Raw genomic sequence first — 41,709 nt, forward strand, 5'->3', positions numbered from 1 at the left:
GGGTGGCCCCTGCAGCGAAGTAAAGGAGGAGGAGCGCGCACGCGCGCGACGGGGGACATTCGCGGAAGGGGTCGCCCCCGTCCCGGTCCGGGGCGCGCCACTCCCTTCTGCCGCCCACACTCCTAGCGCGTCAGCAGCCCCCGCCCGATCACCTGCGCCTGGATCTCCGCCGCGCCTTCGAAGATGTTGAGGATGCGCGCATCGCACAGGATGCGGCTCATCTCGAACTCCAGCGCATAACCGTTGCCGCCGTGGATCTGCAGGCCCGCGTCGGCGTTCGACCACGCCACGCGCGCGCCGAGCAGTTTCGCCATGCCGGCCTGGATGTCGCAGCGGTGGCCTTGCTCCTTCTCCACCGCCGCGAAGTTCGTGAGCGCGCGCGCCATCACGCACTCCGAAATCATCATCGCCAGCTTGTCCGAGACGCGGGGGAATTCGATGATGGGCACGCCGAACTGCTTGCGGTCGTTCGCATAGCGCCAGGCCAGGTCGAACGCACGCCACGCCACGCCGACCGCGCGAGCGGCCGTCTGGATGCGCGCGCCCTCGAAGGTCTGCATCAGCTGGCGGAAGCCCTGGCCGCGCGCGCCGCCGAGCGCGGCGTCGGCCGGCACCTCGAAGCCGTCGAACGCGATCTCGTATTCCTTCATGCCGCGGTAGCCGAGCACCTCGATCTCGCCGCCGCTCATGCCCTTCGAGGGGAACGGGTCCGCATCCGTGCCGCGCTGCTTGGGCGCGAGGAACATGGTCAGGCCCGCATGCCCGTTCACGTCGGGCTCCGAGCGCGCCATCAGGGTCATGAGGTCGCTGCGCGCGCCGTGCGTGATCCACATCTTGTTGCCGTCGATGCGCCAGGTGCCGTCGGCCTGCTGCGTCGCGCGGGTGCGCAGCGACGCCATGTCGGAGCCGGTGTCGGGCTCGGTGAACACCGCCGTGGGCAGCACCTCGCCGCTCGCGATCTTCGGCAGCCAGGTCGACTTCTGCGCCTCGTTGCCGGCCGAGGCGATCAGGTCGCCCGCGATTTCGGAGCGCGTGCCGAGCGAACCCGCGGCGATCCAGCCCCGGCTCAGTTCCTCGGTCACGATGCACATCGCGCGCTTGCCCAGGCCCATGCCGTCGTAGTCGGTCGGGATGCAGATGCCGAAGACGCCGAGCTCGGCAAGCTTCGCGATCACCGAGTCGGGAATCAGCTCGTCGGCCAGGTGCCACTGGTGCGCATGCGGCGTGATTTCCTTTTCCGTGAACCGGCGGAACTGATCGCGGATCAGGTCGAGCTCTTCGTCGAGCACGGTCTCGGTGATGTGTTCGCCGGCGCGCAGCGCGTTGACCAGCTTCAGCCGCGTCTCGGGCGAGCCGCCGCTCGCCTGCAGCGCGCGCACGGAGGCGTCGTTGTTCAGTGCCGCCGCCGCGTCCTGCAGGCCCAGCTCCGAGGGACGGAAGATCTCGTTCTGCCCCATCGGAATTCCGCCCGCGAGCTGCGCGAGGTATTCGGCGATGCCGACCGAGTAGACGAGCTCGTCGAGCGGCGCGAGGCGCTTCGCCTCGGCGAGTTGCACGGCCCACTCGGCGGCGTGCGCGATGGCTTCGACGGTCATCGCGGTCCAGGCGAGGCCGTGCAGCGCGCGCTGGCTGCGCTGCAGCAGCGCGGCGTCGGGCTTCGCGCCGAAATGAGCCGAGGCGGCTTTCTGCGCGGCACGGCCGTAGGTGCGCGCGGCCTCGGCGACGTCCTGGAGTTGCTGGGTGAATGTCGAAGTTGCGGTCATGTCAGTTCGAAGGGGCGCTCGCGACGAGGCCCGAGGCGTGCAGCTCGCCGATGCGCGCCGAGGAGAGGGAAAGGACGGAGGCCAGCACTTCGTCGGTGTGCTCGCCCAGGTGCGGCGCGCGTTGCACGCGCTCCCGGTCCATGCCGACGAAGGTCGCCGCCGCGCCGGCCGCGGGATAGCGATGGCCGCTCGGGTGGTCGATCTCGTCGAAGAGCGGCGCGCCCGGCTTCAGGCGCGGATATTCGGCGATCGCGCGCTTGAGCGTGAAGTAGGGGCCCCAGCACACGGCGTTCTCGTCGAACACGGTGCGCACGCGGTCCATCGTCAGCGCGCCGATCGCGCGCTCGACGATGGGGAACAAGGTGTCCCGGTGCGTGAAGCGCGTGCCCTCGTCCCGCGCGAACGAGACGCCGAGGTCCTTCTCGATCTGCTGGATGGTCGGCACGAGGTCGAGCGACTTCACGAGGCCCGACCACTGCTTGGGCGTGATCGCCGCGACCATGACGCGCTCGCCGTCGCTCGTCCTGAAGTCGCGGCCGAACGCGCCGTACAGCGCGTTGCCGTAGCGCGGCCGGTCGCCCGTGTCCATGACCTCGGCGATCTGCCCCATGTTCGCGAGCGCGGAGAACGCGATGTCCGACAAGGGCACGGTCACCTCGCCACCGCGCCCGGTGCGCAGGCGGTTGCGCTCCGCGGCGAGCGTCGCGAAGGCCGCGTAGGCGCCGCTCAGCAGGTCCCACGCGGGCAGCACATGGTTGACGGGCGCGTCGCCATTCGCGTCGCTGCCCGTGACGAAGGGAACGCCGAGCGCCGCGTTGACCGTGTAGTCGAAGCCGGAATCACCGTCACCCCAGCCCATCACGCGCACGGTGATCAGGTCCTCGCGGTGCTTGCTCAGGCGCTCGTGCGAGAGGAAGCCTTCCTTGGGCAGGTTGGTCACGAGGATGCCGCCGTCCTTGCCGGGCGCCGTGATCAGCTGCGTGAGGAGCTGGCGGCCTTCGGGGCGCGCGAGGTCGATCGCGACCGACTTCTTGCCCTTGTTCAGGCCTTCCCAGTAGTAGCTGTCGCCGCCCTTCGACAGCGGCCAGCGCTTGAAGTCGGCGCCGCCGCCGATCGGGTCGACGCGGATCACCTCCGCGCCGAGCTGCTGCAGGTACAGCGAGCACGAAGGCGCGGCGATGAACGACGCGCATTCGACGATGCGCAGGCCGGTCAGGAGCGGATACATGCGCGTTACGTCCTTTCGAACACCGCGGCCAGGCCCTGTCCGCCGCCGATGCACATCGTCTCGATCGCGTACCTGGCTTCGCGGCGGCGCAGCTCGCGCAGCATGGTGGTGAGAATGCGCACGCCGGTCGCGCCGACCGGGTGGCCGAGCGAGATGCCCGAGCCGTTCACGTTCAGGCGTTCGTAGTCGCCGGCCTGGAATTCCATGGCCTTCGTGCAGGCAAGCACCTGCGCGGCGAACGCTTCGTTCAGCTCGATGAGGTCCATGTCCTTCAGGGTGAGGCCCGAGCGCTTCAGCGCCAGCGCCACCGCCGGCACCGGGCCGATGCCCATGCGCTCCGGCTCCACGCCCGCGACGCCCCAGCTCACGAGCCGGCCATAGGGCTGGAGGCCCAGGGCCTCGGCCTTCTCGCGCGTCGTCACGATGCACACGGCCGCGCCGTCGTTCTGGCCGCTCGCGTTGCCGGCCGTGACGGTGGACTCCGGGTCCTGCTTCAGGCGCACGGGCTTCAGCGACGCCAGCTGCTCCATCGACGCATCGGCGCGCGGATGCTCGTCGGTCGAGATCGACTCGGGACCCTTGCGGCCCTTCACGGTCACGGGCACGATCTCCTCGGAGAACTTGCCGCTCTTCTGCGCGGCGACGGCGCGCTGGTGCGAGCGCAGCGCCATCTCGTCCTGCTCCTGGCGCGACACCTTGTACTCGCGGCGCAGGTTCTCCGCCGTCTCGAGCATGCCGCCGGCCACCGGGTGGTACTTGCCGCCGGAGGTGATGCGGCCGCGCGCGATGCGGTCCCAGAACGGCGACGAATCGCCCTTCAGGCCGAAGCGGCCGCCCAGCACGTAGTGCTCGGCCTGGCTCATGCTGTCGGCGCCGCCGGCGAGCACGACGTCGCAAACGCCCGTCTGCACGCGCATCGCGGCGTCGATCACGGCCTGCAGGCCGGAGCCGCAGCGGCGGTCGATCTGCAGGCCCGGCACGCGCACGCCGAGCTTGGCGTCGAGCGCGGCGATGCGGCCGATGGCCGGCGCCTCGCCGTTGGGGTAGCACTGGCCGAAGATCACGTCGTCGATCAGCGCCGGGTCGAGCTTCGTGCGGCGCACGATTTCGGCCACGACGGTCTCGGCGAGTTCGACGGCGGGGACGTCCTTGAACATGCCGCCGTAGCGGCCGACGGGCGTGCGGATGGGTTCGCAGATGACGGCTTCACGCATTTTGAAATTCTTTCAGCCCCGCTGGGGGATGGTCTCGAGGGGGGTGAGGGGATCGAGCGCGGACAAATCGCCCACGGGCTCGCCGAGGTAGCGCGCGCGGATCGCGCGGCGCATGATCTTGCCGTTTTTCGTCTTGGGCAGTTGCGTCACGCCGATGATGCGCGCGGGCAGCATGCCCTTGCCGACGGCGGCGATGAGGCCGTTCGCCAGCGCGTCCTCGGTCGGCGACGCGCCGGCCTTCGCCACCACGAAGGCGATGGCGACCATGCCCTTCATCGCGTCGGGCGCGCCGATCACGGCGGCCTCGGCCACGCCGGGTTGCGCGACGAGCGCGGACTCGATTTCGGCCGGGCCGACGCGGCGCCCGCCGATCTTCAGCGTGTCGTCGCTGCGGCCATGGATGTGCCAGAAGCCATCGGCGTCCACGCTCGCGAGGTCGCCGTGGACCCACACGTCGTCCCAGCGGTCCCAGTAGGTCTTCAGGAAACGCGGGTCGTCGTTCCAGAAGCTGTGGGCCATGCCGGGCCAGGTGTTGAGCACCACGATCTCGCCGATGTCGTCGGTCGGCTTGCCGTCGGGTCCGTACACGTCGAGGTCCATGCCGGGCGCCGGGCCGCAGAACGACGCGGGCGCCATCGGCGCGCAGGTGTAGCCCGAGATCATGCCGCCGCCGATCTCGGTGCCGCCGCAGTAGTTGAGGATCGGATGCTGCGACTTTCCGACGGTGCCGAAGAGCCAGTTCCACGTCGGCACGTCCCACGCTTCGCCGGTCGAGGCGAAGGCGCGCAGCGAGGAAAGGTCGGCGTCGGGCGCGGCGTCGCGCAGGCCGTTGCGCAGGCCGCGCGCGGCCGTCGGCGCGATGCCGAGGAAGGTCGCCTTGTTGCGCTCGACGATCTTCCAGAGCCGATCGGGCTGCGGGAAGTCCGGCAGGCCTTCGATCATCACGATGGTCGCGCCGAAGTGCAGGCCGCCCACGATCATCAGGGGCCCAAGCATCCAGCCCATGTCCGCGCTCCAGGCGAGCGTGTCGCTCTCCTGCATGTCGAAGCAGTAGCCGAAGTCGATGGCCGCCTTCAGCAGCAGGCCGAGGTGCGAATGCACGATGCCCTTGGGCGCGCCGGTGGTGCCGGAGGTGAAGAGGATGAAGAGCGGATCGTTCGGGTCGAGCGCGGCGGTCTCCACCGGCTTCGCGATCTTCGGCAGGTCGCTCCACCAATGGTCGCGGCCCTCGGTGAAGGGTGCTGTCTCACCGCTCGCCTTGATGACGAACACGTTGCGCACCGTGGGGCACTGGGCGACCGCGCCGTCGGCGATCTGCTTCATCGCGACCGGCTTGCCGCGGCGCGTGGTGCTGTCCACCGTGACGAGCACCTTCGATTCGGACGCCTGGATGCGCGTGGCGAGCGCGTCGCTGCCGTAGCCCGAGAACGCGGGCACGAGGATCGCGCCGATCTTCGCGCAGCCCATCATGGTCACCGCGGCTTCGGGCACGGGCGGCATGAAGATGGTGACGCGGTCGCCCTTGCCGACGCCGCACGCGGCGAGCGCGCCGGCGAAGGTGTCGACCTCTTTTTGCAGCTGCGCGTAGGTCAGCGTGCGGCGCTGGCCCGAGTCGCCCTCGTAGACGACGGCATCCTTGTTCGCGGTCTTCGGGTTGCGTGCGTGCCGCTCGACACAGCTCCAGTTCGCGTTCAGCGTCTGGCCGGTGAACCATTTCGGAAAGGGCTTGCCGCGCGACTCGTCGCGCACGGCGGTGCGCGTGCCGCGCAGTTCGACGCCGAGATCCTCGGCCGCGGCGGGCCAGAACCAGTCGGGCTTCTCCACCGTCGCGCGGTGGAACGATTCGAGGTCGCCGTAACCCCAGCGTTTCATCGCGGCGACGAGCTGGCTGCGCGCCAGGTGAGCGGGCGTCGGCCGCCACACCGCGTTGTCGGCCTGCCCGAATCGGGCGCGTCCCAGCAAAGTCATCGATCGTCTCCTAGTCGGGCGGATATTAGGGTTGTACCCGAGGCCCCGCAATTCGAAAACCGAGAAGCACGGTTTCGGAATTTGCCAGTTGGCTTGGCCCCGGCACTGGCTTACCTTCGCAGCACTTTCAGCTTGCCAAGGCATATTCATGGATTCACGCGCCACCGGCCCGCTCGCGGGCGTGCGTATCGTCGAGCTCGGCGGCATCGGACCGGGGCCTTTCGCGGCCATGCTCCTGTCGGACCTCGGCGCCGACATTATCCGCATCGACCGCATCGTGCCTTCGGACAGCGGCGTCCACATGGACGAGAAGTTCATGGCGATCAACCGCGGGCGGCGGTCCGTCGCGATGGACCTGAAGAAGAAGGAAGCGGTCGACGCGGTGCTCAAGCTCGTGGCGAGCGCCGATGCGCTGATCGAAGGCTTCCGCCCCGGCGTCGCGGAACGCCTGGGCCTGGGGCCGGAAGACTGCGCGAAGGTGAATCCTAAACTCGTCTACGGACGCATGACCGGCTGGGGCCAGGACGGCCCGCTCGCGCAGGCGCCCGGCCACGACATGAACTACATCGCGCTCACCGGCGCGCTGCACTCCATCGGCGAGCGCGGCGGCAAGCCCGTGCCGCCGCTGAACCTCACCGGCGACTTCGGCGGCGGCTCGCTCTACCTCGCGCTCGGCCTCGTCAGCGGCATCCTCGAAGCGCGCACGAGCGGCAAGGGGCAGGTGGTCGACGCCGCGATGGTCGATGGCAGCGCCTCGCTGATGGCGCTCATGTACGGCATGCGCGCGGGCGGCAAGTGGAAGGACGAGCGCGGCATGAACCGCCTCGACTCCGGCGCGCCCTGGTACAGCGTCTACGAGACGAAGGACGGCAAGTACGTCGCGCTCGCGTCGAACGAGCCGCGCTTCTACAAGGTCACGCTCGACCTCATGGGCCTGGGCCAGCGCGAGCTGCCCGACCAGCACGACGAGAGCAGCTGGCCGCAGATGAAGGAGCTGTTCGCGGAGGTCTTCAAGACGAAGACGCGCGACGAGTGGTGCGCGCTGATGGCCGACAAGGAGGTGTGCTTCGCGCCGATCCTGTCGATGGCCGAGGCGCCTGAGCATCCGCACCTGAAGGCGCGCGGCACGTTCGTCGAGTACGACGGCTACGTGCAGCCCGCACCGGCGCCGCGCTTCAGCCGCACGGTGCCGCAGATCCAGCGTCCCGCGCCGCGCGTGGGGCAACACACGGAAGAGGCGCTCGCGGCGTGGGGCTTCGACGATGCCCAGCGCGCGGCATTGAAGGCAGCAGGAGCGATCAAGTGAGCGTGCAGGAAGATCAACAAGCGGTGGAGCCGCGTCCCCTCGCGGGCGTGAAGGTGCTGGCCATCGAGAACTTCGTGGCGGGTCCCTTCGCCACGATGTGGCTGGGCGATGCCGGCGCGGAAGTGGTGAAGATCGAGCAGCCCGGCGTCGGCGACCATTCGCGCGGCACGAGCCCCGTGAAGCCGGACGCCGAGGGCCGCAAGCAGGGCCTGTCGTTCCTGCGCACCAACCGCAACAAGCGCAGCGTCACGCTCGACCTGAAGACCGAGGACGGCAAGCGCATCTTCCGCGAGCTCGCGGCCAAGGCGGACATCTTCCTGGAGAACCTGCGCCCCGGCGTGATGGACGGCCTGGGACTCGGCTACAAGGAGCTGAGCAAGATCAATCCGCGCCTGATCTACGTCGCGGTGTCCGGCTTCGGCCACGACGACGTGAAGCCGAGTCCGTACAGCGCGTACCCGGCATTCGACATCGTCGCGCAGGCGCTCTCCGGCCTGATGTACCGGCCCGAGCGCCAGGGCGACCGGCCGACCTATCTCGGCTTCTCGCTCGGCGACATCCAGTCGGGCATCGTCGCGTGCAACGGCGCGCTGCTCGCGCTGATCCAGCGCGGCATCACGGGCAAGGGCCAGAAGGTCGACATCTCGCTGTACGACGCGTGCCTGGTGCTCAACGAGATTTCGGTCGCGATGTTCTCGGTGATGAAGAAGAAGTCCGCGCCCGGCGTGCATGCGGTGACCGCGCCCTTCGGCGCGTACAAGTGCAAGGACGGCTACATCGTGATCGCCGTGCTCGGCGAGCATGTGTGGGTCCGTTTCGCCGAGGCGATCGGCAAGCCCGAGCTGGTGGGGCAGGAGCGTTTCAAGGACGGCGTGACGCGCCAGACGAACATCGCCTTGCTCAACGAGCAGATCCAGCCGTGGCTGTCGGCGCGCACGCGCCACGAGGCCGTGCAGGGGCTGCTCGACCAGGGCGTGCCTGCGTCGATGGTGAACGACGTCGACGACATCTTCGAGTGCCCCCATGCGGCGGCGCGCGACATGATCGTGGACCTCGAGGACCCGGTGTGGGGCAAGGTCCGCGTGCCCGGCAACCCGATCAAGATGACCGGCGCGCCGGACATTCCGCTGGTGCATCCGCCGCGGCTGGGCGAGCACACGGAGGAGGTGCTGGAGGGGTGGCTGGGGATGACGGCGAAGGACGTGGCGGGGCTGCGGGCGAAGAAGGTGGTTTGAGGCGGGGCTTGCGGCATCGGGTCATGGGACCGATGCGAGATTGGAACCGAGCCTCGCCTTGACACGCGAGGCAGCCGCGATCCAATATCAGGGAAACTGCAGAGGTGCGGTTTGTCACAGGCCAGCCCATGTTTCGAGACCCTGAGTTCGTTGCAACCGGTGCTCGGCATCCCCGCGCGATGGCCCGCGCATCGATCTGTTGGCTGGTTTGCGCGCTACTTTGCTTGCTGCCGATGTTGTCCGGTGCAGCGGTTGCCGCGAATGCAAACCCGCTTCGTCCCGTGGACCGGAGCAGTCCGCGCGCGACGCTCGCCATCTTCGTTGCGAGCATGGACCACGTCTACGAGGGCGCCTTCGGGATCATCGGCGGCTATGCCGCTTCCGACCGGCTCTACCTCACTTCGGACGAGCGCCAAGGCATGTTCGACGTTCGATTGCGCGCGCTCCCGGCGGTCCAGTCCCTCGATACGTCGCGTTTGGCTCCCCTCGCGCTGCAGATCGTGGCGCCCGAACGTGCCATTCAACTCAAGGAGATTCTCGACCGCATCGGGCTCCCGCCGCTGGACACGATTCCCGATCGCGCCGAGATGGTCCGGACCGGCGCCAAGAGATGGCGCCTGCCGGACACCGAGATCGATCTCGTGATGAGCGAAAGCGGGCCGAACGCAGGGCAGTACCTGGTCTCGGCGGAGACCGTGGACCGGCTGCCGGAGTTCTACGAGCGCATCCGCGCCCTGCCTTATCTGCCGGGACCTGCAAAGCAACTCAGTGACCTCTATCGCTCCGTCAGCGGCAATTCGACGGCGACGATCTATGACATCAATTCCAATTCGCCCGCCGGCCTGGACCGTCTGATTCCGACCCGCTGGATCGTCAGCCTGCCGCATGTGTTGAGAGCCCGCATCGGCGATGCGGCGATATGGCAATGGCTGGGCCTCGCCTTCGGAGCGCTGGTCGGCGCGTTCGCCGTTTCGCTCGGGTTCCGCTGCGCAACGCGAATCAGGCAGCGCCGTGGCGCCGCCGGCGGTGGTTCGGATTGGGTGTCGCTGCTCGCGCCCGTTGTCTTCATCATCCTCGCGCAAGGACTCGTCCCCCTCCTGTGCCTCGTCCTGCGCATCGGCGGCAATTTGCGCGTGGCCATCGCCATTGGGCAGACCGTGGTGTTTTTCGCGAGCGCCGCCTGGATCGCGCTGGTCGGCGCCGGCCTCTTCGCCGAGAAGGTCGCGACATCGGAGCATGTGGCGCGGCACAGCCTGGACAGCCAGCTCGTCAGGCTCTTCGCGCGTTTCGTGGGTATCGTGGTCGCCGTCGGGCTGGTGATGCAGGCGGCGACCGAACTGGGTTTTCCTGCCTACTCTGTCCTGGCCGGACTCGGCGTCGGCGGTTTGGCGATCGCCCTCGCGGCCAGGGACAGCCTGGCGAATGTCCTCGGCTCGGTGCTGATCATGTTCGAGAAGCCATTTCGGGTCGGACACCTGATCAAGGTCGCCGGAACCGACGGCACCGTCGAAGACGTCGGTTTCCGCAGCACGCGCATTCGCACGGCCGACAATTCGCTGATATCCATTCCGAACAATGTCGTCGTGAACGCGACCGTGGAAAACCTGAGCTTGCGCGCGGCGCGGCGCCAGCGCCTGGTCGTGCAGGTCACGTACGACACTCCACCCCAGCGGATGAATGAGTTCGCGAGGGGCATCGAGGAAATACTCGCCGGCCATCCCCTGACGGGGAAAGACAACTTTCACGTCCGGTTCAACGATTTCGGCGAAAGCAGTCAGAACTTTCTGGTCATCTTTCACCTCGCCGTCAACTCGTATGCGGACGAATTGCGGGAGCGCGAGCGGATTCTTTACGACATCGTGGCCCTGGCCAGGACGACTGGCGTAGCCTTCGCGTTTCCGACGCGCACGCTGCACGTCGATTCCATGCCGAGCCCGGCAGTGGGTGTGATCCAGACCCGCCCCGAGAAGGACTCGACGTCTCCTGTCCTCGGACAACTGTCGCGCGCCGGTACGACCTCGCACGCACGCTGAACACCCGCCGCCCGCCGCCCGCGCGAAACCCGAAGCACGGAACGATCCGCACGGCGCTTGCACGCGCGCGTTCGCATTGCTTTCCAATCCCGAGGATCCGGAAGCCTGCACTATGCTGGTCGCACTCACCCCCACCAAGGAAGGCTGACCCATGCCCGTCGATCCGCAGATCGCCGCCGTCCTGAAGCTGCTCGAAGGCACGCCGACCATGGACACGATGTCCGTGACCGAGCTGCGCGCGAGCATGCCCATCACGCCGATGGACAAGCGCACGCCGGTCGGCGCCGTGCGCGACGTACAGATTCCCGCGAAAGGCCGCACGATCGGCGCGCGCCTGTACACGCCCACGAAGCCCAGGCGCACCGGCCTCACCGTCTTCTTCCACGGCGGCGGCTGGGTCATCGGCAACCTCGAAACGCATGACGCGGTGTGCCGCGACGTGTGCGAGGCCAGCGGTGCGGCGGTGCTGTCGGTCGACTACCGACTCGCGCCCGAACACAAGTTTCCCGCCGCCCCCGACGACTGCCTGCAGGCCGTGCGCTGGGCCGCGGAGAACGCGCGCAGCCTCGGCGCCGACGGCTCGCGGATCGTGATCGCGGGCGACAGCGCCGGCGCCACGCTCGCCGCCGTGACCGCCCTGCGGCTGCGCGACGAAGGCGGCCCGGCTGTGCGCGCGCAGGTGCTGATCTATCCGGTGGCGGACTTCCACACGCCCCCCACGCCCTCGTACCTCGAGAACGCGAATGGCTATTCGCTCACGCGCAACGCGATGATCCGCTTCTGGAACGACTACGTGAAGGACGAGGCCGAGGCGCTGCATCCGCATGCCGCGCCGATGCGGGCGGCATCGCTCGCGAACCTGCCGAAGGCGCTCGTGCTGACGGCCGAGTTCGATCCGCTGCGCGACGAAGGCGACCGGTACGCGCATCGCCTGCTCGATGCGGGCGTGCCCGTGACGCTGTGGCGGCACGAAGGACTGATCCACGGCTTCTTCCGCATGTCGCTCGCTTCCACGCGGGCGAAGGACGCCGTGACGCGCACCGCCGAATGGATCGGCGAAGCGATGGCATAACGATGGCATGAAACAGGGACAAGGAACGAACACGCCATGACGAAACACACCGACATCGGATTCATCGGCCTGGGCCAGATGGGCTCGGCCATGGCCGAGCGCCTGCTCGGAAAGGATTTCCGGCTGCACGTGTTCGACACGAACGCGGCGGCGGTGAAGCCGTTCACCGACGGCGGCGCGACGGCGCACGACACGCCGAAATCGGTGGCGGACGTCGCGAGCATCGTGTTCGCCTGCCTGCCGGGCCAGAAGATCTCGCTCGACGTCGCCTTCGGTCCGCAGGGCGTGATCCACGGCAAGGCCATCGAGGTCTACGTCGAGACATCGACCATCGGCAAGGAGACCATCGACCGGATCGCCGCGACGCTGGCTGAGCGAAAGATCGGCACGGTGGATTGCCCCGTCACCGGCGGCCCGCCCGTCGCGCGCGCGGGCGGCCTCACCATGCTCGGCTCGGGCGAACCCGCGAACTTCGCTGCCGTGCAGCCGCTGCTCGCGCTCATCGGCAAGAACGTCTACCACCTCGGCGACAAGCCGGGGCTCGGACAGGCGATGAAGATCGTCAACAACATCATCATGGCGACGAACGTCGTGGTCGCCGCCGAGGGGCTCGCCTTCGGCACCAAGGCCGGGCTCGATGCGGGGCAGATGCTGGAGATCCTCTCCAACGGCACGGGCCAGAGCTTCGCGTGCAACAGGATCATCGCCAACGGCGTCGAGGGCAAGTTCAACTACGGCGCGTCGATCATGATCCTGGACAAGGACATGACGCTCGGCATGTACGAAGCCGGCGTGCTCGGCGCGGAACTTCCCGTGACCGACCGCGCGCGCGAGACCTGGCATGCCGCCTACGAGGCGGGCATGGGCGACAAGGATTTCACCGCCATCCTGGAGTGGGTCGAGAAGGCCAGCGGCACCGTCGTGCGCAGCGGCAACCCAGGATCGTGATGAACGCCGAATTCGACGTGGTGATCCGCGGCGGCACCGTCGTCGACGGCACCGGCGCGCCACCGCGCAAGGCCGATGTCGCGATCGTCGGCGGGAAGATCGCGGGCGTCGGCGAAGTGAGCGGCAAGGGCCGCGAGGAGATCGATGCCACGGGCCAGCTCGTGACGCCGGGCTTCGTCGACATCCACACCCACTACGACGGCCAGGTGACATGGGAGCATCGCCTCATGCCCTCGTCGAACCACGGCGTGACGACGGTCGTGGCCGGCAACTGCGGCGTGGGCTTCGCGCCATGCAGGCCGCACCAGCGCGACACGCTCCTGCGCGTGATGGAGGGCGTGGAGGACATCCCCGAGATCGTGATGGCCGAGGGCATCCCGTGGAACTGGGAGACCTTCCCCGAGTACCTCGACGCGGTGGCGAACCGCCGCTACGACATCGACTTCGCCGCGCACGTGCCGCACAGCGCCATCCGCGTCTACGTGATGGGCGAGCGCGGCGAGAAGCGCGAGGCGGCGACGCCGGAGGACCTGCGCCGCATGACCGAGATCGTGCGCGAAGCGGTGCGCGCCGGCGCGATCGGCGTGAGCACCTCGCACCACCTCGGCCACCGCTCGGTGGACGGCCAGCTCGCGCCCTCGGTCGGTTCGCACGCCGACGAGATCCGCGCGCTGGCGCAAGGCCTGCGCGAAGCGGGCGGCGGCGTCTTCCAGATCATCACCGAGGGCTACTACGGCAACTCGAATCCCGAGGCGCAGATGGCGCTGCTGCGCAGCATCGCCCAGACCTCGGGCCGGCCCGTGAGCTACACGCTCATGCAGAAGTCGCACATCCCCGACGTGCCGGAAAAGATGCTTGCGCTCACGCGGCAGGCGCAGGCCGATGGCTTGCCGATCCGCGCGCAGGTCTATCCGCGCCCGACCGGCGTGCTGTACGGGCTGTCGCTGTCGTATCACCCGTTCCGCTTTCATCCGAGCTACCTCGCGATCCACGACCTGCCGCTGCCCGAGCGCGTGAAGGCGATGCGCGATCCGGCGCGGCGCAAGGCGATCCTTTCGGAGAAGGGCGAGCACACGAATCCGGTCTCGCTCATGCTCGTGCAGAACTACGAGCAGGCGTTCGCGCTGGGCGATCCGCCGAACTACGAGCCGAAGCCGGAACAATTGATCGGCAACATCGCGAAGCGCCGCGGCCTCGACATCGCGGAGGTCGCGTACGACCTGCTGCTGGAGGACGAGGGCAACGCGACGCTGCTGTATCCCGTGTCCAACTTCGCGGCCGGCAACGCGGACCTGGTCCACACGATGCTGGTCGACGAAAACACGCTCATCGGGCTGGGCGATGGCGGCGCGCACTACGGGATGATCTGCGACTCGAGCTTTCCGACATCGCTGCTGGTCGACTGGACGCGCGACCGCGAGAACGATCGCGTGCCGGTCGAAATGGCGGTGCAGCGTCTCTCGCGCAACAACGCCCTCGCGGTCGGCCTCACCGACCGCGGCACGATCGCCGAGGGCATGAAGGCCGACATCAACGTCATCGATTACGCGCGCCTGCGCTTGCATGCGCCGCGTCCCGTGTTCGACCTGCCGGCGGGCGGTCGGCGGCTGACGCAGGCCGCCGACGGCTACACCGCGACGCTGGTCAGTGGCGAAGTGACCTATCGCAACGGCGTGCCGACCGAGGCGTTGCCCGGGCGGCTGGTGCGCGGGCGCGTGGCGGCCTGAGCGCGTGTTCGGTCAGCGCGCGACCGCTGCGGCGGCGGAGGCGCTCGGCGGCGCGCTCGGGTGCCCACCCGTGCGCCGCAGGTGCGCCTGCACTCCGGTGAGCGCCTCGGCATACGCCGCATCGCGCGGCGGCACGTGCAGCGCGACGACCTCGGCGCCCGCGGCGGTTGCCGCGAGCTCGCAGGGCTCGCCGTCGGGCACGAAGAAGTTGTCCCAGGCGTGCAGCGTCGCATGGGGCGCCTTGACCGCGCCGTTCAGCACGAAGACGAACTGGCCGACGCTCGGGCCGAGCGACTCGACGGGCAGGCGCGCATTCGGCGGCAGCCGGAACAGGATCGCGCCCATGCCGTCCTGCGGTGCGATCACGGCTTCGCGCGCGAGCTGCTTGCGCGACCTCAGGTCGTCGGCGGACGAAAGATCGATCGCGTTCGACGTCGCATGGCGCTTGGGCCCGCGGGCCATCTCGGCGCGCGACTCGTCGAGCGTCAGTGCGCCGGTGTCGAACGCGGCGCGGATGGTGAAGTACTTGACGCCATCGGGCCCGGACAGCAGCGGCCCGTAGCCGGTGTACGCGCCCGCGTAATGCACGGTGACCGGGCTCAGCGGCGAGCGTCCGATCGTGCCGCCGCCCTCGACGAAGAGCTGGTACTGGTTCTCGCGGTGGAAGTGCGGAACCAGCAGGGAATCGGGCGGTTGCTCGACCATGAAGACGGTGGGCGTCACGCCCTCAGCCGCGCCGCGGTCGATCCACTCGCTCTTGTGGAAGATCACGCCGCCGACCTCTACGGGACGGCGCATGCGTTGCGCGTTCTGACGGTCGCTGAAGGCAATCATTCGGCTCGGCTCCTTGGGATCGGGTTCATTCTGCGGGGCGGTTCGGGCGGCGTCCTTCGAGATTCGCGAAGACCTCGCGTTTTCGCCCTTTGCACGTTTGCCGGTTGGCTGCGATTGTTTACCGCATCGTACGACGGAGGCAATCATGAGCGATGCCCTCAACTCGACAGTTCGGGGCGGGAATCAATTGTCAATTGGGGTCAGAGACGAATTTTTCTGGCGCACCGCGGCGTGCTCCGGGCCGAGACCTCGTCCAGCAACGCCACGCACGGCCGGGCCGCGGCGCGATGGCTACGGCGTCGCTTTGAGGCCGCTGTCGCGGCCTCACGCGATCCCTCGCGCCGAGCAGCCTCACGGCCCGGCGCCATGAACTCGCTGCGAGTTTGCCAAGGCAAACACTCCGCTCAAACAGCATGGCGCAGCTAGAAGACGTACGCGCTTCTCGATACGCGCCGTCGGCGCTCTCGTAGAAGCGCTGGGCCGCGAGGCCACTCGGCGCGAGCGCCTGTGCTTTACTCGCGCCGCGGCCCGGCCGTGCGTGGCGTTGCCGAGATCGGGCAGCACACCACCAGGTGGCGCGCACCTCTCTCACTGCAAACCCGCGCATGGGCAGGCTGCGACGCGAGTAAAGCACAGGCGCCTGCGGCGGCAGGTTGCGCGGCCCAGCGCGGTGTACGAGAGCGCGCAGCGCGTATCGCACCGCGCGTACGTTGACTAGCTGCGCCATGCTGTTTGAGCGGAGCGTTTGGCGCTTGCGGCAAACGCGCAGCGAGTTCATGGCGCCGGGCCGCGTGACCTGTCGGCGCAGGGGATCGCGTGTGGACGCGGAAGCGTTCACAAAGCGACGCCGTAGCCATCGCGTCGCAGCCTGCCCATGCGCGGGTTTGCCGCGAGGTCGAAGCGAGAATGGATCCGATGCGTGCCGGATAAATTGGAATCTGACCCCAATTTCGCCACTTTCGCAATTTTCTGAAGATCGCCGGGACCGAAAGTCACCGGCGCCATCGGCTCACCCACAGCACCGGGACCAGCAGGAGCATCAGCAACGCCGATGCGCCGAAAACATCGGAAGTCGCGAGCATGTAAGCCTGCTGCTCCAGCAGGCGATCGACGTACGCATGCGACTGCTGCGCGTTCAGGCCGGCGGCGCCCAGCGTATCGAGCGCCGAAGGCAACGCAGGATGGGTCGTGGTCAAGGCCTCGGCCAACTGCGCGCGATGCGTCGAGGCGCGGCTCTCCCACAAGGTGAACGTGACCGACGTGCCGATGGCCCCCGCGATCATCCGCGCGAAGTTCATGATGCCGCTGGCGCTCGCGTGATGGTGCTGCGCCATGCCGGCGATCGCGAGCGTGACCAGCGGGACGTACATGAACGGCATGGCGACGCCCTGCAGGAGCGTCGGCACGACGATCGTCGCGAAATCGGCCTGCGTGTTGAAGTGCGAGCGCAGCACCATCACCGTGGCGAGCAGGACGAACGAGATGGTCGCGAAGCCGCGCGGGTCCGCGCCCGTGAGCCGGCGCCCGACGATGGGCGAGAGGATCACGGCGAAGATGCCGACCGGCGCGAGCACCATCCCCGCGTCGGTGGCCGTGTAGCCCATGTGCTGCTGCAGCCACAGCGGCAACAGCACGGAGCTGGAGAAGAATACGCCGTACGACGTGGCGGATGCGAAGGTGCCGATCGTGAACTCCAGCCCCTTGAACAGGCGCAGGTCGACGACGGGATAGTCGTCGGTCCACTCCCAGACGATGAAGAACGCGAAGGCCACCCCTGCCACGACCGCCAGCGCAACGACCTCCGTGGAGGCGAACCAGTCCTCGTGCCGGCCGATCTCCAGCATCAGCTGGAACGCGACGACCCACACGACGAGCAGCGCGAGGCCCACGAAGTCGATCGGCCGCTTCTCGATCGCGGATTCGCGATGGCGGTAGATGCCCCAGACGGCGAAGGCGCTCAGGAGGCCGACCGGCACGTTCACGTAGAAGATCCAGGGCCAGCCGATCGTCTCCGTGATCCAGCCGCCCAGGAGCGGGCCGGTGATCGGCGCGAGCATCGTCGTCATGGTCCACAGCGACATGCCGAGCGCTGCGAGCGCCGGCGGATAGCTCGAGAGCAGCAGCGATTGCGCGAGCGGCAGCACGGGGCCCGACACCAGCCCCTGCAGCGTGCGGAAGCCGACCAGCGTGCCCATGTTCCAAGCCAGTCCGCACATCCACGTCGCGATCACGAATAGCAGGATGCTCCACACGAACACGCGCACCTGGCCGAAGCGGTGCGCGAGCCAGCCGGTGAGCGGCATGGCAATCGCGTTGGCCACCGCGAAGCTCGTGATGACCCACGTCGCCTGGTGCGGGCTCACGCCGAGGTCCCCGGACATGGACGGCAGCGAGACGTTCGCGATCGCCATGTTGAGCGTGTTCATGAAGGTCGCCGCCGAGATGGCGAGCGTGGCCCAGGCCCGCGCGGCCGGTGGCAAGGGTTGAAGGTCGGCCCGGTCCGCGGACACGGTCAGCCCGGTCGCTGCGCGGAGGCCGGACGAAGCGCGGAGGGCAGCGCGGGTGGCGGGGAAGCGGGCGGGGAAGAGCGGGCCTGCGCCGTGCGCCCGGCATGCGCCAGGATCACGCGACGCACCGCCGCGTCGGCCCCGTCGTCCGGCGGCGCCACGGCCACGGGCGGCGGCGCGGGCGGCGCACTCGGCTTGCCGTCCGCCGGCGCGACGCCGCCGCTGCCGCCGCGGCTCACGTCCACGCTCGCATGCATCGACAGGCCCACGCGCAGCGGGTTCGCCGCGATCTGCGAGGGCTGGAGACTCACGCGCACCGGCACGCGCTGCACCACCTTGATCCAGTTGCCCGTGGCGTTCTGCGCGGGCAGCAGCGCGAAGGCCGCGCCGGTGCCGGCGCCGAGACCCGAGACCACGCCGTCGTACTCGACCTTGTTGCCGTACACGTCGGCCGTCAGCTTCACCGGCTGGCCGATGCGGATGCGGCGCAGCTGCGCCTCCTTGAAGTTCGCCTCGACCCAGACGTGGTCGAGCGGAATGATCGACAGCAGCGGCGTGCCCGCGGCCACGCGCTGGCCGATCTGCACGGTGCGGCGCGCGACCTGTCCGCTCACGGGCGCGAGCAGGGTGGTGCGCTTCGTCATCAGCCACGCTTCGCGCATCTTGGCGGCGGCGAGCTGCACGTTCGGGTGCGCCTCGATGTCGGTGCCGTCGGTCATCGTGCGATTGCTCGCGAGCTGCTCCTGCGCCGCGCGGATCGCGGCCTGCGCGGCGGCGAGCGAGCTGCGCGCATTCGCGACCGCCACGTTCGCGTGCGCCACCTCCTCGCGCGACACCGCGCCGCTGTCGGCGAGCGACGCGCGCCGGCGCAGGTCGTCCTCGAGCTTCGAAAGCTCGCTGCGCGACTTGCTCTCCTCGGCCTCGCGCAGCGCGACCAGCGCGCCGAGCTGCGCGTCCATCGCATAGACCGAGCGGACCTGCCGCACCGTCTGCGCGAGATTCGCCTGCGCCTCGGCCAGCGCGATCTGCGCTTCCGCCGGGTCGAGCTGCACCACCACCTGGCCCTGCTGCACGAGCTGCGTTTCGCCCGCGAGGACCGACACAACGGTGCCGCCGATCTGCGGCGTGAGATGCACGATGTCGCCCTGCACGTAGGCGTTGTCGGTGGTCTCGCGGTCGCCGGCGGCGAACCAGGCCCACCCGGCCCAGGCGATGGCGCCGGCGACGGTCACGATCGACAGGATCGCGAGCGAGCGGCGGCGTCCCGACATGCGCAGCGGGGCGACGGAGAGGTTCACGCCTCCTCCTCCTCGGCCGCCGGCAATGCGAGCCCCGCATGCGCTTCCGTGTTCGCCAGCATTCGCCGCAACAGCGCCTTGAGCTGCAGCCACTCCTCGCGCGTGAAGCCGCGCAGGTGCGAGTTGTGGACGCCGCACAGCACGGCCGGAATCCCGCGCGCGGCCTTGCGCCCCTCCGGCGTGAGCGCGATGTTGACCACGCGCCGGTCGCCCGAGGAACGCTCGCGGGCAAGCAAGCCCTTGGCCTCCAGCCGGTCGAGCGTGCGCGTCATCGCGCCCGTGTCCACACGGCACTCGCGCGCGAGGCCGGCGACCGAGTTCGCCTCGCCGATGTAGAGCTTGTACAGCGGGATCCACTGCGCATTGGTGAGGCCGGAGGGCGCCAGCTCGCGGCCGGCTTCGGCGGCGGCGGCGTTCAGGATCTGCCGCATGAGGTAGGCGACGCTTTCGTCGGGGCGGTAGTTCGCGGGCTCGTAGAAGCGCGTCGTCCGGGGAGCAGCCATGCACCGCAGTTTAGATGCCTAGGCAAACATTGTCGAGACAGCGACATGGAAGTTCCGTTGCACGGAACGTGCGCCGGGCGCGCGTTGACCCCGTGCCCCCCGGCCCGCATTCTCGCCAGCGTTCCAGGAGACGACCCCCGATGGCCCTCGACGCCGCAACGCGCGCATTTCTCGACAAGATGGCGGCCGCCGCCGCCAAGCCGCGTCACCTGCTGACGCCGGACGAGGCGCGCGCGGGCTTCAGGAACCTGCGCCTGCTGCTCGCGCCCGGCGCCGAGGTCGCCGAAGCGCGCGACCTCGCCATCCCGGTCGAGGGCGGCACGCTGCGCTCCCGCCTCTACATCCCCGCCGGCGGCGAGCCGCAGGCGCTGCTCGTCTATTTCCACGGCGGCGGCTGGGTCGTGGGCGGCATCGAGGAGTTCGAGCCGATGTGCCGCGACCTCGCCGCCGGCGCGAACGTCGCCGTCGCGCTCGTCGAATGCCGCAAGGCGCCCGAGCATGCCTTTCCCGGTCCGCTCGACGACGCCTGGGCCGCGCTGAAGTGGCTGGCCGCCAACCGCGTCGAATTCGCGGGCAGCGACCTCCCCCTGCTCGTCGGCGGCGACAGCGCGGGCGGCAACCTCGCCATCGCGGTGACGCTGCGCGCGCGCGACGAGAACGGACCGCGCATTCGCGGCCAGCTTCTGGTTTACCCCGTCACCGATTGCAGGTTCGACCGCGCTTCATATACAGACCCGGACAACCAGCTGATGCTGACCACCGACGTGATGAAGTACTACTGGGGACATTACGTCCCGGACGAAACGCAGCGCGCCTCGCCGCTCGCCTCGCCGTGCCGGGCCGAGAGCCTGCGCGGACTGCCGCCCGCGGTCGTGGTCACGGCCGAGCACGACGTGCTGCGCGACGAGGGCGAAGAGTACGCCCAGCGCTTGCAGGCGGCTGACGTCCCGGTCGAACTGGAGCGCCGGGCGGGCCAGATGCACGGGTTTCTGATGATGCGCGGAATCCTGCCGGGCAGCGACAGTGGCATGGCCTACACGACCGGGGCGCTGAAGCGCCTCGTCACGACGATTCAACAAGGAGACCTGAAATGATGAAGTTGTTCAAACCCGCGCGCGCCCTCGGCGCGCTGCTGTCCCTCGCGGTGCTCGCGTGGGCGCCCAACGCCGCGGCGCAGGCCTGGCCCGGCGGCAAGACCGTGAAGATCATCGTGCCGTTCACGGCCGGCACCTCGCTCGACGCCACCGCGCGCCTGATGGCTACCTACTTCGGCCAGCGCACCGGCGGCACGTTCATCGTGGAGAACAAGGCGGGCGCGGGCGGCCTGATCGGCACCGAGTTCGTCGTGAAGTCGCCGCCGGACGGCACCACGCTCGTGATGTCGGGCGCGTCGATCACGACGGCGAAGATGCTCTACAAGAACATGACGTTCGACCCGCTGGTGGACCTCGCGCCCATCGGCCAGATCGGCGTCAACGAGATCGTGCTCGTCACGAGCCCGCAGATCGGCGTGAAGGACCTCCAGGACTTCGTGACCAAGAGCAAGGCCAACCCGAAGCAGTGGAACTACGGCACGCCCGGCCGCGGCGTGGTGAACACGCTCGTGCCCGAACTGCTGAAGCTCAACATGGGCCTGCAGCTCACGCCGGTGATGTACAAGGGCACGGCCGAGCCGCTGCTGGCCGTCATCAAGAACGAAGTGCAGCTGAGCCTCAACACGACTTCGCAGGTCGCGCAGCACGTGAAGGCCGGCACGGTGCAGCCGCTGGTGGCGGTGGCCGAAAAGCGCCTGCCGTCGATGCCCAACCTCATGACCCTGCCCGAAGCGGGCTACAAGGGCTTCATCCCCGTGATCTGGACGGCGATGATGGCGCCGAAGGACACGCCGCCCGCGATCCTGCGCCAGATCGAGCAGTTGCTGGTCGACGCCGCCAAGGACCCCGAGATGGTGAAGAAGGTGTCGGAAGGCGCGGGCGTCATCCTGACGGGCGTGCCGGCAGAGACGTTCAAGAAGACGCTGCAGGCCGAAGTGACCAACTGGGAAAAACTGTTCAAGGCCCTGAACATCCAGCCCGAGTGACGGTGGCGAACAACCCGCGCTGGAAAGTCCGTCCCCCCGGCTCCAACTGGGGGGACTTCGGTCCCGACGACGAACTGGGCCGGCTCAACCTGCTGACGCCGCGCAAGGTGCTCGACGGGATGAAGGAAGTGGTGGAAGGCAAGACCTTCTGCCTGAGCCTGCCGCTCGACGTGCCCGGCACCAAGGGGTGGGGCTCGCACCGCCAGCCGCCGCGCCTGCGGCCGGCGATGCGCAACGGCAAGCCGCTCTTCAACTTCGAGATGAGCGCGGAGCGGCCCGGCGCGACCGACGTCGTGTCGGACGACGAAGTGCTGCTCACGCTGCAGTATTCGACGCAGTGGGACTCGCTCGCGCACGTGGGCCAGCTGTTCGACGTCGACGGCAGCGGCACGCCGCAGCCGGTCTACTACAACGGCTTCCGCGCGAACATCGACGTGTGCTGCGACCCCGGCTGGAGCGAGCCGCAGGCGAGCGGTGCGCCGCAGCCCGAGCACCTGGGAGCGCGCCACCTCGGCGTGGAAAAGATGGCCGAGTCGTGCGTGCAGGGCCGCGCGGTGCTGATCGACCTCGAGAAGCACTTCGGCCGCAGGAACCATGCGGTGACGCACGCCGAGCTGCTGCGCATCCTGGAGGTCGACAGGATCACGGTGACGCAGGGCGACATGGTCCTCTTCTACACCGGCTTCGGCGACATCCTGCTCGAGACCCATCCCGCGCCCGATGCGAAGCTGCTCGAACAGACGGCCGCCATCGACGGCAAGGACCCGGGCGTGCAGCAGTGGATCACCGACACCGGCATCGTCGCGATGATGTCGGACAACGCGACGGTGGAATATCGCCACGCGTTCTCTCCGGTCACGCACGGCCGCGGCTCCTACCTGCCGCTGCACGAGCACTGCCTGTTCAAGCTGGGCATGCCGCTCGGCGAGATGTGGAACCTCGGCGATCTCGCGCGCTACCTGCGCCAGGTGAAGCGCAGCGCCTTCCTGCTGACCGCGCCGCCGCTGCGCCTGCCCGGCGCGGTGGGCTCGCCCGCGTCGCCCGTGGCGACGGTCTGAGCGGTTCAATGTACGGAACATCCCGCCCGCACGGTTGACCCCGGCGGGCCGCGCGCCGTTCAATGCCCCTTCACGTTTTCGAGGAATTTTCGCCATGGACAGAAACACGAGCACCGTCGACGCGGTGATCGTCGGCGCCGGCTTCGCCGGCTTGTACGCCATCAAGAAGCTGCGCGACGCGGGCTTTCGCATCCAGGCCTTCGAGCAGGGCGACGGCATCGGCGGCACCTGGTACTGGAACCAGTATCCCGGCGCGCGCGTGGACCTCGAGTGCTGGGACTACTCCTATTCGTTCTCGCCCGAGTTGCAGGACGAGTGGGACTGGTCCGAGCGCTACCCGACGGCGCAGGAACTGATGAAGTACCTGGAGCACGTGGCCGACCGGTTCAAGCTGCGGGAACACATCCAGTTCAACACGCGCGTGGACACGGCGGAGTTCGACGAGACGCGCAACCTCTGGCGCATCCGCACCTCCGACGGCAAGACGACGCTCGCGCGCTTCTTCGTGCCGGCGAGCGGCGTGCTCTCGGTGCCGAAGCCGCCGGAGTATCCCGGCGTCGACACGTTCAAGGGCGAGGCGTATCACACCGGCCGCTGGCCGAAGACGGAAGTGAAGTTCGAGGGCAAGCGCATCGGCGTGATCGGCACGGGCTCGTCCGGCGTGCAGACCATCCAGGCGCTGGCCGGCAAGTGCAAGCATCTCACCGTGTTCCAGCGCACGGCGGTGTTCGTCGTGCCCGCGAAGAATCACGCGCTCACGAAGGCGATGCGCGACCGCGTGCGACTCGGCTACGCCGAGCGCCGCGAGATCAGCAGGATCACGCGCTTCGGCATCGCCGCGCCGATGTCGGTGGAGTCGGCGCTGGAAGCGACGCCCGAAGAAATGGCGATGAAGTACGAAAACGCCTGGACCAACAGCCAGCTGCTCGGCTTCCGCCAGTGCTACGGCGACATCCTGTCCGACGACAAGGCCAACGAGACGGTCGCGGACTTCATCCGCGGCAAGATCCGCTCGATCGTGAAGAAGCCCGAGGTCGCGCAGAAGCTGCTGCCCTACGGCTTTCCCTTCGGCACCAAGCGGCCCTGCCTCGGCGACACCTACTACAGCGTCTACAACCGCGACGACGTCACGCTGGTGGACCTGAAGGCCACGCCCATCGAGAAGTTCGTGCCCGAGGGCATCGTCACGAGCGAAGGGCTGATCGAGCTCGACATGATCATCTATGCCACGGGCTACGACGCGCTCTCCGGCGCGCTCACGCGCATCGACGTGCGCGGCGTCGGCGGCAGGAAGCTCACCGACAAGTGGGCCGACGGCGCGAAGACGTATCTCGGCCTGCTCACCGCGGGCTTCCCGAACCTCTTCACCGTCACCGGCCCGGGCAGCCCCGGCCCGCTCGCGAACATGTCGATGAGCATCGAGCAACACATCGACTGGATCACGAACTGCATGACCTACATGCGCGACAAGGGCTACGACCGCATCGACGCGCAGCCGGAGTTCGAAGAGAGCTGGATGCAGGGCGTGCAGGACATCGTGAAGCGCACGCTGTATCTCAAGGCCAACTCGTGGTACCTCGGCGCCAACGTGCCGGGCAAGCCCAAGGTGTTCCTGCCCTACCTCGGCGGGCACGGCACCTACCGCAAGAAGTGCGAGAGCGTGGCGCAGGCGGGCTACGAGGGCTTCACGCTTTCGAAGTCGACATCGAACACACAGGAAACAGCAGGAGCGACATGATGGCGAAACTCGCCGGCAAGATTGCCTACATCACCGGCGGCGGCGCCGGCATCGGCCGCGCGGCGGCGACCCTTTTCGCGAAGGAGGGCGCCACCGTCGTCATCGCCGAATTCAACGAGGCGAACGGCCTCGCGGCGCAGGAAGCCATCCGCGCGTCCGGCGGCCAGGCGCACTTCGTGAAGACCGACGTGACGAGCGAGGAGAGCGTCAAGGCTTCGGTGGCCGAGGCCATCCGTCTCTGCGGACGCATCGACGTCCTCTACAACAACGCGGGCGGCTCGAGCGCGATCGATGCGCCGGTGACGACCTGCCCGACCGACGAGTTCTGGCGCGCGATCAAGGTCGACCTGTTCGGCACCTGGATCACCAGCAAGTACGGCATCGCCGAGATGGTGAAGACCGGCGGCGGCACGGTGGTCAACAGCTCCTCGGTCTTCGCGCTCGTCGGCACGAAGAACAAGGACGCCTACACGCCCGCCAAGGGCGCCGTGGCGGCGCTCACGCGTTCGATGGCGGTCGAGTATGCGGAGCACAAGATCCGCGTGAACGCGGTCGCGCCGGCGGTCACCGTGACCGAGCGCGTGCGCGGGCTGATGGAGTCGCAGCCGGAAGTCATCAAGATGACCGCATCGCGCCAGATGACCGGCCTGGTCATGCCCGAGGACGTGGCGGCGCTCGCCCTCTACCTCGCCTGCGACGATTCGCGCAACATCACCGGACAGGTCGTCGCCATCGACGGCGGCATGTCCATCAACTGATCCCCCGACAAGAAGAGCCAAGGAGACACCTCATGAAACGCACCCTCACCACCATTGCACTCGCCTGCGCCGCGCTCGCCGCGCACGCCCAGGGCACGGGCCCCATCAAGATCGTCGGCTCGCTCGACCTGAGCGGCCCGGCGGCCGACGTCGGCCGCGATGCGCTGGCCGGCGTGAACCATGCCATCGACGCCATCAACAAGTCGGGCGGCGTGCTGGGCCGCCAGCTCGTGCTGGAGCACCAGGACAACGGCAGCAACCCGCAGCGCGCGGTGAACCAGGCGAGCTCGCTGCTCGCGGGCGACCCGCCGCTGCTGATCGCGCCGCAGTCGTCGGCCGGCGCCATCGCCGTCAACAAGGCGGTGACCGCGAAGAACAAGACGCCCACCTGCGTGAGCACGTCCGTGGCCGACGACATGACGATGAAGGATTTCAACCCCTACATCTACCAGGTCACGCCCAACTCGTGGATGGAGGGCCGCGCGATGGCCGCGCGCTTCGCCAAGCTGCCGTACAAGAAGTACGCGCTGGTCAGCGCCGACTATGCGGGCGGCCGCGCCGGTGTGAACCGCTTCAAGGAGTTCCTGAAGGAGATGAATCCGAACGTGGAGTTCGTCGTCGAGGAATATCCGAAGTTCGGCGCGACCGACTACACCGCGTCCATCAACAAGCTGCTCGCCGCCAAGCCCGACTACGTCTTCACGATCCTGTTCGGCGCGGACCTGCTGACCTTCGCGAAGCAGGCCAAGGCCGTCGATTTCTTCAAGCAGATCAACAACAAGTTCATCGCGCTGTACGACTTCAACACGCTGAAGGCGCTGGGCGACAACGCGCCCGTCGGCACCGAGGGCTGGCAGCGTGCGCCCGCGAGCCAGTTCGTGAAGACCGCGGACGGCAAGGCCTTCGTCGACCAGTTCCGCGCGAAGAACAACGCCTATCCGTCCGACTGGGCCGCGATGGCGCACGACTGCGTGACGGTGTGGGCCCAGGCCGCGAACGCCGCGAAGTCGATCCAGGGCGACGCGGTGATGAAGCAGATCGAATCGATGGAGTTCAAGTCCGCGCGCGGCAACTTCCGCTTCGCGAAGTACGATCACCAGGGCAACGTGCCCACCTACGTCGGCAAGGTGGAGATGAGCCGCGAATTCGCGCAGCCCATCCTCAACATCACCGAGATCATGCCGGCGAGCGTGTCGCGCCCCTCGGAAGCGGTGGTGCTGAAGGCGCGCCAGGCGAACTGAACCCCACACGCGGAGTCTGCACATGGATCTGAACCTCAAGGGCCGCAAGGTCGCGATCTCCGGCGCCTCGCAGGGCATCGGCGAGGGACTCGCCCGCTCGTTCGCGTCCGAAGGCTGCCCGCTGTGGCTGGTGGCGCGCTCGGGCGACAAGCTCGAGAAGCTCGCGGCCGAACTGAAGGCCGCGCACGGCGTCGACGTGAAGACGCTTGCCATCGACATGACGGCCGAAGGCGCGATCGACAAGGTCGCCGCTTTCGTGGGCGATGCCGACGTGCTCGTGAACAACGCGGGCAGCATTCCCGGCGGCAACCTGTGGGACGTCGACGAGAAGGCGTGGCGCGCGGGCTGGGAGCTGAAGGTCTTCGGCTACATCAACCTCACGCGCCTCGTGTACGCGAAGATGCGCGAGCGCGGCGGCGGCGTGATCCTCAACAACATCGGCAGCGGCGGCGAGAACTTCGACTTCAACTACATCTGCGGCACGACGGGCAACGCGGCGCTGATGGCGTTCACCCGCGCGCTGGGCGGCCGCAGCCTGCTCGACCACAACATCCGCGTGGTCGGCGTCAATGCCGGCCTGGTGGAGACGCCGCGCATCGTGAAGGTGCTGGCGACGCGCGCGAAGAACGAACTGGGCGATGCGGGCCGCGCCAACGAGATGACGAAGTCGCTGCCACTCGGCCGGCCCGCGACCGTGCCCGAGGTGGCGGACCTCTTCGTGTATCTCGCGTCGGACCGCTCGGCCTACACGAGCGGCGTGATCTGCACCATCGACGGCGGCATGACGTCGAAGCGCTCGATCAGCTGAGCCCGGCGCGGGCGCGCTAGCATGGCGGTCATGCAAGCGCAGCACAGCATCGCCGCCGGCGTCCTCGACGTCGCGTGGCACGAGACCGGGCCGGCCGACGGCCCGCCCGTCATTCTCATGCACGGCTTCCCGTACGACATCCATTCGTACGAGGAGGTCGCGCCGCTGCTCGGCGCGGCCGGCTGCCGCGTGCTCGTGCCCTACATGCGCGGCTACGGCGCGACGCGGTTTCGCAGCAAGTCGACGATGCGCTCCGGCGAGCAGGCGTCCTTCGGCGCGGACCTGCTTGCCTTCATGGATGCGTTGAAGATCCCGAGCGCCGTGCTCGCCGGCTACGACTGGGGCGGCCGCGCCGCCTGCGTGGTCGCGGCGCTGTGGCCCGAGCGCTGCGCCGGGCTCGTCTCGGTCAATGCGTACAACATCCAGAACATCGCGCGCGCGATGACGCCGGAACTGCCCGAGCAGGAACATCGCATGTGGTACCAGTACTACCTGCATGGCGAGCGCGGCGCGGCGGGGCTCGCGCGGCATCGCCGCGAATTCACGCACCTCCTGTGGAAGCTCTGGTCGCCGACCTGGAACTTCGACGAAGCGACCTTCGCGCGCACGGCCGCCGCGTTCGACAACGAGGATTTCGTCGAAGTGGTGGTGCATTCGTACCGCCACCGCTTCGGCCTGGTCGAGGGCGATCCGGCCTATGCCGACATCGAGCGGCGCCTGGCCGCGCAGCCCGTGATCGCCGTGCCCACGATCACGATGGACGGCGCCGACGACGGCGTGCGCAAGCCCTCGGGCGCGGAGGTGTTTGCCGCGCGCTTCTCGGGCCCGCGCAGCCACCGCATCCTTCCCGGCATCGGCCACAACCCGCCGCAGGAGACGCCGCGCGTGTTCGCGGATGCGGTGCTGGAACTCGTCGGGGCGAGGCGCTGACACAGGCCTGCCCGGCTTCACCAATTTCGAATCCGCAACTCGCCAGCCATGAATTGATCGCCGGCCGCCCCGCCCGTACAGTCGGCCGATTCCATGGAGAACTCACGCATGAACACCGCCCCCCTGCAAGGCAAGGTCGCGCTCGTCACCGGTTCCACCGGCGGCGTCGGCTACTACGTCGCCGAGAAGCTGCTGCGCGACGGCGCGACGCTCATCCTGAACAGCCGCACGGCCAAGAGCGGCGAGCCCGCGCTCGCGAAGATGAAGGAGATCTCGCCGAACGTGCATCTCGTGCTCGGCGACTGCGGCGAGAAGGACGTGGTGCTGCGCGTCGCGAAGGAGGCCGCCGCCATCACGGGCCATATCGACATCCTCGTGAGTTCCGGCGCGCAGGGCCGCGTGCCGCCCAAGCCCTTCGCCGACATGGCGCTCGACGACATCGTCGAGGCCTATCAGTCGCGCTTCTTCCCCCGCATCTTTCCCGTCAGCGCGGCACTGCCCTACATGCGCGAAAAAGGCGGCTGCGTGGTCCTGATCGGCACCGACGCGGCACGCCACCCGACGCCCGGCGAATCGGTGGTGGGCGCGGTCGGCGCGGGCGTGATCCTCATGACCAAGGCGCTCGCCAAGGAGTTCTCGCGCTGGAACATCCGCGTGAACAGCGTGTCGATGACGCTCACGAGCGACACGCCGTCGTGGGACCGCATCTTCGGCGGCGAGGCGCAGTTCCAGTCGAAGCTCTTCACCAAGCTCTCGGAAAAATTCCCCTCGGGCCGCCCGCCGAGCGCGGAGGAAGTGGCGCGCGTGGTCGCGTTCCTGGCGACGGACGAATCCGCGCAGGTCACGGGGCAGACGATCAGCGTCAACGGCGGGCTGTCGTTCGGCGGCTGGTAGCTGGTAGCTTCCGCGGGCTTCCGTAACTTCGCAGCGCGCGAAATTCCCCTTCGCGCAAAGCGTCTTGCTTCGCCCGGCCCGCGAAACTATCGTCCCTGCACCGATACACAGCATTGCAAGGACGAAGCATGTTCGAAGAATTCAAGGGCAAGGTCGCGCTGATCACGGGCGCCTCCGGCGGCGTCGGCCTCCGCGTCGCGCAGAAGATGGCGCAGGCCGGCGCGATCGTCGTGCTCAACGGCCGCTCGAAGGAAAACATCGAGAAGTCCGCGGCCGAAATCCGCGCCCTCGGCGTGCCCGACGACCACATCCTGCAGGCCGTCGGCGACACGACCGACTACGCCACGACCGTGAAGGTCGCCGAGATCGCTGCCAGCGTCAACGGCGGCATCGACTACGTGATCAGCTCCGGCGCGCACGGCGCGGTGCGGCCGATGCCCTTCGCCGAGATGACCGGCGAGCAGCTCGTGCTCGCCTTCAACTCGCGCTTCTTCGCGCGCATCAACCCCGTGCATGCGTCGCTGCCCTACCTGCGCGTGCGCGGCGGCTCGGTGGTGCTCGTGGGCACGGACGCGGGCCGCCATGCAACGCCCGGCGAATCGGTCGTGGGTGCTTTCGGCGCGGGCGTCATCCTCATGACGAAGACGCTCGCCAAGGAGTTCTCGCGCTGGAAGATCCGCGTGAACACGGTGTCGCTCACGCTGACGTCGGACACGCCCTCGTGGGACCGCATCTTCAACGAGAAGACCTTCCAGACCGGCCTGTTCGGCAAGGCGCTCGCGCGCTTCCCGCAAGGCCGCGCGCCCACGGCGGAAGAGGTGGCGCGCGTGGCCGTGTTCCTCGCGTCCGAGGAGTCGGCGCAGGTGACGGGCCAGACGATCAGCGTGAACGGCGGCCTGTCGTTCGGCGGCTGGTAAGAGGCGCGTTCAGGGCCGCGGGCGGTCGAGCAGCAGCTTGACCAGCGCGCGCCGCGGGCGTCTGCGCGCGGCCGCGCAAGGTGCCGATCTGCAGGCTGCGGCGCGCCCAGGGCTCGTCGAGCGTCACGATGGCGAGGCGCTCGCGGTCTTCGTTCGACAGCATGCACTCGGGCTGCACCGTCACGCCCACGCCCGCGTACACCAGGCTGCGGGCGGCCTCCACGCTGTTGACGCGGAACTTCGGCTGCAGCTCCTGTCCCGCGCGCCGCGCCGCGGTGCGCACCGAGGCCATCAGGCTCGTGCCGGCGCCGAGCGCGATGAGCTTTTCCTTCGCGAGCTGTTCGATGGTCACGCTCTTCTCGTCGGCCAGCGGATGGCCGCGCGGCACGACGGCGACGAGCCGGTCGCTGCGGTATTCGATGCTCTCGATGCCGTCGAGCGCCACGTCGTCGCCCGCCACGAAGACGCCGATGTCGGCGTCGCCCGAGAGGACGGCGCGGACGACGTTCGGATTGCTCTCGTCGCGCAGGTCGATGTCGACCAGCGGGAAGTCGCGCGTGAACTCGCCGATCTCGCGCGCGAGGAACTGGATCACGATGGACGCGGTGGAGGCGATGCTGACGCGGCCCGCCACGCCGTCGGTGAACTCGCTCATGTCGCCGCGCAGGGCTTCGAGGCTGTGCAGGATGTCGGCGAAGTGCTTCGCGAGCACCTGGCCCGCGGCGCTGAGCTCCACGCCGCGCGGGCTGCGGTCGAACAGTCGCACCCCGGCGATCTGCTCGAGGTCCTGGATGCGCTTGGTGGCCGCCGAGGGGGCGATGTTCTCGCGCGCGGCGGCGCGCCCGATCTGCTTTTCCTCCGCCGCAGAGAGGAAAAGCTTGATCGTGAAAAGGTCGACCTGCCGGATCAGGTGGAGTTTGTTGAAGCCGCTCACCCGGCAAGCATAGGGCATTGGCCCCCGCGGTTCGCGTTTGCCGAATCGGCGGCTTCGCAAGACAGCGATTGCTGCGCTGCGGCGGGCCTTCTAGCATCGGAGCCCAGCCCACGAAAGACAGTCGCGCATGATCGTTCTCGACCGCCCCGAAGACATCGACTTCACGCAATTCGTTCGCCCGGGCGACATGGTGGTGAGTTCGCAGGCGATGGCCGAGCCGGTGGCGCTGACGCGGCGCCTGGTCGAGCAGCGCACCGCCATCGGCGACTTCAGGATGTTCATCGGCCCGAGCTTCTCCGGCGTCTTCAAGCCCGAGCACGGCAACGAGATCACGTTCGAGACCTACTGCGGAACCGGCGAGAACGCGACGCTGCCGCTGGACGTGGTGCCCGCGCATTTCTCCGAATGGCCGCGCTTGTTCGACACGGGGGTGATGCCCTGCGACGTCGCGCTGCTCACGCTCAGCGAGCCGGATGCCGATGGCCGCTTCAACCTCGGCGCGTGCAACGACTACGTGGTGGCGGCGGCGCGGCGCGCGCGCGTGGTCATCGCCGAGATCTGCGCGAACGTGCCGTGGGTGCAAGGCTGCGAGCTGCCCCAGGACATCCGCCCGCATTACGTCGTGCGCACCGGCCGCGAACTCGTTTCGCTGGAGCGCTCGTCGAAGGCGCGCGAGCCCGAGCGCCGCATCGCCGCTCACGTGGCCGGGCTCGTGCCCGACGGCGCGACGCTGGAGATCGGCATCGGCATGGCGCCCGACCTCGTGATGAAGGCGCTCGCGAACCACAGGCACCTGGGCATCCACACCGGCGTCATCAGCGACAGCATGATGGACCTCATGGAGACCGGCGCGATCGACAACAGCCGCAAGACCGAGCATCGCGGCATGAGCGTCGCGGGCCTGCTGATCGGCAGCCGCAGGCTGCTGTCCTTCGCGGACCGCAATCCGCACATCCTGCTGATGGACGCCTCGCGCACGCACGACCAGGCGACGCTGCGCGCGCTGCCGGATTTCATCGCCGTCAATTCGGCGATCGAGGTGGACCTCACGGGCCAGATCAATTCGGAGACGCTCGACGGCAGGTACATCGGCGCCATCGGCGGGCAGGTGGACTTCGTGCGGGGCGGAAACGCCTCGCCGACCGGCCGCTCGATCATGATCCTGGCCGCGACGGGGCGCGGCGCGGAAGAAAGCCGCGTACTCGCGCGCCTGCCGGACTCGGTGGTGACGACGGCGCGCGCGGACGTCGACGTGGTCGTGACGGAATTCGGCGTGGCGCACCTGCGCGGCAAGAGCCTGGCCGCGCGCGCGAAGGCGATGGTCGAACTCGCGCACCCCGACTTCCGCGAGTCGCTGGCGCGCAGCGCGCATGCGTACGGGAAGAAAACTAGCGCAATTCGCGAAGCATATTTCGCGCAATGACCAGCTGCTGCACCTGCGTCGTTCCCTCGTAGATGCGGAAGAGGCGCACGTCGCGGTAGAAGCGTTCGATGCCGTACTCGCTCATGTAGCCCGCGCCGCCGAAGATCTGCACCGCGCGGTCGGCCACGCGGCCGCACATCTCGGAGGCGAACATCTTGGCGCACGAGGCTTCCGTGACCACGGGCAGGCCGTCGTCGCGGCGGCGCGCGGCGTCGAGCACCATGCAGCGGGCGGCATAGATCTCGGCCTTGCTGTCGGCGAGCATCGCCTGCACCAGCTGGAACTCGCCGATGGCCTGGCCAAACTGCTTGCGGTCCGCCGCGTAGCGCAGCGCCTCCGCCAGCATGCGCTCGGCCACCGCCACGCAGATCGACGCGATATGGATGCGGCCCTTGTCCAGCACCTTCATGGCGGTCTTGAAGCCGCGGCCCTCGACGCCGCCGATCAGGTTGGCGGCCGGCACGCGGCAGTTCTCGAAGATCACGTCGCAGGTGTGCGCGCCCTTCTGCCCCATCTTCTTGTCGCGCTTGCCGAAGCTGATGCCCGGCGTGCCCGCCTCCACGATGAACGCGGAGATGCCGCCCGCGCCCTTCTCGTTCGGGTTCGTGCGCGCCATCAGCGTGAAGATGCCGGCCTGCGGCGCATTCGTGATGTAGCGCTTCGTGCCGTTGACGATGTAGTCGTCGCCATCGCGCACCGCCGTGGTGGTGAGCGAGGCGGCGTCGGAGCCGGAGCCCGGCTCCGTGAGGGCGAACGAGGCGATGAGTTCGCCCGTCGCCAGGCGCGGCAGGTACTTCCGTTTCTGCGCGTCGGTGCCGTCGAACAGGATGCCCTGCGAGCCGATGCCGACCGTGGTGCCGATCAGCGAGCGGAAGGCGGGCGAGGCCTTGCCCAGCTCGAACATCGCGAGCACTTCCTCTTCCATCGTGACCTCGGAGCCGCCGAACGCCTCGGGGATGGTCAGGCCGAAGAGGCCCATCGCCTTCATTTCCGCCACGATCTCGGGCGGAATCTCGTCGGTCTCGGCGACCCGCTCCTCGTTGGGGATGAGGCGCTCGCGGACGAAGCGCGAAATGTTATCGAGGAGGATGTTGAGGGTTTCTTGGTCGCGAATCATGGCGGAATGCTAGGGCGCGTCCACGCCGTGCTCAACAGGGGCGCACGGGGCGTTCCGTACAACGGCATCGCGCTACCCGCAGGTAGCGCGTAACATCAACCGTTGTACGGAACACGGCGGCGGACGGCGTTGACCGCGCGCGTCGCCCTGCCGCATCGTCGCGACTTCCTCATGACCACTCGACTCGACCCCCGGCGACTGCTCGCTCGCGAATTCGCCCCCATCGTGCATGACTACGCCACGCGCGACACGCAACTTTATGCACTCGGCATCGGCCTCGGCGCCGACCCGCTGGACAAGCGGCAGCTGAACTACGTCTACGAAGGCGTCGACGGCTCGGCGCTGAAGGCACTGCCGACGATGGCCAACGTGCTGTGCTACCCCGGCTTCTGGTCGCGCGAGCCGAACACCGGCATCGACTGGCGCCGGATCGTGCACGCCGAACAGGAAATCGCGCTGCACCGCCCGCTGCCCGCGAGCGGCCGCGTCACCGGCACCACCCGCGTGAGCGCGCTGTGGGACCGCGGCGAGGGCAAGGGCGCCTTCCTGCAGCAGCAGCGCGAGGTGCGCGACGCGGCGAGCAACGTGCTGTATGCCACGGTCACGCAACTCTCGCTCCTGCGCGGCGACGGCGGCTTCGGCGAGGGGGGCAGCGAGGGCGCGCCGCCCACGCCCCATCCGGTGCCCGAGCGCGCGCCCGATGCGGTGTGCGATCTGCCGACCCTGCAGCAGGCGGCATTGATCTACCGGCTCAGCGGCGACTTCAATCCGCTGCATGCGGACCCCGAGATCGCGCGCGGCGCCGGCTTCGACCGGCCCATCCTGCACGGCATGGCGACGATGGGCGTGGCCGCGCATGCGGTGCTGCGTACGGTGCTCGGCTACGACGCGAGCCGCTTCGCCGGCATGCGCGTGCGTTTCACCGCGCCCGCGCTGCCCGGCGACACGCTGCGCACCGAGATGTGGACCGAGGGCAAGGTGGTCACGCTGCGGACGACCGCGCTCGAGCGCGGCGCGGTGGTGCTGAACAACGCGCGGGTCGACCTGCGCTGAACGAACAGTCACCAATCACGAATCACGAATCACGAATCACGTAGACGGCAGAGAAAGAGAGAAAGCGACATGGATCTCGGTTTGAAGGACAAGGTGGCGATCGTCACCGGCTCGGCGCGCGGCCTCGGCGCGGCCATGGTTCAACGCCTGGCGGAAGAGGGCGCGAAGGTCGTCGTGACCGACATCCAGCGCGAGGGCGCGGAGGCCACCACCGCGAAGCTGAAGCAGGCCGGCTTCGCCGCGCACTGCGTGGTCGGCGACATCACCAAGGCGGCGGACGTGCAGCGCCTGGTCGACGAGACCGTCGCCACCTTCGGCAGCGTCCATGTGCTGGTGAACAACGCCGGCGCGCCGCGCGACAAGTACCTCGTGAAGATGGCCGAGGACGACTGGGACCTCGTGATGAACGTGATGCTCAAGGGCGCCTTCCTCGCGACCAAGGCCGTCATGCCGAAGATGATCGAGCAGGGCTGGGGCCGCGTCATCAACATCAGCTCGCGCGCGCACTTCGGCAATCCGACGCAGGCGAACTATTCCGCGGCCAAGGCCGGCCTCATCGGCATGGCCAAGGCGCTGTCGATGGAGGAGGGCCGCTACGGCATCACCGTCAACTGCGTGGCCCCCGGCTTCATGGACACCGAGATGGTCCAGGCGCTGTCGACCTACGAGGTGATCAAGGAAAAGGCCATCGCCGCGCAGCCGATCAAGCGCGCGGGCCAGCCGAGCGACATCGCCGATGCCGTGGCCTTCCTGGCCAGCGAGCGTGCGAGTTTCATCAGCGGCGAAGTCCTGCACGTCACCGGCGGCAGATACGGCTGAACGCCCCTCCACAAGGATCGAAGACATGAAAAGAGCAGCCATCGTCTCCCCGCTTCGCACGCCCATCGGCGCGTTCGGCGGCAGCCTGAAGAGCATTCCCGTCGAGGAACTCGGCGCCATCGTCGCGCGCGCGGTGATGGAGCGCACGAAGCTCGACCCCGCGCGGCTCGACGACGTCGTGTTCGCGCAGAGCTACATGAACGGCGAGACGCCCTGCACCGGCCGCTGGGTCGGCCTGCAGGCGGGGCTGCCGATCTCCGTGGCGGGCATGCAGCTCGACCGCCGCTGCGGCGGCGGCCTGCAGGCCGTGGCCACGGCCGCGATGATGGTGCAGACCGGCGCCGCCGACGTCGTGCTGGCCGGCGGCGTGGAGAGCATGAGCAACGTCGAGTACTACAGCACCGACATGCGCTGGGGCAAGCGCGCGGGCTCGGTGACGATGCACGACCGCCTCGACCGCGGCCGCGAGCGCTCGCAGCCCGAGTCGCGCTTTGGCCGCATCAGCGGCATGATCGAGACGGCCGAGAACCTCGCTAAGGACTATTCGATCACGCGCGAGCAGTCCGATGCGTTCGCGGTGCGCAGCCAGCAACGCGCGGCCGCGGCCTGGAAGGAAGGCCGTTTCGCGGATGAAGTGGTGGCCGTGAACGTGCCGCAGCGCAAGGGCGACGCGCTGGTCGTCGACAAGGACGAAGGCATCCGCGGCGACACCACGATGGAAAGCCTTTCGAAGCTGAAGGCCGTGATGAAGGACGGCGTGGTTACGGCCGGCAACGCGTGCCAGCAGAACGACGCATCGGCCGCCTGCCTCGTGGTTGCGGAAGACAAGCTCGAGGAACTCGGCCTCGAGCCCATCGGCTATCTGGTCGGCTGGGCCGCCGCCGGTTGCGAGCCCTCGCGCATGGGCATCGGCCCCGTGCCCGCCGTGCAGAAGGTGCTGCAGCGCACGGGGCTCGGCTTCAACCAGATGGACCTCATCGAGCTGAACGAGGCCTTCGCCTGCCAGGCGCTTTCGTGCATCAAGGGCTGGGGCAGCTCGCTCGCGGAGCTGGACGACAAGATCAACGTGAACGGCTCCGGCATCTCGCTCGGCCACCCCGTCGGCGCGACGGGCGCGCGGATCATGACGACGCTGCTGCACGAGATGAAGCGCCGCCGGTCGCGCTACGGGCTCGAGACGATGTGCATCGGCGGCGGCCAGGGCATCGCCGCGATCTTCGAGCGCGCGTAAACCTTCGGCCGCGCGGGCGCGGCAGGTTTTTCGATCTACGGAACGCGGCCATCGCGACGGTTGCCGCACCGGGGCGCGCGCCCGTGAAATGGGGACGGCGCGAACAAGGAGACAAGATGATCGTCGCAAGGCCGGAGGTCCGGCCGTGAACGTGCAACTGCTGATCGCGCAGATTCTCGCGGGGACGGCCAACGGCGCACTCTACTTCCTCGTCGCCTCGGGCCTCACGCTGCTGTGGGGCGCGCTCGGCGTGGTGAACATGGCGCACGGCTCGTTCTTCATGCTCGCCGCCTTCGCGGGCGCGGTGTGCATCCAGACCTGGGGGCCCGAGATGGGGATCCTCGTCGCGCTGCTCATCGTGCCGGCAGCGACCGCGGTCTTCGCGATGACGCTGGAGATGACCCTGTTCCGCCCCGTCTACAAGTCGGCGATGTGGGGCCAGCTGCTCGTGTCCTTCGGCCTCGTGCTCGCGCTGAACAACATCGCGCGCCTCATCTTCGGAACGCAGGCGCGTTCCATGGCGCCGCCGAAGGCGCTCGCGGGCTTCGTCGAATTCGCGGGCTTCCGGCTCGCCACCTATCAGCTCGCCGTGCTGTTCGTCACGGCGCTCGTCGCGATCTACCTGTGGCACCTGCTCACGCGCAGCCGCACCGGCCGCCTCATTCGCGCGGCGGTGGACGACCCGGGCATGCTGGGCGCCGTCGGCGTCGACGTGCGGCGCCTGCGCACGATGGTGATGGGCATCGCCGCGCTGCTCGCGGGCATCGCGGGCGTCATCGCCGTGCCGCGCGGCGCCATCAACCTCGGCCTCGACGTGCAGATCATCGTGATCGCCTTCGCCGTCATCGTGATCGGCGGACTCGGCGCGGTGTGGGGCAGCCTGGCCGCGGCCATGCTGATCGGCATCGCGGAGGCGGTGTCGACGATGTTCCTCGACCAGGGCGGCGAGGTCGTCATCTTCGCGGTGATGGTGCTGGTGCTGCTGTTCAAGCCGACCGGCTTCCGCACGATCGCGGGGAGGGACTAGCGCATGAACCAGTTCAACGCGCGTCGCGTGCTGCCGCTGATCGTGGTGGCCGTCCTGTTCTGCCTGCTGCCGCTGGTGCTGAAGCCGGCGACGATGCCGGAGGCGACGCGCATCGCGGTGCTCGCCGGCACCGCGATGAGCCTGAACCTGCTGGTCGGCGCGACCGGCCTCATCTCGATGGGGCAGGGCCTCTTCTTCGGACTCGGCGCCTATGCGGTGGCGCTCGGCACGATCAAGTTCAAGATGAGCTTCGGCTCGTCCGCGCTGCTCGCGCTCGCGGTCACGCTGCCGCTGTCGGTGATCGTGGCGCTGATCTCGCTGCGGGCGCGCCACCTCTTCTTCGGCCTGCTCACCATGGCCATCGGCCAGGTTGCGTTCGTCTTCGTCTCGCGCAACTACAAGCTCACGGGCGGCGACGACGGCCTGGTCGGGGTCGTGCTGCCCAAGTGGCTGGACAACGACATGGCGCAGCACTACGTGGCCGTCGCGGTCCTCTTCGTCGTCGGCCTCTTCCTGCTGCGCCTGCTTGCGTCGCCCTTCGGCGCGACGCTCGGCGCCGTGCGCGACAACCCCGACCGCGTCGCTTCGCTGGGCGGCAACCCGAAGCTCTACGAGATCGCCGCGATGGTGATCGCCGGACTGCTGGGCACGGTGTTCGGCATCGTCTGGTCGGCCACCGAAGGCAGCGTGGAGCCCAACCTCTTCTCGTGGGTGACGAGCGCGATGCTGCTGATGATGGTGGCGCTGGGCGGCCGCTTCATGTTCCTCGGTCCGCTGATCGGCGCGGTCATCCTCGAAGTGACGCGCGCGTATCTGCAGGTGAGGTCGTCGAACGCCGACCTCGTGGTGGGCCTCGTCGTGATCGCCTGCGCGGTGTTCTTCCCCGAAGGCGTGGGCCCGCGCATCCAGCAGTTCTTCGCGTCGCTGCGCATGCGGCGCGCGCCGGCGGCGAACGAAGCGAAGGGGACGCCGTGAACCCCGTGCTTCAGGCCACCGGCCTCGTCAAGTCCTTCGGCGCCTTCACGGCGGTCAACGACGTGTCGTTCACCGTCCACGAGGGCGAGGCGCTCGCGATCATCGGCCCCAACGGCGCGGGCAAGAGCACGCTGTTCGACCTGCTGACGGGCCGCAAGACGCCCGATACGGGCGACGTCAAGCTGTTCGGCGAATCGGTCGGGCATCTGCCGCCGTGGAAGCGCGTCGCGCGCGGTCTCGGCCGCTCGTTCCAGGTGTCGAGCGTGTTCCCGACGTTCACCGCCGAGGAAAACGTGCAGATCGGCCTGATGCTCGCGGGCGGCAAGACCTGGAATGCGTTCAGCCGCGCGACCGAGACGCAGAAGGAAGAGGCCAAGGCGATCCTCGCGAAGGTCGGGCTCGCGGCGAAGAAGGACGTGCCGGCCAGCGACATGTCGTATGGCGACCAGCGCATGCTGGAGCTCGGCGTGGCGCTGTCGACGCGGCCCAGGCTGCTGCTGCTGGACGAACCCACGGCCGGCATGGGCCGCGAGGAGTCGCGCGAGTGCCTGGCGCAGATCCGCGCCATCGCGGCGAGCGAGCAGATCCCCATCGTGTTCGTGGAGCACGACATGAACGTCGTGTTCTCGTTCGCCACGCGCGTCATCGTGCTCGTCGCCGGCCAGGTGCTGGTCGACGCCGCGCCCGAGGCCGTGCGCAAGGACCCGCGCGTGAAGGAGGCCTATTTTGGCGAAGACATCTGATTCCGGCGAAGTGCTGCGCGTCTCGAATCTCGACGCGGGCTACGGGCATGTGAAGGTCATCCGCGGCGGCGGCATCGCCGTCGCGGCGGGCGAGGTCGTGGCCCTCGTGGGCCGCAATGGCGCGGGCAAGACCACCTTCCTCGCCGCGCTCGCGGGCTTGATCCCCGACGTGAGCGGCCAGATCGTCCTGCACGGCCAGGACCTCGCCGCGCTGCCTTCTCACAAGCGCGTGCAGGCCGGCCTCGGCATCTGCCCGAGCGGCGGGCGGCTCTTCAAGTCGCTGACTGTCGAAGAAAACCTCACCATCGGCGCGCCGACGGCGACCGAAGCCGACCTGGCGCCCGTGCTGAAGCTTTTTCCCGAACTGCAGGCGCTGCGCACGCGCTATGCGGGCAAGCTGTCCGGCGGCGAGCGGCAGATGGTGGCCATCGGCCGCGCGCTCATGCTCAAACCGCGCCTGCTGCTGCTCGACGAGCCGAGCGAAGGCCTGGCCCCCATCGTCGTGCTGCGCCTGGTCGAAGCGATCAAGGCGCTGCGCGCGAGCGGCGTCGCGATGCTCGTTGCCGAGCAGAACGTGAAGTTCACCGACCTGGTGTGCGACACCTGGTACTCCATCGACAAGGGCGTGATCGCGCCGCACAACCACTCCGCGGCGCATGAGCCCCACGCCGCCATCGCCTGAAGGAAAGAAGCATGAACGACACCTCCTCCGCAAACTCCGGCACCTGGTATCCCGGCGCCTATGAACTCGAATCCTCGGGCATCGTGCGCCTGATGCGCGAGCTCGGCGTCGCGAACTTCGAGGAGATGCTGAAGCTCTCGAACACCGACGGCGCGCGCTACTGGGACGTGGTCAACCGCTTCTGCGACATCCGGTGGCACACGCCGCCCACGGGCTACGTCGACCTGAGCCGCGGCCCCGAGTTCGCGAAGTTCTTCCCCGGCGCGAAGCTGAACTGGGTCGACACCGTGCTGCAGTGGGCGCACCACGAGAAGACCGCGAACCTGAAGGCCGTGGTCGCCGAGAAGGAAGACGGCTCGGTCCATGCGCTGACCTACCTGGAGCTCGAGCGCACGGTCGGCGAGTTCGCCGCGGGCCTCGAAGCCATCGGCGTGAAGCGCGGCGACCGCGTGGGCATGTTGATGGAGAACGGCGTGGAGGCCACCGTCACGCTGCTCGCGATCTGCGCGCTGGGCGCGATCGTCGTGCCGCTCTTCAGCGGCTTCGGCCCCGACGCGATCATCGCCCGCCTCGCGGCCGCCGAAGCGTCGGTGATCGTCGCCACCACCGGCTTCTATCGCCGCGGCAAGCGCGTCGACGTCGAATCGCCGGTGCGCGAGGCGTGGGCGAAGCTGCCGAGCGTTCAGCGCGTCGTGTGGAAGCGCGAGGCGCACGAATCGTCGAAGGGCGAGCGCGACATTTCCTGGAACGAAGTCGCGCAGCTCGGCGCCGGCAAGGCGAAGAAGCCCGAGGTGATGGACCCCGACGATGCCTTCATGGTGATCTACACCTCGGGCACGACGGGCAAGCCCAAGGGCGTCGTGCATACGCACGCAGGCTTCCCGCTGAAGATCGCGCACGACGCGGTGGTGAACTTCGACGTGATGCCGGGCGACGTGTACAGCTGGCCCGCCGACATGGGCTGGATCGCCGGCTCGCTCGTGCTCGGCTGCGCGCTGCTGCGCGGCGCGACGCTCGTGTGCTACGACGGCGCGCCGGACTTCCCCGACTGGTCGCGCATGTCGAAGCTGGTCGAGCGCCACAAGGTCACGCACTTCGGCTCTGCCCCCACGCTGATCCGCGGCATGGCGAGCCACGAGGCGGACGCGATGAAGGGCGACGTGTCGTCGGTGCGCCTGCTCATCACCGCGGGCGAGGGCATCGACCCCGAACACTTCAGCTGGTTCCAGCGCAACTTCGGCCGCGGCACGCAGCCGCTGATGAACTACACCGGCGGCACCGAAGTGTCCGGCGGACTGCTGGGCAGCGTGCTGGTGCGCCCGATTCCGCCCGCGGGTTTCAACACCACCGTGCCGGGCGTCGACGTCGACGTCGTCGATGCGCAGGGCAATCCGCTGACCGACAGCGTGGGCGAACTCGTGATCCGCCAGCCCTTCGTCGGCATGACGCGCGCGTTCTGGCAGGACGACGAGCGCTATCTCGAAACCTACTGGCGCAACATTCCCGGCATGTGGGTCCATGGCGACCTGGCGCTGCGCCGCGCCGACGGCAATTTCTTCATGATGGGCCGCTCGGACGACACGCTCAAGGTCGCGGGCAAGCGGCTCGGACCCGCGGAAGTCGAGGAGATCGTGCTCAGATCGGA

General features: G+C 68.6%; 35 protein-coding genes. 25 read left to right on the plus strand and 10 right to left on the minus strand.

The genetic code is table 11. The features are described from left to right. Positions 1–122: 122 nt before the first annotated feature. The 4 genes from AB7E83_RS21795 to AB7E83_RS21810 are packed head-to-tail and all read right to left on the minus strand — an operon-like array spanning position 123 to position 6,173. Entirely contained in the window at positions 123–1,763 is a 1,641-nt protein-coding gene (locus tag AB7E83_RS21795) for an acyl-CoA dehydrogenase family protein (RefSeq protein ID WP_428572921.1), read from the minus strand. A gap of 1 nt (position 1,764) precedes the next feature. Beyond that, positions 1,765–2,991: a CoA transferase gene (locus AB7E83_RS21800; protein ID WP_428572922.1), complete on the minus strand. Its 1,227-nt coding sequence runs from the start codon at positions 2,989–2,991 to the stop codon at positions 1,765–1,767. Positions 2,992–2,996: 5 nt separating this feature from the next. Then, positions 2,997–4,205 (minus strand): acetyl-CoA C-acetyltransferase, encoded by a 1,209-nt coding sequence (locus AB7E83_RS21805; RefSeq protein WP_428572923.1) that lies wholly within the window; start codon positions 4,203–4,205, stop codon positions 2,997–2,999. A 12-nt stretch (positions 4,206–4,217) separates the two neighbouring features. Next, positions 4,218–6,173, minus strand: coding sequence for an AMP-binding protein (locus tag AB7E83_RS21810; protein WP_428572924.1), 1,956 nt, complete (start codon positions 6,171–6,173; stop codon positions 4,218–4,220). Positions 6,174–6,321: 148 nt separating this feature from the next. Here AB7E83_RS21810 and AB7E83_RS21815 point away from each other — a divergent pair, with 148 nt between their 5' ends. The 6 genes from AB7E83_RS21815 (at position 6,322) to AB7E83_RS21840 (ending at position 14,494) form a co-directional block, all read left to right on the plus strand. Further along, positions 6,322–7,479 (plus strand): CaiB/BaiF CoA transferase family protein, encoded by a 1,158-nt coding sequence (locus AB7E83_RS21815; RefSeq protein ID WP_428572925.1) that lies wholly within the window; start codon positions 6,322–6,324, stop codon positions 7,477–7,479. Then, entirely contained in the window at positions 7,476–8,714 is a 1,239-nt protein-coding gene (locus AB7E83_RS21820) for a CaiB/BaiF CoA transferase family protein (RefSeq protein ID WP_428572926.1), read from the plus strand. The genes AB7E83_RS21815 and AB7E83_RS21820 overlap by 4 nt, the downstream gene beginning before the upstream one ends. 179 nt (positions 8,715–8,893) lie before the next feature. Next, on the plus strand, positions 8,894–10,747 hold the full coding sequence (locus tag AB7E83_RS21825) for a mechanosensitive ion channel family protein (RefSeq protein WP_428572927.1): 1,854 nt from the start codon (positions 8,894–8,896) through the stop codon (positions 10,745–10,747). 151 nt (positions 10,748–10,898) lie between these two features. Further along, on the plus strand, positions 10,899–11,819 hold the full coding sequence (locus AB7E83_RS21830) for an alpha/beta hydrolase (protein WP_428572928.1): 921 nt from the start codon (positions 10,899–10,901) through the stop codon (positions 11,817–11,819). Between the two features lie 36 nt (positions 11,820–11,855). Continuing rightward, positions 11,856–12,767 (plus strand): NAD(P)-dependent oxidoreductase, encoded by a 912-nt coding sequence (locus tag AB7E83_RS21835; protein WP_428572929.1) that lies wholly within the window; start codon positions 11,856–11,858, stop codon positions 12,765–12,767. Continuing rightward, positions 12,767–14,494, plus strand: coding sequence for an N-acyl-D-amino-acid deacylase family protein (locus AB7E83_RS21840; RefSeq protein WP_428572930.1), 1,728 nt, complete (start codon positions 12,767–12,769; stop codon positions 14,492–14,494). The genes AB7E83_RS21835 and AB7E83_RS21840 overlap by 1 nt, the downstream gene beginning before the upstream one ends. A 12-nt stretch (positions 14,495–14,506) precedes the next feature. Here AB7E83_RS21840 and AB7E83_RS21845 read toward each other — a convergent pair whose 3' ends face one another. The 4 genes from AB7E83_RS21845 to AB7E83_RS21860 form a co-directional block, all read right to left on the minus strand. Continuing rightward, positions 14,507–15,328 carry a hypothetical protein gene (locus AB7E83_RS21845; RefSeq protein ID WP_428572931.1) on the minus strand — a complete coding sequence of 274 codons (822 nt, stop codon included), beginning with the start codon at positions 15,326–15,328 and terminating at the stop codon, positions 14,507–14,509. Between the two features lie 992 nt (positions 15,329–16,320). Beyond that, complete coding sequence (locus AB7E83_RS21850; protein ID WP_428572932.1) at positions 16,321–17,838, minus strand: DHA2 family efflux MFS transporter permease subunit; 1,518 nt, start codon at positions 17,836–17,838, stop codon at positions 16,321–16,323. A gap of 2 nt (positions 17,839–17,840) precedes the next feature. Beyond that, a complete protein-coding gene (locus AB7E83_RS21855) occupies positions 17,841–19,133 on the minus strand; it encodes an HlyD family efflux transporter periplasmic adaptor subunit (protein ID WP_428572933.1) in 1,293 nt (430 codons plus the stop codon). Further along, positions 19,130–19,636 (minus strand): MarR family winged helix-turn-helix transcriptional regulator, encoded by a 507-nt coding sequence (locus tag AB7E83_RS21860; RefSeq protein WP_428572934.1) that lies wholly within the window; start codon positions 19,634–19,636, stop codon positions 19,130–19,132. Before AB7E83_RS21860 ends, AB7E83_RS21855 begins: the two co-directional genes overlap by 4 nt. 140 nt (positions 19,637–19,776) lie before the next feature. On the opposite strand from AB7E83_RS21860, the gene AB7E83_RS21865 reads away from it, so the two are divergent. The 10 genes from AB7E83_RS21865 (at position 19,777) to AB7E83_RS21910 (ending at position 30,060) form a co-directional block, all read left to right on the plus strand. Further along, on the plus strand, positions 19,777–20,730 hold the full coding sequence (locus AB7E83_RS21865; RefSeq protein ID WP_428572935.1) for an alpha/beta hydrolase fold domain-containing protein: 954 nt from the start codon (positions 19,777–19,779) through the stop codon (positions 20,728–20,730). Continuing rightward, positions 20,727–21,716, plus strand: a complete 990-nt coding sequence (locus tag AB7E83_RS21870; protein WP_428572936.1) for a Bug family tripartite tricarboxylate transporter substrate binding protein — start codon at positions 20,727–20,729, stop codon at positions 21,714–21,716. Before AB7E83_RS21865 ends, AB7E83_RS21870 begins: the two co-directional genes overlap by 4 nt. Beyond that, the gene (locus AB7E83_RS21875; protein ID WP_428572937.1) at positions 21,713–22,774 is read left to right on the plus strand and encodes a cyclase family protein; all 1,062 of its coding nucleotides are present in this window, start codon (positions 21,713–21,715) and stop codon (positions 22,772–22,774) included. The genes AB7E83_RS21870 and AB7E83_RS21875 overlap by 4 nt, the downstream gene beginning before the upstream one ends. 94 nt (positions 22,775–22,868) lie before the next feature. Beyond that, positions 22,869–24,512, plus strand: a complete 1,644-nt coding sequence (locus AB7E83_RS21880; protein ID WP_428572938.1) for a flavin-containing monooxygenase — start codon at positions 22,869–22,871, stop codon at positions 24,510–24,512. Beyond that, entirely contained in the window at positions 24,512–25,270 is a 759-nt protein-coding gene (locus tag AB7E83_RS21885; RefSeq protein ID WP_428572939.1) for an SDR family NAD(P)-dependent oxidoreductase, read from the plus strand. Before AB7E83_RS21880 ends, AB7E83_RS21885 begins: the two co-directional genes overlap by 1 nt. 32 nt (positions 25,271–25,302) lie before the next feature. Beyond that, the gene (locus tag AB7E83_RS21890) at positions 25,303–26,511 is read left to right on the plus strand and encodes an ABC transporter substrate-binding protein (protein WP_428572940.1); all 1,209 of its coding nucleotides are present in this window, start codon (positions 25,303–25,305) and stop codon (positions 26,509–26,511) included. Positions 26,512–26,533: 22 nt separating this feature from the next. Continuing rightward, positions 26,534–27,319 (plus strand): SDR family oxidoreductase, encoded by a 786-nt coding sequence (locus AB7E83_RS21895; protein WP_428572941.1) that lies wholly within the window; start codon positions 26,534–26,536, stop codon positions 27,317–27,319. Positions 27,320–27,349: 30 nt separating this feature from the next. Next, entirely contained in the window at positions 27,350–28,249 is a 900-nt protein-coding gene (locus AB7E83_RS21900) for an alpha/beta fold hydrolase (protein ID WP_428572942.1), read from the plus strand. Positions 28,250–28,357: 108 nt separating this feature from the next. After that, the gene (locus AB7E83_RS21905; protein ID WP_428572943.1) at positions 28,358–29,143 is read left to right on the plus strand and encodes an SDR family NAD(P)-dependent oxidoreductase; all 786 of its coding nucleotides are present in this window, start codon (positions 28,358–28,360) and stop codon (positions 29,141–29,143) included. A 128-nt stretch (positions 29,144–29,271) separates the two neighbouring features. Next, positions 29,272–30,060 (plus strand): SDR family NAD(P)-dependent oxidoreductase, encoded by a 789-nt coding sequence (locus AB7E83_RS21910; RefSeq protein WP_428572944.1) that lies wholly within the window; start codon positions 29,272–29,274, stop codon positions 30,058–30,060. Here AB7E83_RS21910 and AB7E83_RS21915 read toward each other — a convergent pair. After that, complete coding sequence (locus AB7E83_RS21915; protein ID WP_428572945.1) at positions 30,023–30,994, minus strand: LysR family transcriptional regulator; 972 nt, start codon at positions 30,992–30,994, stop codon at positions 30,023–30,025. The genes AB7E83_RS21910 and AB7E83_RS21915 overlap by 38 nt on opposite strands. Before the next feature lie 127 nt (positions 30,995–31,121). On the opposite strand from AB7E83_RS21915, the gene AB7E83_RS21920 reads away from it, so the two are divergent. Then, positions 31,122–32,417, plus strand: coding sequence for an acetyl-CoA hydrolase/transferase family protein (locus tag AB7E83_RS21920; protein ID WP_428572946.1), 1,296 nt, complete (start codon positions 31,122–31,124; stop codon positions 32,415–32,417). On the opposite strand, the gene AB7E83_RS21925 is transcribed toward AB7E83_RS21920, so the two are convergent. Beyond that, entirely contained in the window at positions 32,383–33,534 is a 1,152-nt protein-coding gene (locus AB7E83_RS21925; RefSeq protein ID WP_428572947.1) for an acyl-CoA dehydrogenase family protein, read from the minus strand. The genes AB7E83_RS21920 and AB7E83_RS21925 overlap by 35 nt on opposite strands. Positions 33,535–33,705: 171 nt before the next feature. Between AB7E83_RS21925 and AB7E83_RS21930 the strand changes: the two genes are divergently transcribed. The 8 genes from AB7E83_RS21930 to AB7E83_RS21965 all read left to right on the plus strand — a co-directional run. Continuing rightward, positions 33,706–34,587 (plus strand): MaoC/PaaZ C-terminal domain-containing protein, encoded by an 882-nt coding sequence (locus AB7E83_RS21930; protein ID WP_428572948.1) that lies wholly within the window; start codon positions 33,706–33,708, stop codon positions 34,585–34,587. Positions 34,588–34,656: 69 nt separating this feature from the next. Continuing rightward, on the plus strand, positions 34,657–35,406 hold the full coding sequence (fabG, locus tag AB7E83_RS21935) for a 3-oxoacyl-ACP reductase FabG (RefSeq protein WP_428572949.1): 750 nt from the start codon (positions 34,657–34,659) through the stop codon (positions 35,404–35,406). A 25-nt stretch (positions 35,407–35,431) separates the two neighbouring features. After that, the gene (locus tag AB7E83_RS21940) at positions 35,432–36,637 is read left to right on the plus strand and encodes an acetyl-CoA C-acetyltransferase (protein ID WP_428572950.1); all 1,206 of its coding nucleotides are present in this window, start codon (positions 35,432–35,434) and stop codon (positions 36,635–36,637) included. Between the two features lie 145 nt (positions 36,638–36,782). Continuing rightward, on the plus strand, positions 36,783–37,664 hold the full coding sequence (locus tag AB7E83_RS21945) for a branched-chain amino acid ABC transporter permease (RefSeq protein WP_428572951.1): 882 nt from the start codon (positions 36,783–36,785) through the stop codon (positions 37,662–37,664). Positions 37,665–37,667: 3 nt separating this feature from the next. Next, positions 37,668–38,639 (plus strand): branched-chain amino acid ABC transporter permease, encoded by a 972-nt coding sequence (locus AB7E83_RS21950; RefSeq protein ID WP_428572952.1) that lies wholly within the window; start codon positions 37,668–37,670, stop codon positions 38,637–38,639. Beyond that, the gene (locus AB7E83_RS21955) at positions 38,636–39,382 is read left to right on the plus strand and encodes an ABC transporter ATP-binding protein (protein WP_428572953.1); all 747 of its coding nucleotides are present in this window, start codon (positions 38,636–38,638) and stop codon (positions 39,380–39,382) included. The genes AB7E83_RS21950 and AB7E83_RS21955 overlap by 4 nt, the downstream gene beginning before the upstream one ends. Next, positions 39,366–40,064: an ABC transporter ATP-binding protein gene (locus tag AB7E83_RS21960; protein ID WP_428572954.1), complete on the plus strand. Its 699-nt coding sequence runs from the start codon at positions 39,366–39,368 to the stop codon at positions 40,062–40,064. Before AB7E83_RS21955 ends, AB7E83_RS21960 begins: the two co-directional genes overlap by 17 nt. Before the next feature lie 11 nt (positions 40,065–40,075). Next, positions 40,076–41,709 (plus strand): AMP-binding protein (locus AB7E83_RS21965; protein WP_428572955.1); only part of this gene is annotated, 1,634 nt, incomplete at its 3' end.

The organism is Ramlibacter sp. (genome assembly GCF_050250995.1).
GTDB lineage: Bacteria > Pseudomonadota > Gammaproteobacteria > Burkholderiales > Burkholderiaceae_C > Ramlibacter.

What these genes read in the sequence shown, in the direction of transcription:
- AB7E83_RS21795 (WP_428572921.1), bottom strand. Translation starts at nt 1,763, where the DNA reads ATGACCGCAACTTCGACATTCACCCAGCAACTCCAGGACGTCGCCGAG.
- AB7E83_RS21800 (WP_428572922.1), bottom strand. Translation starts at nt 2,991, where the DNA reads ATGTATCCGCTCCTGACCGGCCTGCGCATCGTCGAATGCGCGTCGTTC.
- AB7E83_RS21805 (WP_428572923.1), bottom strand. Translation starts at nt 4,205, where the DNA reads ATGCGTGAAGCCGTCATCTGCGAACCCATCCGCACGCCCGTCGGCCGC.
- AB7E83_RS21810 (WP_428572924.1), bottom strand. Translation starts at nt 6,173, where the DNA reads ATGACTTTGCTGGGACGCGCCCGATTCGGGCAGGCCGACAACGCGGTG.
- AB7E83_RS21815 (WP_428572925.1), top strand. Translation starts at nt 6,322, where the DNA reads ATGGATTCACGCGCCACCGGCCCGCTCGCGGGCGTGCGTATCGTCGAG.
- AB7E83_RS21825 (WP_428572927.1), top strand. Translation starts at nt 8,894, where the DNA reads ATGGCCCGCGCATCGATCTGTTGGCTGGTTTGCGCGCTACTTTGCTTG.
- AB7E83_RS21830 (WP_428572928.1), top strand. Translation starts at nt 10,899, where the DNA reads ATGCCCGTCGATCCGCAGATCGCCGCCGTCCTGAAGCTGCTCGAAGGC.
- AB7E83_RS21835 (WP_428572929.1), top strand. Translation starts at nt 11,856, where the DNA reads ATGACGAAACACACCGACATCGGATTCATCGGCCTGGGCCAGATGGGC.
- AB7E83_RS21840 (WP_428572930.1), top strand. Translation starts at nt 12,767, where the DNA reads ATGAACGCCGAATTCGACGTGGTGATCCGCGGCGGCACCGTCGTCGAC.
- AB7E83_RS21845 (WP_428572931.1), bottom strand. Translation starts at nt 15,328, where the DNA reads ATGATTGCCTTCAGCGACCGTCAGAACGCGCAACGCATGCGCCGTCCC.
- AB7E83_RS21860 (WP_428572934.1), bottom strand. Translation starts at nt 19,636, where the DNA reads ATGGCTGCTCCCCGGACGACGCGCTTCTACGAGCCCGCGAACTACCGC.
- AB7E83_RS21865 (WP_428572935.1), top strand. Translation starts at nt 19,777, where the DNA reads ATGGCCCTCGACGCCGCAACGCGCGCATTTCTCGACAAGATGGCGGCC.
- AB7E83_RS21870 (WP_428572936.1), top strand. Translation starts at nt 20,727, where the DNA reads ATGATGAAGTTGTTCAAACCCGCGCGCGCCCTCGGCGCGCTGCTGTCC.
- AB7E83_RS21880 (WP_428572938.1), top strand. Translation starts at nt 22,869, where the DNA reads ATGGACAGAAACACGAGCACCGTCGACGCGGTGATCGTCGGCGCCGGC.
- AB7E83_RS21885 (WP_428572939.1), top strand. Translation starts at nt 24,512, where the DNA reads ATGGCGAAACTCGCCGGCAAGATTGCCTACATCACCGGCGGCGGCGCC.
- AB7E83_RS21890 (WP_428572940.1), top strand. Translation starts at nt 25,303, where the DNA reads ATGAAACGCACCCTCACCACCATTGCACTCGCCTGCGCCGCGCTCGCC.
- AB7E83_RS21895 (WP_428572941.1), top strand. Translation starts at nt 26,534, where the DNA reads ATGGATCTGAACCTCAAGGGCCGCAAGGTCGCGATCTCCGGCGCCTCG.
- AB7E83_RS21900 (WP_428572942.1), top strand. Translation starts at nt 27,350, where the DNA reads ATGCAAGCGCAGCACAGCATCGCCGCCGGCGTCCTCGACGTCGCGTGG.
- AB7E83_RS21905 (WP_428572943.1), top strand. Translation starts at nt 28,358, where the DNA reads ATGAACACCGCCCCCCTGCAAGGCAAGGTCGCGCTCGTCACCGGTTCC.
- AB7E83_RS21910 (WP_428572944.1), top strand. Translation starts at nt 29,272, where the DNA reads ATGTTCGAAGAATTCAAGGGCAAGGTCGCGCTGATCACGGGCGCCTCC.
- AB7E83_RS21920 (WP_428572946.1), top strand. Translation starts at nt 31,122, where the DNA reads ATGATCGTTCTCGACCGCCCCGAAGACATCGACTTCACGCAATTCGTT.
- AB7E83_RS21925 (WP_428572947.1), bottom strand. Translation starts at nt 33,534, where the DNA reads ATGATTCGCGACCAAGAAACCCTCAACATCCTCCTCGATAACATTTCG.
- AB7E83_RS21930 (WP_428572948.1), top strand. Translation starts at nt 33,706, where the DNA reads ATGACCACTCGACTCGACCCCCGGCGACTGCTCGCTCGCGAATTCGCC.
- fabG (WP_428572949.1), top strand. Translation starts at nt 34,657, where the DNA reads ATGGATCTCGGTTTGAAGGACAAGGTGGCGATCGTCACCGGCTCGGCG.
- AB7E83_RS21940 (WP_428572950.1), top strand. Translation starts at nt 35,432, where the DNA reads ATGAAAAGAGCAGCCATCGTCTCCCCGCTTCGCACGCCCATCGGCGCG.
- AB7E83_RS21950 (WP_428572952.1), top strand. Translation starts at nt 37,668, where the DNA reads ATGAACCAGTTCAACGCGCGTCGCGTGCTGCCGCTGATCGTGGTGGCC.